The following is a 57,671-nucleotide window of genomic DNA, read 5'->3' as shown; positions in this document are numbered from 1 at the left end:
ATAGCCTCTGGTATAACCTTATCTCCATACACCCATCCGTTTCCAAATACATAAATAATTACAGGCTTTGGATCCTTTATTTCTTCATTAATATACAAATCCAATTTTAGTGTTTCACCATCATTCCTTTTATAAATAATATCCTTATAGGTTATATCTTTTATAGGTTCACTATAAAAATCGCTTGATATAGTTGCTAAACTATTACTTAATTTAAGAACCTCATATAAAAACTTAAAACGTATTGAATTTAAAACTCCTATAATTAAAGTTATTAAAATAATTATAATAAATAATGTTCTTTTTTTTCTCATAGACTCCTCCGATATATAGTTATATATAGAATTATTGCCATAAATTCTCTAAATATTAAAATCATATAAATTTTATTGGCTTTTTTTTACGAATAATGTTACAATATTTAAGAAAAATATACATATAAGAGGAGTTGTTTTCTATGCAAAAATATAAACAAGAATTTATAGAATTTATGGTTAAAAGTAATGTTTTAAGATTTGGGGAATTCGTTACAAAGAGTGGTCGTCAAACACCTTTCTTTATTAACACTGGAAATTATACAACTGGAGAACAACTTGAGAAACTAGGGGAGTTCTATGCTCAAACAATTAAAGAACGTATAGGTACAGAAGTTGATGTATTGTTCGGACCTGCTTATAAAGGAATTCCATTAACTGTTACAACAGCTATAGCTATGAATAAATTATATGGAACTAATGTAGAGTATTGCTCTAATAGAAAAGAAGTTAAAGATCACGGTGAAGGTGGTATTTTACTAGGAGCAAAATTAGATAATACAAAAAAAGTAGTTATAGTTGAAGATGTTATGACTGCAGGAACTTCAATTTATGAAACTGCACCAATATTAAAGGCTCAAGGCGATGTTGAAATATGTGGATTAGTTATTTCAGTAGATAGAATGGAAAAAGGAAAGGGAGAACAATCTGCTCAATCAGAAATCAAAGAAGCTTTCGGTATAACAACTTATCCAATAGTAACTATGGCAGAAGTAGTTGAATATTTATATAATAGAGAAATAGACGGAACTATATATATTGACGATACTATTAAAGAGGCTATAGCAGAATATTATAAAAAATACGGTGTTTAATAAAAAATAGGATAATGTAAAAACATTATCCTATTTTTTAATACATAACATTTATTTGATAATCATTTTGCTTAAAAGCACTTAAGATATTTTGTATATGTTCATGTCCATTAGTTTCAACTGTTACTTCTAATAATACATTATGAATTCTATTAATTGCTTTAAATTGATTATGTTCAAGTTTCACTACATTTGCATTTTCTTTAGCTAAAATCTCAGATATTTTTAGTAATTCACCTGGAACATTTTTAAGCTCAACAGAAAAACAAAGTAATCTACCCTTAGATACTAAGCCATTATTGATAAGTGATGATATAGTTAACATATCTATGTTACCTCCACTTATAATACAACATACCTTTTTATCTTGAACATTTAATTTATTAAGTGCTGCTAAAGTAACTACTCCTGAAGCTTCAGCTAATAATTTATGCTTTTCAGCTAACAAAAGAAATGCTTCAACTATTTCACTTTCAGAAACAGTAATAATCTCATCAACATAATCTTTTACTATTTCAAATGTTCGATTCCCAGGTGTCTTAACAGAAATACCATCTGCAAGTGTATTTACAGAATCTAATGTACAAATCTTATTGTTTTTTATACTTAATGCCATTGAAGGAGCTCCTTCGGCTTGGACCCCAATTATTTTAATATTTGGATTTAGTTCTTTTGCAGCAAGACTAAGTCCACTTATTAATCCACCTCCACCAATTGGAGCTATTAAATAATCAAAATCATTTATATCCTCAAAAATCTCTAAGGCAATTGTTCCTTGTCCATAAATTACGTCCATATCATCAAAAGGATGTATAAATACTCTTTTTTCCTCTTCTTCTAAAGACTTAGCTTTCATAAATGCATCATCGTAGCACTTTCCATGTAAAATAACATTTCCACCATAATTTTTAGTTGATTCTACTTTTAAGTATGGTGTAGTTTCAGGCATTACTATGGTTGCATTAACACCAGCTAATAAAGAAGCATATGCAACTCCTTGTGCATGATTTCCAGCAGAAGAACAAATAACACCTCTTGATTTTTCTACTTCATTTAATGATATTATTTTATTTAATGCACCTCTTAACTTATATGCACCAGTTAATTGTAAATTTTCACATTTCATATAAACATTATTTTTACACATTTCGCTAAAAATATTACTATATAATAATGGTGTTTTTACAACTGTATCCTTTATGTTTTCTCTTACATTTATAATTCTTTCTAAATGCATAATATCTAGCCCCTTTTCTTTCATAACTAATATTTATAAAAATAGTAATAATTATATATTATCATAAAATAATCCATTAATCGATTATTTTTACATAAAATATACTTTAGCTCAACTTTTCTTTATGTAATTAAAGATATAGTTGTATTAATTTAATATTAAATATATAATTACCTTGAATATTAAGAGACGGAGTGAAAATGATGGAAGAAAGATTACAAAAGTACATGGCTCAATGTGGTGTAGCTTCTAGAAGAAAATGTGAAGAAATAATCTTAGAAGGTAAAGTTAAGGTTAATGGAGTTGTGGTTAAGGAATTAGGTACAAAAATTGATCCAGAAAAAGATACTGTAGAGTTTAATGATAAAATTATAAAAATAGAAGAAAAAAAAGTATATATTATGCTTAATAAACCAGAAGGTTATATTACTTCTGCTAAAGATGAAAAAGGTCGTAAAACTGTATTAGATATAGTGAATGTAGATGAAAGAATTTACCCAATCGGGAGATTAGATTATGATAGTTCTGGTTTGCTTTTATTAACTAATGACGGAAGTATATACAATAATATAATTCATCCTAGAGTAGCTATAAAGAAAAAGTATATAGCTAAATGTAGAGGAAAATTTACTGAAAGTGATTTAAAGAAATTTAAATCCGGAATAGATATTGGAGGATATGTAACTGCAGAGGCTGAAATAGATGTAATTTCTGAAGAAAAATCTTTTAATTCAAGAAAGAATAGCAACGAAATTATATCTACTGTTGAAATATCAATACATGAAGGAAAGAACAGACAAATAAGAAAGATGTGCGCTTCTTTAAATCATGAAGTAATAAGCTTAAAAAGAGTTTCTATAGGAAATATAAAACTTGGATACTTAAAAAAAGGTCAATGGAGAAATTTAACTTCTGAAGAGTTAAATTATATAAAAAGTTTATAGGAGTTTTTTATGTTTAAATATGTATCTGATGTGAGTTTACTTTCTCACAATATTATTAAAGAGTATATTACAACTAAAGATATAGCTGTAGATGCTACATTAGGAAATGGTTATGATTGTGACTTTTTATCAAATAATTTTAAGAAAGTGTATGCTTTTGAAATTCAAAAGAGTGCTTGTGATAAATATGTTGATAAGAATAATAATGTAACAATTATAAATGAATCACATGCCAAAATCGATAGCTTTGTGAAAGAACAAATAAATTGTGTTTGCTATAATTTAGGATATCTTCCAGGTGGAGATAAAAACATAACTACACTTGCAGAATCAAGCTTAGAAAGTATAAAAAAATCATTAGATTTACTAACATCAAATGGTATTATATCAATAGCTATTTACAGGGGGCATAATGAAGGTAAAGATGAGGAAAATTGCATTATTAACTTTGCCAAGAATTTGCCTAAAAGCAAGTATGGTGTAATGATACATGAATGTATAAATAGATCTAGCACATCACCACTATTAATGATAATTGAGAAAAAATAATTATTATTTGAATTTCAATTTATTTTACTTGCATTTTTTTGTATTTCAGATTAATTATTTCATTGATTATATTAATAAAAAATGCTAAAATGATTGAAGTTAATTGAAATAGGAGAATGAAATAATGGAAAGAACTAACAACGATGAATCAAAGGATTTAATGAAATTAATTCAAATGAGATTTCCAAGGCTTAGTAAAGGGCAAAAGCTAATTGCTGAATACATATTAAAAAATTATGATAAAGCAGCATTTATGACTGCCGCAAAACTAGGTGTTTCAGTTGGAGTTTCAGAATCTACTGTAGTAAGATTTGCAATAGAATTAGGTTTTTCAGGATATCCTAAACTTCAAAAATCGCTTCAAGAGTTAATTAAAAATAAATTAACTACAGTACAAAGATTAGAATTATCTAGTGATTATATTACTGAAGGTCATGCTTTAAAAGGTGTATTAAAAGCTGACATGGAAAATATAAGAGCTACAATGGAAAAAATAGATTATAATACATTTGAAGATGTAGTAAATAATATTTTTGCAGCAAAAAGAATTTATATTATAGGATTAAGAAGTTCTATGGCATTAGCTGAATTTTTAGGGTTTTACTTAAATATTATCCTACAAAATGTAAAAACTGTTGGATATGGTATTTCCGATATTTTTGAACAAATGATTAATGTAGGTGAAGGCGATTTAGTTATAGGAATAGGGTTCCCACGTTATGCAAGCAGAACTATAGATGCATTAGCTTTTGCACAAGATAGAGGTGCAAGAGTAGTTGCAGTTACTGATAGCTTTTTATCTCCACTAGCAACTAGAGCAGATTATGCACTAATTGCACAAAGTAATATGGCATCTTTTGTTGATTCATTAGTTGCTCCATTATCAGTAATAAATGCATTAATAATTGCAGTGGGAATGAGAGAAAAAGATAATATTTCATCAACGTTTAACAGTCTTGAAGAAATATGGCAAGAATATAATGTTTATTCATACAATAATCGTAATGTTGGTGATGATTAAATTTCAATAAAAAGGAATTAACATTTGTTAATTCCTTTAGTTATTATAAACAAATAATATAGGAGGACTTTAAATGGCAAAAGTCATAGTTATAGGTGCTGGTCCTGCTGGAATAATGGCAGCAATTCACGCATCAAAAAAACATAATGTAATTCTTTTAGATGGTAATGATAGAATAGGTAAAAAGTTATTTATTACTGGAAAGGGAAGATGTAATGTTACAAATGCAAAGGATATAAGTGAATTTTTCGACTATATTCCAGGTAATCCTCATTTTTTATATAGTGCTTTATATTCATATACAAATGAAGATACTATAAATTTCTTTGAAAATGCAGGAATTAAATTAAAAACTGAACGTGGTGGTCGTATTTTCCCAATGTCAGATAAATCTTCTGACATAATTAAGGGACTTTCAATTGGCTTAAAAGAAGCTAATGTACAAGTTAAATTAAATTCAAAAGTAACTAATATCATTTATAATAATGATAAAATAACTGGAGTAGAGATAAATAATACCACAAAGTTAAATGGAGATCATTTCATATTAGCTACTGGTGGTGCTTCTTATCCACTAACAGGTTCTAGAGGTGAAGGGCAAAAGTTTGCTAAATCTCTTGGACATACAATTATAGATTTAAAACCTTCTTTAGTTCCAATTGAACTAAATGAGCCATGGCTTAAGGAGTTAATGGGATTATCTCTTAAAAATATATCTTTAAGTATTTTAAAAAATAATAAAGTAGTCTATAAAAATCAAGGTGAAATGATGTTTACTAATTACGGAATGTCAGGGCCATTAGTATTAAGTGGGTCAAGATATGTAAAAAATGATGGTAATTATGAAGTTTCGTTAGATTTAAAGCCAGCTTTAAATGAAAGTGAACTTGATAAGAGATTACAAAAGGATTTCTTAAAATATCAAAATAAAGAATTTAAAAATTCTTTAGATGATTTATTACCACAAAAAATGATTCCTTTAATTATTAAACTCTCAAATATACCTGAAAATAAGAAAGTCAATGTAATTACAAAAGAAGAAAGAAAGAATCTTGTTTACCTTCTTAAAAATCTTAAAGCTAAAATTAAAGGCCTTCGCCCTATAGAAGAAGCAATAGTGACTGCCGGTGGTATAAATACATTAGAAATTGATCCATCAACGATGAAGTCAAAAATAATATCAAATTTATCATTTGCAGGTGAAGTTATTGACGTTGATGCCTTTACTGGAGGATATAATGTGCAAATCGCATTATCAACAGGATATATAGCAGGAAGTAGCATTTAAGCTAGATTTTAAATCTTTAACTTATTAAATTAAACTTACTTAAAATTCCAATTAAGTGAGTCTAATTTCCTTTATTATTGAGAAATTTTATTTTTAATATTATAATGTACTAGTACATAAGATAGATGTAAATGTTTGAAAGGTGGATAATTATTATGAGAATATCTGTAGCGATAGATGGACCAGCAGGAGCGGGGAAAAGTACAATTGCAAAATTAGTAGGTAAAAAATTCGATTTAATGTATATAAATACAGGTGCAATGTATAGAGCTGTGGCTTTATTAGCTAAAAGAAACAATATTAAAACAACTGACGTTGATGCGTTAATGAATATGATTGATAAAATGGAGATGCATTTTGAAAATGACGATTTAATATTAGATGGCGTTAATATTCAAGATGAAATTACACTTCCAGAAATAAGTGAAATTGTTTCTGAATATGCTTCTATTCCTGAAGTAAGAGCTAAGCTTGTAAACTTACAAAGAAAGATGTCTGAAAAATATGATGTAATTATGGATGGTAGAGATATTGGTACTGTAGTACTTAAAAACTCAAAATTCAAATTTTTCTTAACTGCAACACCAGAAGAAAGAGCTAGAAGAAGATTTATAGAATTAGTTAATAGAGGTTTAGACGTTAGTTATGACAAGCTACTAGAAGATATCATCAAAAGAGACTATATTGATAGTAATAGAGAAGTAGACCCTTTAAGAAAAGCTGATGATGCAATAGAAATTGATAGTTCAAACTATAATATTAATGAAGTAACTGAAATAATTTGTAATTTTATAGAAAATGCCTTACAATAGATAAGAAGAATATTTTAAACATAGGAGAAATATTATGAAAGTATTATTAGCTGAAAATGCTGGTTTTTGCTTTGGAGTTAAGCTTGCTGTAGATGAAGCAATCAAAACTCAAAATAAGTATAATAAAAAAATATATACATTAGGTCCGTTAATTCACAATAGTGATGTAGTTAATTATTTAGAAGAAAATAATATATATGCTATAGATATTACCGATGTTGATACGCTAAATGAAGGAGATGTTATTTTAATAAGATCTCATGGTGTATCAAAAAAAGTTTTTGATTATTTAACTGATAAAGGACTTATTGTTATTAATGCAACATGTCCTTTCGTAACTAATATTCAAAAGAAAGTAAATAAATTTTCAAATGAAGGTTACAAAATTGTTATTTTAGGAGATGAAAATCATCCAGAAGTAATAGGAATTAATGGCTGGTGTAATGATTCTGCTATCATTACAAAAGATGGTAGTTTTAATGAAAAATTATCTGGAAAAGTATGTGTTGTATCTCAAACTACCGAAAAAGAAGAAAATTGGGATAAAACTATTAATAACCTATCAATAAATACTTATGATGATTTAAAATCATTTAATACTATTTGTGCAGCAACAGAAGAAAGACAAAAAAGTGTTTATGAATTATCAAAAAAAGTTGATTTTATGGTTGTAGTAGGTGGAAAACATAGCTCAAACACAACAAAGTTATATGAAATAGCTAAGAAAAATTGTGAAAATACTATTCACATTGAAAATGCTAAAGAAATCTCAAAAGATATTTTAAAAGATAAAGATATAAAAACTATAGGGGTAACAGCTGGAGCATCAACTCCAGATTGGATTATAAAAGAAGTAATCAATATTATGGAGGGATTTTAAAAATGGAAGAACAATTAATTTTAATGAATGAAATGGATAGAAGATTTCGTATAGGTGATGAAGTTGAAGGTGAAATACTTTCAATTAAAGATAGTCAATTACAAATATCTTTAGTAGGATATAAATCTGATGGTGTTATTCCTTTTAAAGAATTAGCATCTGAGGACAGAATAAATTCAGTTTTAGAAAACTTAAAAGTAGGCGACAAAATTAAAGCCAAAGTTATAAAATTAAAAAATGAAGATAATTACGTTGTATTATCAAGATTAGAATATGAAAAGGAATCTACTTTAGAAAAGCTTGAAGAGCTATTCAATACAAAAGCTGAATTTGAAGTTGTTATAAAAGATGCTAAAGAAAAAGGCTTAGTTGCTTATTATAATGTTGTTAGAATATTTATACCAGCTTCACAAATAGATATTAAATATGTTGAAGATAAAGAAAGCTTAGTTGGAAAAACATTAAATGTAAGATTAATAGACTTTTCAAGAGATAATCTTTCAAAGATTGTAGCTTCAAGAAAAGTAATTTTAGAAGAAGCTAAAGCAGAAAAAGAAGCTGCAGCATGGGAATCATTACATGAAGGAGATATAGTAAAAGCAGAAATTAAGAGATTTACAAAATTTGGTGCTTTTGCTGAAATCAACGGAATTGACGGATTAATTCACTTATCACAAATTTCTTGGAAACATATTAACTCATGTGAAGAAGTATTAAAAATTGGTGAAATTGTTGATGTTAAAATACTAAGCTTAGATAAGGCTGAAAAGAAATTATCATTAAGTATAAAAGCTTTAACTCCAGAACCATGGAGCGTAGTAGATGAAAAATATGCTGTAAATTCAGCTGTTTTAGGAAAAGTTGTAAGAATCAATGATTTTGGTGCATTTGTAGAATTAGAACCAGGTATTGATGGATTAGTTCATATATCAAAAATAAGTCATGACCATATTAAACATCCATCTGAAGTATTAAGCATTAACGAAGAAGTAAAATGCATAATATTAAGTATTGATAAAGAAAACAAAAGAATTGCTTTAAGCATTAAAGATGCACAATAATTTTAGCAATATAAAGAAAGATTACACATATATATAAGTGTAATCTTTTTATCTATAAGGGGATTATTAGAAAGTTAAGTTTAGGGGTTATGTATGGTATTATTAGAAAGGTTATCCAGTAATAATTTTGAGAATTTTAAAAACTTAAATTTAGAGAGATTTAGTAAAGAAAATTATGATAAAAACTTTTTTGAATACTATGAAAACGAAAAATTTTTTCTAAAAATTTTTTTAAAGAAATTTGTTAAGCTATTTATTTATAGAAAAGAAGTTATAGGTTATATATGGTATGAAATTCCAGTGGAAATGCCAGTGAGAGTTTGGTCTTTATATATTAAACCTGAATATATTGATTTGTTAAGTCCAGAAATTTTAAAAAGCTTTAACAATACTATTCTCTCTTATGAAACATGTAATGATGAAGATACTAATAGAATGCTTATAAATTTAGGATTTAAAAAAGTTAAACCCTCTTTATTAATGAATATTGAATTAAGTAATTATAATAAAGCAGCTCAAGTTGCTCTTTTAAAAAATAGCTTAGAACATAATTCTAATGTAATTAACTCTTTAAATAACTTATATAATGGGAATATAAGAAACATTAATATTACTACTGAAAAAGTACTATTAGATAGAGATGAAGAGTTAAGATGTAAAATTCAAAATTCAGTTTTTTCAGCTACAACAAGGATTCCTCTAGAAGTAGAGGATATACAAAATGACATTGAACAAGATTATTATATGGAAGACTTATCTTTGTTTATAAAATTAAATAATATTGCAATAGGTTATGGCCAAATAATATTTAATCGTGATATGTATACTGTAGTTAATTTTGGAATACTTAAAGAATTTAGAGGATATGGATTTGGTAAAATACTATTAAATGAATTGATTAATGCCGCAAAAAAAATGCAAATTAATGAATTGTTTATTAGAGTAGAAGAAAATAATTATAGTGCCCTAAAATTGTATAATTGGATAGGATTTAAATCTAAATCTATTATTAATAAGTGGGAAAGATAGATAAAATTATATGATTTTAATTATTTTTTTTAATTATGAGTAAAAGAGTATAAGCTATTAAAGCTTTTACTCTTTATTTTTTACAAAATTTTATGTTATAATACATTGAGATTTGATTTTACATAAATAACAATGGAGGAATTAGTAATGGCTAAAGAATTTGATTATAAATTATTAGATAATATGAAAGAAACTGATACTAAAGAAATGAAACACTATTATATTCATACATATGGTTGTCAAATGAATGAAGAGGATTCTGAAAAACTTTCTGGAATGCTTAAAAGATTAGGCTATACTAGAACTGAAGATAAAAATGAAGCAAGTATAATTTTATTTAACACTTGTTGTGTAAGAGAAAATGCTGAAAATAAGGTATTTGGTAACTTAGGTCAATTAAAAAAATTAAAAGAAAAAAATCCTGATTTAATAATTGGTATTTGTGGTTGTATGATGCAACAAGAAGGAATGGCTGATAAAATATTAAGTCAATTCCCTTATGTTAATATAATATTTGGTACACATAATGCTTATAAGTTCCCAGAGTATTTAAATAGAGTTAGAACTGAAGGTGTTCAAATAAAAGAAATATTCAATAAGGAAGAAGAAATTGTTGAAGGATTACCAATTGATAGACAAAGTGATGTTAAAGCATTTGTAACTATTATGTACGGATGCAACAACTTCTGTACTTATTGTATAGTTCCTTATGTTAGAGGAAGAGAAAGATCTAGAAAACCTGAAGATATAATTAAAGAAATAAAGGGACTTGTATCTCAAGGATATAAAGAAATAACTTTATTAGGTCAAAATGTTAACTCTTATGGTAAAGGTCTAGAAGAGGAAGTATCATTTGCAGATCTTTTAAAAATGATTAATGAAATAGAAGGATTAGAAAGATTAAGATTTATGACTTCTCATCCAAAAGACTTAAATGATGATGTTATTATGGCTGTTAAAGAATGTGGAAAGCTATGTGAACAAATTCATTTACCAGTTCAAAGTGGTTCTGATAGAATCTTAAAGAAAATGAATAGACATTATACTAGAGAATACTATATGTCTTTAGTTAATAAAATCAAGAAGGAAATCCCAGATGTTTCATTAACAACTGATATAATTGTTGGATTCCCTGGTGAAACTGAGGAAGACTTCTTAGATACTTTAGAATTAGTAAAAGAAGTTCAATATGATTCAGCATTTACTTTCATATATTCAAGAAGAAATAATACACCAGCTGATATGATGTTAGATCAAGTTTCTGAAGAAGATAAACATCATAGATTTAATAGATTAGTTGAAGCAGTTAATGCTGGAGTTATAGCTAAAAACAAAGCTTATGATGGTAAGATTGTTGAAGTATTAGTAGAAGGTACTAGTAAAAATGATGAAAGTAAACTTTCTGGAAGAACTAGAAACGGAAGATTAGTTAACTTTACTGGAGATAATGTAAAAGTTGGTGATATAGTAAATGTTAAAGTTACTAAAGCACAAAACTTCTCATTAGTTGGTGAAGTAGTAAAATAAGTACAATAAGGATAGCTCTTAATACTAGAGTTATCCTTATTTTAACGTCTATAGAATTATAAATATAATATAGGAAGTAAAAGTTAAGAAAAGCTGTGGTTTTAATCAAAATCTCTTAAATCTTAATTATTTTATCTTACCTATACTCTTACTTTATAATATTAAAAATATGTTGTATAATACATGATAAACAGCTAAAAAATAGGCTTTATAATATAATTAATGGAGGTAACTATCATGGCATTGACACCGATGATGAGGCAATACATGGAAATAAAGGATAAATATCAGGATTGTATCCTTTTTTATAGATTAGGTGATTTTTATGAAATGTTCTTTGAAGATGCAAAAACAGCTTCAAGAGAGTTAGAATTAGTTTTAACAGGAAGAGAATGTGGCTTAGAAGAAAGAGCCCCAATGTGTGGAATCCCATTTCATGCTGCAGCTAACTATATTTCAAGATTAGTAGGCAAGGGATTTAAAGTAGCAATATGTGAACAAGTTGAAGATCCTGCTGTAGCAAAAGGAATAGTAAAAAGAGATGTAATTAAAGTAATAACTCCAGGAACATACTCAGAAAATAATGGTGAAGAGGAATATAAAAACACTTATATTATGGCTATTTATAATTCAGATGGATATTATGGAATAGCCTCTTCAGATATATCTACAGGTGAATTTAAAACAACATTCTTTAAAGAATTAAAAACAACACTTTTAGATGAGGTATCAAAAATATCACCAAAAGAAGTACTTGTTGATGTAAACTTTAATGAAGAACTTTTAAATGAAATACATAATATTTCAAATGCATTAATTACTAAAAAGAATGTTATGAATTTTAATTGTACTGATGAGGAGCTTATAAATCAATTTAGTGAAGTTGAAGTAGCTGGGTTAGATTTAAGAAGTAAAATTGCCTCTTCAATATTATTAAAATACATATTAGATACTCAAAAGATGAGCCTTTCTAATATAAATGTTTTAGAATCATATGACATAGTAAATTATATGACTATAGATAGTAGTTCTAGAAGAAACCTTGAATTAACTGAAAACTTAAAGGAAAAATCAAAAAAAGGCAGTTTAATTTGGGTATTAGATAAAACATCTACTACTATGGGTGGAAGAACACTTAGAAAATGGATTGAAGAGCCTTTAATTAATAAGGAAGAAATAAATAAACGTCTAGATTCTGTAGATGAATTATTTAATAATATTTATTTCACAGAAGAATTAAGAGAGTCATTAAAAAACATTTATGATATAGAAAGAATTGTAGGTAAAATATCTAATAAAAATGTAAATGCTAAAGATTTAGTTTCTTTAAATATGTCTTTAATGAAATTGCCTGAAATAAAAGAAAAACTATCAGTGTGTAAAGCTGATTTATTATCTGATTGGTATAACAATTTAGATGTATTAGATGACATTAGAACGCTTCTTTCAAAAGCTTTATTAGATGATCCTTCAACTTCTGTTAAAGAAGGAAATATTATAAGGGAAGGATATTCAAGCAAGGTAGATGAGCTAAGAGAGGCTAAATTAAACGGAAAGCAATGGATAGCTTCATTAGAAAGTAAAGAAAGAGAATTTACAGGTATTAAGTCACTTAAAATTGGTTATAATAAAGTATTTGGATATTATATTGAAATATCTAAAGCAAACTATAATTTAATTCCTGAAGGAAGATATATAAGAAAGCAAACACTAGCAAATGCAGAACGTTATATCACTGAAGAATTAAAGGTAGTAGAAGAAAAGATTTTAGGTGCTGATGAACATCTTATGGCTCTTGAATATGAATTATTTGTAGAGCTTAGAGATAAAGTTGAAGCTCAAATTCCAAGATTAAAATGCAGTGCAAATATAATATCATCATTAGATGCCCTTTCTACATTAGCTAAGGTGGCTGTAGACAATGATTATGTACGCCCTGAAATTAATACTAATGGAGATTTAGATATAACTGATGGACGACATCCAGTTGTAGAAAAGGTAATAGGTAATGGTGAGTTTGTATCTAATAATACTAAAATTAATACTACAGATAATAGACTATTATTAATTACAGGTCCTAATATGGCAGGTAAATCTACTTATATGAGACAGGTAGCTTTAATTACATTAATGGCTCAAATAGGTTCATTTGTTCCTGCTAAAAGTGCTAATATATCAGTTTGTGATAAAATCTTTACAAGAATTGGTGCTTCAGATGATTTAGCAGGTGGAAAGTCTACATTTATGGTTGAAATGTGGGAAGTATCAAACATATTAAAAAATGCTACACCAAATAGCTTAGTCTTATTAGATGAAGTAGGAAGAGGTACTTCAACTTATGATGGATTAAGTATTGCTTGGTCAGTAATAGAATATATATCTAATAATAGTGATTTAAAATGTAAAACTTTATTTGCTACACATTATCATGAATTAACTAAATTAGAAGGAATAATAGAAGGTGTTAAAAACTATTCTGTTGCAGTAAAAGAAAGTGATGATCAAGTTATATTCTTAAGAAAAATTGTTGAAGGTGGCGCTGACCAATCTTATGGTATTGAAGTAGCAAAACTTGCAGGATTACCTATAGAGGTAATAGATAGGGCTAAGCATATTTTATGTAAATTAGAAAATGAAAAATCAATAGAAATTGATAAGTTATTTAATAACTATAAAGAAAGTAACGATAATAACATTAAAGTTAAAGAAGAAGCTGCTGTTGAAAAAGAGGATGTTGAAGTTATAGAAGATAAAAAAGTTACAGAAATACCTTCTATAAATAAAACTGAAAAAGAACCAATAGTAGTAAAAGAAAACACTGAAATGATGCAAATTGATTTTAATATGATTGGTAAAGAAAGCTTATTAAATGAAATTGCTGATATAGAAGTAATGACGATGACACCATTAGATGCAATGAATACTTTATTTAAAATTGTTCAAGATGCAAAAAAACTAAAATAGGAGGTGCTCTATGAAAAGAATAAATATATTAGATGAACATACATCTAATAAGATAGCTGCAGGGGAAGTTGTAGAGCGCCCTTCCTCTGTAGTAAAGGAACTTGTTGAAAATTCAATTGATGCTAATTCTAAAAATATTACTGTAGAAATTGAAGATGGTGGAATATCAACAATTAGAGTAATAGATGATGGGGTAGGTGTACATAACCTTGATATAGAAAAAGCATTTATGCCTCATGCGACTTCTAAAATAAAAAATGTTGAAGATATTTACTCCATTAATACTTTAGGTTTTAGAGGGGAAGCACTTCCATCAATTGCTTCTGTTTCAAAATTAACATTTAGAAGTAAACCAGCAGAATGTGATTTTGGAAAAGAATTAGTTTTAGAAGCTGGCGAAAAAGTTTCTTTAAATGATTTTGGTATGAATAATGGATCTTATATGGAAGTAAAAGATTTATTTTATAATGTTCCTGCAAGAAGAAAATTCTTAAAATCTACTTCTAGAGAAGGAAGTTTAATTAATGATATTATTTTAAGAGTTGCATTAAGTAATCCAAATATCTCCTTTAAATTATTTAATAATGGTAAAAAAACTCTTCATACTTATGGAGATGGAAATTTATTAAATGCTATTAGAACAATATACGGTAAAAACATCTCTGAGCATGTATTACCTTTTAATTACGAAGATGATTATTTAAAAGTACATGGATATATAGGTAAAGAAATAATTGCTAGAGGTTCAAGAAATAATGAAAGTATCTTTGTAAACAATAGATATATAAAAAATAAAACTATTGTTGCTGCAGTAGAAAATGCATTTAAATCATTTTCAACAGTGAATAAATTTCCTTTCTTTGTTTTATTTATAGAATTAAATCCTGAGGATATTGACGTTAATATACATCCAACAAAAGCTGAAATTAAATTTAAAGATGAGAGAGTTATATATAAGAGAGTATTTGATTCTGTTCATTCTGCTTTAAGAGAAGATATTTTTAATTCCTTTGCTGAAAAAGAAGATAAAGAACCAGTAGAAGAAATTGAGGAAATTAAGTTAGATTTAGATACACCTCTTCCTTTAACACAATCTATAGCTACATCAACTTTTGAAACAAGTGAATCATTAATACAAAACAACAAAGTTGAACCATCTATTAATGATATATACAATAATATTACTATTCATGATGTTGCAAAAGAAGAGGATTTATATAATAGATTAAAGGAAATAAATAAAAACAAACTTCAAAATCTTAATAACAATTCAGTAAATGATAATGTATCAATTTACACTTCACCTAATAACACTAATTACATTGAAAAAAATGAAAGTGTTAATTTAGATTACACTAATAAATCTAATTCATCTCCTACTATGAACAATAATGTAATTAACGAAAGTAAAGAGATTGAAGGTAGTTTATCACAAGTAAAAAAGGCAAAGTTTCCAGACTTAAGAATAATAGGGCAATTTAATAAAACTTATATTTTAGCAGAATACTCAGATACACTTTATATAATTGATCAGCATGCAGCACATGAAAAAATACTATATGAAAAATATGTTAATGATATAGAAAATGGTGAAATAGTAGTTCAACAACTTCTTATTCCTTGTCTTATAGATTTATCTTTAGATGATTATGAGTGTTATAAGGAAAACAAAGAAATTTTCATTAATTCAGGCTTTGTTATAGAAGAGTTTGGAGGAAATACAATTTCATTAAAGGAAGTACCATACTTCTTAGGAAAATTAGATTCAAGAAACTTTTTATTAAGTATAATCGATAATTTAAAGAATTTAGGAAGTGGAAAAACTGTAGAGGTAAAACTAAATAAAATTGCAACAATGGCATGTAAAGCAGCTGTAAAGGCTAATGATTACCTTACACAAATGGAAATGGAAAAATTAATTTTTGATTTAAGATATATTGATAATCCATTTAATTGTCCACATGGAAGACCTATTATCATAAAATTTACTGAATATGAATTAGATAAAAAGTTTAGACGAATAGTATAGGAAGGTTAAAAAAATGAATAATAAAATACTTGTATTAGCTGGCCCTACAGCAGTAGGAAAAACGGCTTTATCGATAGAATTAGCTAAGAAGTTAAATGGCGAAATAATATCTACTGATTCTATGCAAATATATAAATACATGGATATCGGTTCAGCTAAAATTACTACTGAAGAAATGGATGGAATAAAACATCATATGATAGATGTTACTACACCAGATAAACCATTTTCCGTAGTAGACTTTAAAAATATGGCACAACCTATTATTGATGATTTACTATCAAAGGATAAACTTCCTATTTTAACTGGAGGAACAGGCCTTTATATAAATGCATTAACATGTAATATGAATTTTACTGATGCAACTAATGATGAAGCTTATAGATTAGAATTAGAAGAACTTGCAAAAGAACACGGTGATATTTATATTCATAATATGCTTAAAGATATAGACCCAGTAAGTTATGAATCAATACATCCAAACAATAGAAAAAGGGTTATAAGAGCTCTTGAAGTTTATAAGGTAACTAATAAACCATTTAGTTCTTTTAATGCAGGAGAGGACTTCTACAAAAGTAAATATGACGTACATTACTATGTATTAAATATGGATAGAGAAAAACTTTATCAAAGAATTAATAAGCGTGTAGATATTATGTTTGAAAAAGGTCTTTTAAATGAATGTATTAAATTAAAAGAAAATGGGTATAATTCTCTTATGCAGGCAATGCAGGGTATAGGATATAAAGAAGTTTTAATGTATCTTGAAAATTCTATATCATTAGAAGAGGCTACAGAAATGATTAAACAAGGATCAAGAAATTATGCTAAACGTCAATTAACATGGTTTAGAAAAGATCCAAGAGCTATTTTCTTAAATAAAGATGAATTATCTGATGAAGAGATAATTAATATAATAACAAATGATATAAAATCTAATTAGTTATTAGCCATGGAGGTGGTTATATTGAATAAACAAAGCAATAATATTCAAGATATCTTTCTAAATAATGCTAGAAAAAGCAAAACAGCTGTATCTATTTATTTAGTAAATGGATTTCAATTAAGGGGTATCGTTAAAGGATTCGATAGTTTCACTGTAATTTTAGATAGTGAAGGTAAACAAATGCTTATATATAAACATTCAATTACTACTATTACACCAGCAAAACCATTACCTTTTTCTGATAATGAAAACATATAGGAGCTGCAAATTGCAGTTCCTTTTTCTTTAATTTTTAATTTATTTTTGTAAAAACTTTATATTTTGTTTTATATTATATATAATAGTTATGAAATATTATAAAATGGAGGAACTTTAATGTTAAGAGAAACAGAAAAGTTAATGATGGAAGCATACAACATTAAGCCAAGTGTATTTGAAGTATACAAACAAGCTTTAAATGATGTAGAAGAACAATTTAAAATTTATGATGAAATAAGAGAGTATAACCAACTTAAGGTTCTTAATGCATTTCAAGAAGAAAGAATAAGTGATATGCATTTTACAAATTCATCTGGTTATGGTTATGATGATATTGGTAGAGATACTTTAGATAAAGTTTATGCAAGAATTTTCAATACTGAAAGTGCTTTAGTTAGACCACATTTCGTAAATGGTACTCATGCTATAGGATGTGCCTTAATGGGTAACTTAAGAACTAATGATACTATGGTTTGTATCACAGGAGCACCATATGATACTTTACATAACATTATAGGTATTAGCGGTAAAGAAAATATAGGCTCATTAAAAGAATATGGAGTAAATTATAAGCAAGTTGATTTAAAAGATGGTAAATTCGATACTGAAGCTATTATAAAGGTTCTTAAGGAAGACCCATCAATTAAATTAGTACATATTCAAAGAAGTACAGGATATGGTTGGAGAAAATCATTCTTAGTATCTGAAATTGGTGAAATAATATCAGTAATAAAAGAAATAAGAAGTGATGTTTGTGTATTTGTAGATAACTGCTATGGTGAATTAATTGATACTATAGAACCTACAGATGTTGGTGCTGATTTAATTGCAGGTTCACTTATTAAAAATCTTGGTGGTGGTATAGCACCAACAGGTGGATATATAGCTGGTAAAAAGAAATACGTTGAACAAGCTGCATACAGATTAACAACTCCAGGTATAGGAGGGGAGTGTGGCTCTACATTCGGCGTTATGAGACAATTTTACCAAGGACTATTCTTAGCCCCTCATATAGTAATGGAAGCTCTTAAAGGGGCTGTATTCTGTGCTAGAATAATGGAGATAGCAGGATTTGAAGTATTACCTAAATATAATGATAAAAGAAGTGATATAATTCAAGCTATAAAATTTAATGATAGAGAAAAATTAATTCAATTCTGTAAGGGAATTCAAAAAGGTTCACCTATTGATTCTTATGTTGAATGTGAACCATGGGCAATGCCAGGATATAACGATGAAGTAATTATGGCTGCTGGAGCATTCATTCAAGGATCTTCAATTGAATTATCAGCTGATGCACCTATAAGAGAGCCTTATATAGCTTACCTTCAAGGTGGATTAACATTTGATCATGCTAAAATTGGTATATTAATTTCTTTAAATAGCATACTATAATTAAAAAAGCGAAGAATTTCTTCGCTTTTTTAATATTATTATTTATCATTAATAATGCTTTGTTCAATTACACTAATTAATTCACTAGCTTTATTATTTATAAAAGAATCCTCTGTCACAGATACCTCATTTTTAGCATCATTATTTTGATCTTCTTTATTACTTTCTTGAGGGCTTAATTGATCTATCTCACTAATTAACTTATTTACCATAATACTATTAAAATCATTTCTATCATCTTGTTTTAAATTATCTATATCTTCATATACATTATTATTATCATTTACATCATCAATCTCTTCAATAATTATTTTAATACCAGCATCTTTAATGCTATCTTCATAAACTTTACTTTCTTCTTCATTTTCTATAATAGAATCATCTTCTTTATTTTCTTCTAACTTTTCTTCATTAAAATCAATAGCAGTAGTTTTATTTTCATTGTTCTCTGCTTCAATATAAGTTGGTAGGAGAGAAGTATCCTCTAACTTTATATCATCCTTAGAAGTATACACATTAAATAACTCATCATTTTCTAGAGAAGAAGTATTATTATTTAATAAGTAATCATAATTATTAGGAATCACATATAAAGTTTTTTTGCCTTCATCATTTTTCTTAGAAAAGAATAATAATATAATATTTAATAAATCCTCAGATGATAATATTGCATTTGCAAATGATAATGAATATAAGTATATATCAAATCCTATGTTATTAATTAATACTATAGGCAATATGGAAAATAGTAAAAATGGGGTAATTAAGCTTAAAATCATAAGCCATGTATTTGTATTTTCTTCAAGCTCTGTTGTTACAATTCTTTTTTTATTAAAAAATACTAATTTATTTTTTTTATTTGTAAATGCCTTAGAATAGAAGAGTGTATGAATAAATTCATGAGGTATTTGAATTAAATAAAAGTTAAGTGCATAGAATAAAACAAAATTTATTACAGTAACTTTTATATCATTAATTGTATTAGAATTTAATGCCAACATATAACCTAATTCATAACCATATAAAATAACAAATAAAATCCTAATAATTATTCTTCTATTTAAATATTTATCTCTATCATAATCCTTTATTGGGCAAATAATATTTTCACTATCAAAATCCTCCTTTTTCTTTATAAATCTCCCTAAAACAATTTGCATAAGAACCACACACCTTTAAAATATAATAAAAAAGAATCATACAATAGTGTATGATTCCTTAATTATTAATATGTCCTAAACAAACCAACTAATTTACCTAAAATGACGCAATCTTCAACTATAATTGGATCCATTTTATCATTTTCAGGTTGTAATCTTATATAATTATTTTCTTTATAGAATGTTTTTAAAGTAGCTTCATTTTCAATTAAAGCAACTATAATTTCACCATTTCTTGCAGTCTGACATTTTTCAATTATTGCTAAATCACCATCGAAAATACCAGCATTAATCATACTTTCTCCACTTACATTTAACATAAATAATTCTTTATTATGCTTAATATAATCAAGCGGAACAGGGAATATTCCTTCAACATTTTCATTAGCTAGTATAGGCATACCAGCTGTAACTTTCCCTATGATGGGAATGTTAACCATTTCCTTTCTTGATGAATGATCTATAATCTCAAGAGCTCTTGGTTTAGTAGGATCTCTCTTTATTAATCCTTTTGACTCTAAACGTTTAAGATGACCATGAACAGACGAAGTCGATCTTAATCCAACAGCTTCACAGATTTCTCTTACTGAAGGAGGGTATCCTTTGTTATCAGTGAAAGTTTTTAAAAACTCATAAATTTCACTTTGTTTATCACTTACTTCTCGCATTTTCAACACCTCGCTTTTGTTATCATTATATCATAAGAATAGCACTATATCAAACCTATGTTCTTCTATTTGTAAAATATTTTAGTTGAAATATTTTTAATAAACTGGTAAAATAACAAGGTTAAAATAAACAGGTGGTGATTTAATGACTTATAAATATACTGAAGATGATTATTGTGATCTTTTTTCAAAAAAAATATGTGATAATTGCGGTAAATGTTTAGAAGAAGATGGGATAGATATAAGAGCCATAAATATTGATGATATAGCTAAGACTGTAGAAGAGAATTCATTTATAGAAGAAGAACTTAAAAATGCATTAGAAGCCTTAAAGGAAGAAGAGAAGGATTCTGAAGAAAATATAAATGAAGAAATAACATTAGAGAACTATAATGATATTCTAGATAAAATGGATTTAGAAGATGATTATGTAGATGCGTTTGATAATATTGTATACTTCGATGAACTAGGTGTTGATAATGATACTGAGTTAGATGAGTTAACAGAAGAAATATATCCTGGAATAAGAAAAATGAAAAAATAGAAATTATTAAAAATGAAAGAAACTTATTTATTTTTTGAGTTTCTTTCATTTTTTTTATATTTAATTATTAATTTAATAACAAAATGCCATTTTCATGGGCAATGAACATATGTTCTTTATTTACTTTTTATACTTGCTAATGGATTAGATTTAGCAGCTTCTCTTAAAATTTCTTCATCTACATGAGTATAAATTTGGGTTGTTGATATATTTTCATGTCCTAATATACTTTGAAGGCTTCTAATATCAACATTACCATGCTTGTACATAAGTGTAGCAGCTGTATGACGAAGCTTGTGAGGAGTATATTTTTCATTAGTTAATCCTGCATTCTTAACATGTTTTTTAACAAGCAATTCTACAGTTCTTTTATTTATTGGAGTACCTCTAGATGATAAGAATAAAAATTTTTTATTTTCATCTGTAGCCTTATTATCATTACGTTTTGCAAGATAATCTTCAATTGAACTTATACATGCTTCATTTAAGTAAACAGTACGTTCCTTATTACCTTTACCTATAATAGTTAATGTATCACCTTTTATCTTATCTATTTTTATAGAGCATAATTCAGATAATCTCATGCCACAATTTAAGAATAAAGTTAAAATACAATAATCTCTTAAGTAATTACAATTCTTTTCATCTAAAGAGGAGAGTAGAGATACACTTTCTTCTAGTGTTAAATAAATTGGATGTCGTTTATTTATTTTCGGTGACTCTAACTCAGATGCTGGATTATAAGTGATTATTTTTGCTTTTCCATGCAAATAATTAAAATACGATTTAATTGTGGCAACTTTTCTAGCTCTTGCATAAGTTCCATTATTTCTTTGCTTTTCTACAAATGATAAAAAGGCATATAAATCACTTAAATCTATACTTTTTAAAAAAGTTTCATCTAAATCATTTATAGGTATTTCTTCAAATTCTATATCATCTGGTATGTAATAACCTTTATATACTTTTAAATACTTAAAAAATAAACTTAAATCAATTTTATAAGCTTCAATTGTATTATAGGATTTTCCTTTAATAGTTTCTAAATAACTTAAAAAATCAGCTAATACTTTAGGCAATTTATTATTATTTTGAACTTCAATACCAAATCTATTTTTTTGTTCTAAATTATTATAAGTATCTTTTTTTACAATTTCGTTTAGATCAAAGTTATTTTGTTTATTAGTTTTAGTATTTTTATCATTTTCATCCATGTAAAATCCTCCTTAAACTAGATTTAATTCTGATTTCATTATATCATAGCTATTTTGCGCTAACAATGACATTTATTTCGCTAAATGGTTATTTAGCGAAATAAATTTTCGAGTTATTTTTGTATTTTTAGCATATATTTTTTCATTTTATACTATTTTTAGATATTTTAATGTAAATTTTATTATTTATTTAAATTTTTTCTTATAAATAAACTTTTTTTAAAGTTACTATCTTTTTTATTAAATTTTAAATTTCAACTATGATATTCTTTTAATAAATTTACATTTATTTTATAAGTTAAATTTTTATTTTTATATAATTCGCTTTTATTTAAATTAAATTATATTCTAGCAAATAAATTTTATTAATTTAATTTTAAATAAAAAAATAAACGCATTATCTAATACGTTTATTTTTCAACTTCAATAATTTTTGTTATTAAATCAGCTTTTAATAATTCTGATTTTGAAAATCCTTTTCTGAAATATCTTATTTGTTTATACATTTCTCCATTCATTTCAAAATCCAAAACATCGATTCTGTCACCAGAATAAATAATCGGATCTTTTTGACCTTTAACTGTAACTTTAATCTTCATAATTAACTCCTTATTTATTCATTTGTTTAATTATATTTTAAGTATACAACATACATTTATTTTTATAAAGAAAAAAGGAAAAGTTTATAAAACTTTTCCTTTTAATATTAAGTGTATTATTTAAATATTCCAAAAGGCTTACCAACTGGTAAAAATACCTTTCCAAAGTGCTTATTTAATACAGCTGCACCACATCCGTAGAATGACATAATAGCTATTAATAATTCTGACCAAGCAGCTAATCCATGTGAAAGTTCTGGCATTATTCCAAATGAATTTAATGATAATCCTAAGAATAAGAAATCAATTAAAACAAATATTGTGAATAATACTTTGTGAGTTTCCATTGCTCCAATTGTCATGAATATTGTAAATATTAAATATCCTAAAAATGCAAATCCTAATTGTTTAGTATCTGCTGTTGCAGCTAACTTTTCACCAAATACTCCATTTTGGATTAACCAAGTGAATCCCATTGCATACCAGAAGAATGCATATGCTCCAAATGCTGTTGCTCCAAATGTGTTATCATGTTTAAAATCATTAATACATGCAAATAATTGTGCTGTTGCTCCTAGGAATATTGCCCATGGGAATACTAATGCTACCCCTGAAGTTATTCCTAATTTTTGTGATGAAGCTACTAAAGTAATTATTGCTAGTCCAAATAATCCTAATGCTGATGGATCAGCAGTTACAATTTTTATCTTTTGCGTGTTTTCCATAATTTCCTCCTAAAAAATATAACTTTTATTACGACCTTATCAAGATTATCAGAAACTTAAATTCTTGTCAATAAGTTATATTCTTTTATTGCTTTTTACTATTATATTCCTCTATTTTTTTTGCTATATCTTCTAAATATTCTTGACGTTCATACTTTTCTAATAATTCCTCTTCAAGCTTAGTTTTTTCTTGATCTAATTCATTTAATAAACCATAACTACTTGAATTTTTTATCATTTCCTCTTCTATTTCTGCAATTTTATTTTCTATAGCTTCAATATCAGTGTATATAGTTTCAAATTCCTTTTGTTCTTTAAAAGTAAACTTTGGTCTTTCGTCTTTATTTTTCACGTAAGTTTTTTTCTTACTTATTTCAGCTTTATTATTTTGCTCCGCTTCTTTTTCTTTTAAAAATTTAATTTCCTTATTAATTAAATAATCACTATAGTTTCCATTATATATGTTAATTAATCCTCTACCCTCAAATGAAAATATCTTATTACAAATTCTATCTAAGAAATATCTATCATGGGAAACAACAATTACAACACCTATAAACTCATCAATAAAATCTTCAAGTATTTTTAATGTTTCTATATCAAGATCATTAGTTGGCTCATCTAAAATTAATACATTTGGAGCTTCCATAAGCACCCTTAGTAAATGAAGTCTTCTTCTCTCTCCTCCTGAAAGCTTTTCTATCATTGTATATTGCATTGTACCATCAAATAAGAAACGTTCTGCAAGCTGAGAGGCGCTTATTTTAGTTCCATCTTCTGTAGGAATCCACTCTCCTCCTTCTTTAACATAATCAATAGCTTTCATAGATAAATCCATATGTGAATCATCTTGAGAAAATGTAGATATCTTTACAGTTTCACCAATTTCTATATTCCCCTCATCTGGAGTAATAGAGTTTCTAATTATATTAAGTAGTGTTGTTTTCCCTACTCCATTGTCTCCAATAATTCCAATTCTATCTTCTTTTAATACTGTATAATTAAAATTATCTATAAGATTTTTAGTTCCATATCCCTTGCTTATATTTTTCAATTCTATAATTTTTTTACCTAATCTAGTTCCAATGAAAGACATTTCTAAATTAGCCTTTGGAGCTATATATTCCTCATTAATTAAATCATCAAATCTTTGAAGCCTTGCCTTTTGTTTTGTTGTTCTAGCTTTAGCCCCTCTTCTTACCCATTTCAACTCTTTTAATATTAACTTTTGCCTTTTCTCTTCACTAGCTGCTTCTAATTCTATTCTTTCAGCTTTCTTTTCAAGGAATGCACTATAATTACCTATGTAAGTATATATATTTCCTCTATCTAATTCTAAAATTTTATTAGATACTCTATCTAGGAAATATCTATCATGAGTAATCATTAATAATGCACCTTTTCTATTATTTAAATATTCTTCTAGCCATTCTATAGATCCTGAATCTAAATGGTTAGTAGGCTCATCTAGTACAAGTAACTCACATGGTTTTATTAATGCTGATGCTAAAAATACCCTCTTCTTTTGTCCACCAGATAAAGTACCCATTTTCATAGTATAATCATTTATTCCAAGCTTAGTTAATATAACTTTAACTTCACTTTCTAAATTCCATAAATTTAAGGAATCAATTTTTTCTTGAGTTTTTATAAGCCTATTGTTAATATCTTCATTAAATTCTTCATTTTTAGTTTTATCTAGTAAATTTTCATATTCCATCAACAATTTCATTTCAGGGGTATCACTATTAAATACTTGTTCTAAAACTGTTGCATTAGCATCAAACTCTGAGTTTTGTGAAAGGTACTCTACTCTTACTCCCTTACCTTTTGTAATACTTCCATCAAAGAACTCATCTCTTCCTGTTATTATTTTTAATAATGTAGACTTTCCACTACCATTTAATCCAATAAGCCCTATTTTATCACCATCATTAATTCCAAATGAAACATCATTTAATAAAACTTTTTCACTATATGTCTTTTTTATATTTTCAACTGTTATTAAATTCATCGTCTTCTCCTTTGATTAGTAATTTATTCACTAATTTTATCACATTTATATAAATTAATGCAAAAAAATTAGGCATACTAAATTTATGCCTAATATATCCTTACCTATTTAATAGAAAATGTAATCTTTGTACTTCTTCATTTTTATTTAGCCACCAATTCCTATACCATATATATATCAATTCTCCTCTTTTATCTATAATATCTAATAATCTTATTAAGATATTAACATTAAATTCTTCTTTATTATTTATAAATATTGTTTTAATTTCATCTTTACCCTTGCATCCAGATACATATAAAAGTGATTTATCCTTTTCATCTTCATATATGTGATAACCTAAATTAGAAAGCAAGTTAGTTATCCCCTTATCTAATCTCTCATTAGTTGAAATTTCACTTTTATATTCCTTAATATCATCACTAATTAAGAAATCTTCACTTTTTATAATAACTTGAAAACTATTATTTATGATTTCTTTGTTAGCATCGTACTCCTCTTTACTAATAATTAAAAATGGATATAAATTAGATAAAAGCTTATAATTTTTTTCTTCATATTTATTATCAATTACTTCTATAAAATCTAATTTGTTAATATCAATTTTGTTTTCTTTAAGATAATCATTTGTATTTTTATAACTATATTCCTTTAATACTTGTGGAATAATATCGTCATATGCTTTTAAAGCTAAATGTAGATTCCTTATTCTTTCATCTACATATTCATACTCAATTATTTCTTCCTCATATTTAAGCTCATCCTCTTCAATTTCTTCATATAAATAATAACTTGGTATGAATCTAATTATTTTCTCTAAATCATTCTTATTATCAATCTTATCATAACAATAATCTAATATATTTCTTTGAATATCACTTAAAGATTTAACTTTATTTTCTAAACTTAAAAATTCTTCATATGTAGTTAATGTTTCTTTTAAATTTAGTATACATTCATATAAATTATCTTCATTCGATACATTATCATCAATTTCATCTAATACCTTTTCTTTAAAAACCTGAGTTAAAAATTTGAATGAACTTGAAAATAACTTTAAATTATCAATATTCTCCATATATTGATTATAAATCTCTTTTTCTCTTTTATAATAAGCATCCTGAACTTGTTTATTTTTATTAGTTATTTTCTTATAATTAAATATTTGAGAGAATTTATACCACTTTATATCTACGATTTCCCCTAACAATTTTTTATTATGTTTGTAATTAATTTTTTTGACTTCTTCTAGCAACTGTTCAGGAGTATAATTTTTATAATAAATTTCTTCATTTTCAAAATCACTCGTGTATTCATTATTATAGATAGGAGGCATAAATGCAAAACTATTATTCAAAATGCCACTTAATTTTGTTATTATTTTTTTTATATCACTTACATCTATATTATCTTTTATAATTTCAAACTTTTTATTTCCTTTAAACTTTAAATACTTTATATATATATTAATATAATTTCCTGCAATAATTTTATCGATTTCTTCTACAACTGTTTCTTCTTCATTTCCAATTACTTCTTTACATTTACTTAAAATCGAAAAAAACCTAAAAGATTCATCTTTAAAATCTAAACTTTTCTTAGTTATTGAATATAAATCATTTAATGACCTTCCTAAATTATCTTTTTCTATGAATGTCAGAAATGTATTTATAATATTTCTTTTATTATTATTTATCTCTCTATTAAGTACTATAAGCTTCTTTGACTTAATTGAATCTAAATTGTAACATGAATTCAAATCTTTATATTTCTTTTCAACTCCTTCTACAGTAGCATTGTTTAATATATATTCTTGTAAATAATTTATAACATAATCACTTTTTTCATTATTTCTAATTATAGCAATTCTATTCCCTTGTATATAGTTTTTAATTAAGTTATCAAAAGTTGAGTTTTTCAATAAATATTCATAAATCTCTTTCATTATTTAGTGTAATCCCCTTATTGTATTATTTACTATAACATATGATTACTAAATAAATTACATTACAATATTAGTTAGATTACACTATAAATAAGCTATATTTAATAAAAAATCTACTTTAAGTTAATTTCAATTAACTTAAAGTAGATTAATATTTTAACTAAACAGTAATTTCACTTTTTATTTCTAATGCATCCTTATTTTCATCTATAATAGGTGAAACATATTCAGCAATAAATTCAACAACTTGACTTGGAGCTCTACCTACAAATTTTTGTGGATCGATTATTGCTAAAATTTCTTCTCTTGATAATCTAAAGTAATCATCTGCCATGATTCTTTCAATTAAATCATTATTTAACCCTTCACCCTTAACTCTTTGAGCTGCTGCCATTGAATGTTCTCTAATTCTTTCATGTAACTCTTGTCTATCGCAACCCTTTTTAACTGATTCCATCATTATATTTTCTGTTGCCATAAATGGTAATTCTTCATTAACATGTTTAGCTATTACTTTATCATAAACAACCATATTTTCAGCAATATTAATATAAAGATTTAAAACACCATCTAAAGCTAAGAAAGCTTCTGCTACTGATATTCTCTTATTAGCTGAATCATCTAATGTTCTTTCAAACCATTGCGTAGAAGCTGTTATTGCAGGATTTAAAGCATTAACTACAACTGTTCTTGCTAAAGCACCCATTCTTTCACTTCTCATTGGATTTCTCTTATATGCCATAGCTGAAGATCCAATTTGATGTTTTTCAAATGGTTCTTCTACTTCTTTCATACTTTGTAATAATCTTAAATCATTACTAAACTTATATGCACTTTGTGCTACTTCTGATAAAGTATTTAAAACTATAGAATCAATTTTTCTAGGATATGTTTGTCCTGTTACTCCATAACTCTTTTCAAATCCCATTTTTTCAGCTACATATGTATCTAATGCTTTAACTTTACTTTCATCACCTTCAAATAAATTCATAAAGCTTGCTTGAGTTCCAGTTGTACCTTTAACCCCTCTTAGTTTCAATTTACTTAATAGAAAATCTATATTTTCTATATCTAAAACTAAATCTTGCATCCATAATGTAGCTCTCTTGCCAACTGTAGTCAATTGAGCAGGTTGAAAATGTGTAAATCCTAATGTAGGCATATCCTTATATTTCATTGCAAAATTTGATAAATGATTTAAAACTGTAACTATCTTTTTCTTAGTTAATAATAATGCATCTCTCATTATTATTATATCAGTATTATCCCCAACATAGCAGCTAGTAGCACCTAAGTGTATGATTCCTTTTGCATGAGGACATTGTAATCCATATGCATATACATGACTCATAACATCATGTCTTACTTCTTTTTCTCTTTTTCTTGCCTCATCGTAATTTATATTATCTATATTAGCTTTTAACTCATTAATTTGCTCTTCTGTTATATTTATTCCTAATTCTCTTTCCCCTTCAGCTAAAGCAACCCATAACTTTCTCCAAGTTGTAAATTTCATATCATCAGAAAATATATAACTCATTTCCTTTGATGCATATCTAGAGTTTAATGGCGAATTGTATAAGTTTGTCATTTGAACACCTCCGAATAATTTATGCTTTTAACATAATATAATTCGTATTATATCATATTTTTATTTTTTTTGTTAGTAATAATAAAAAAAAATTTTCATATTATTTATTATAATACATATTACGGAGGAATTATTATGTGTAAATTAAGTACCTTTGATAAGTTTTCAGCCATTGTAGTTTTACTAGGATCATTAACATGGGGGATAATAGGAATATTTAATATTAATATTCTATCAGTATTATGTGATGGTTCACCTACTATTTTAAGAATGATATATATTTTAATATTAATATGTGCTATTGATTTAATATCTTTAATATTTAGATGTAATATTATAACATTTAATACAGATAAGTAAACTAGTAAAACATACAATAAAATAAAAAAAAGTGCTTACGCACTTTTTTTATTTTAGTCTTCTAAAGTTTCGATTAATTTAGCGATTTCTTCTGCTGCTAAAGTTTCATCATCACCGCTAGCTGTAACTGTGATGTTAGCTCCTTTAGTAACTCCTAAAGATAAAACACCAATTAAGCTTTTAACGTTAGCTTTCTTTCCGTTAAATTCAATGCTTACATCAGATTTGAAAGATGAAGCTTTCTTAACTAATAAAGTCGCTGGTCTTGCATGTAAACCAGTTCCATTGTTTACTATTACTTCTTTAGATACCATTAAAACACACCTCTTTACGTATAATATATTATATATCTAACGATTACATTATATACTGTCCTTAAAATAATTTCAATACTAAAATGTCTTTTAATATAAACTTATTTTTTATCTAGGTTGTACAATTAATTTTATAGCTGTTCTTTCTTCACCATCAATTTCTATGTCAGTAAAGGCAGGTATACATACTATGTCTCTTCCACTTGGAGCAACAAAGCCCCTTGCAATTGCTATAGCCTTTACTGCTTGATTTATTGCACCTGCACCTACAGCTTGTATTTCTACAATATTTTTCTCCTTAATAATTGCTGCTAGAGCACCTGCCACTGAATTTGGATTAGATTTTGTTGATACTTTTAATACTTCCATTTGTATTTCTACCTCCTGATTTAAAATCGTTTACATATGATTGTTTATAAATTCTTATAATTACTTATATGATTATATATTCTACAAAAGACTGAAATCTCCTTTTAATTTTAAAAAAAATTTAAAAAATTTTTAAAAAAAATATAAAAAATGCATTTTGTAATAATACAAAATGCATTTTTTTATTTATTTAGCAAAATCCACTGCTCTTATTTCTCTAATTACATTGATCTTAATTTGCCCTGGATACTCTAATTGTTCTTCAACACTTTTAGCTAAATTACGTGCTAATTCAATTGAACCAGCATCGTCTAATTGTTCTGGTTTAACCATGATTCTAATTTCTCTTCCAGCTTGAATGGCATATGACTTATCTACGCCCTCATAAGAATTTGCAATTTCTTCAAGTTTCTCTAATCTCTTAATATAAGCTTCTAACGTTTCTCTTCTAGCGCCTGGTCTTGCTGCTGATATTGCATCAGCTGCTTGAACTAAAACAGCTTCCATAGACATCATTTCAACATCACCATGGTGAGCAGCAATAGCATTTACAACTAATGCTGATTCATGATACTTTTTAGCAAAATCTCCTCCGATTAATGCATGAGGTCCTTCTTGCTCTTGATCTATTGCTTTACCGATGTCATGTAATAAACCTGCTCTTTTAGCTAAATTTACATCAAGACCTAACTCTGAAGCCATTACGCTTGCTAAGTATGCAACTTCTATTGAATGCTTTAACACATTTTGACCATAGCTAGTTCTATACTTTAATCTTCCTAAAAGTCTTATAATTTCAGGGTGTAAACCATGTACACCTGTTTCTAAAGTCGCTTGTTCGCCTTCTTCTTTAATATCATTTTCAACATCTTTTTTGGCTCTTTCAACCATTTCTTCAATTCTAGCTGGATGTATTCTTCCATCTACAATTAATTTTTCTAGTGCTATTCTAGCTACTTCTCTTCTTATAGGATCAAAGCTAGATAAAATAACCGCTTCTGGAGTATCATCAATAATTAAATCTACTCCTGTTAATGTTTCGAGTGTCCTTATGTTTCTACCTTCTCTTCCAATAATTCTGCCCTTCATCTCATCATTTGGTAAAGCAACAACATGAACTGTAGATTCAGATACATGATCTGCTGCACATCTTTGAATTGCAGTAGTTATAATTTCTCTTGCTTTTTTATCAGCTTCTTCTTTAGCCTTTGACTCAATGTCTTTAATCATTAAAGCTGCATCATGAGAAACTTCCTTTCTAACTTCTCCAAGAAGAATTTCTTTAGCTTCTTCTGAAGTTAAAGTAGATATTCTTTCTAATTCTTCTCTTCTTTTAGCATGTAACTGCTGAACACTTTCTTCCATTTGATCAATTTCTTGCAATCTTTTATTGATAGTTTCTTCTTTCTTTTCTAATAGATCACTCTTTTTGTCTAAAGATTCTTCTCTTTGAAGAATTCTTCTTTCAAGCCTTTGAATTTCATTTCTTCTCTCACGAGAATCTCTGTCTAAATCATTTCTTAGTTTGTGAACCTCTTCTTTAGCCTCTAAAATAGATTCTTTCTTAGCAGCTTCAGCTTCTCTTTTAGCCTTTTCAACTAAATCTTTAGCTTCATTTTCTAAAAATAAAACCTTCTTTTGTGTGGCCTTTTGTATTGCCTTGTATACGATAAACCCGAATACCGCTAATACAACAATATCAACCAATATAATTGTTAATATCTCCAAACTAACACCTCCTCGTATAAATCTCTATTTATAATTTAATAGAGAACGTCTAGGTGTCATATTATTCTCACTGTCCCTATGAATATGATAAACCAGTATTTGTTATTATTTTACCTTATAAACAAAAATATGTCAAGATTAGTTCCTTGCTATGTATACACACTAAATTGCTTAAAGATATTTCATTAATAGTATTTCCTATTTATTTATTTATATTAAAAAGGATATGCAATTTATAAAAACTACATATCCTTAATTATTATTTATTCGCTAACTTTTTTAGCTGACCCTTTAGTTTTATCTACCATTAGCGGTAATTCATATTTACTTCTAATTTTATTTTCTATTTCAAGAGCAATTTCAGGATTATCTTTTAAATATTGTTTAGCATTTTCTCTTCCTTGACCTAATCTTATATCCCCATAAGAGAACCAAGCTCCGCTCTTTTGAACAATATTTTCTTTAACACCAACATCAACAATATTTCCTGTTCTTGATATTCCTTCATTATACATTATGTCAAATTCAGCTTGTTTAAATGGAGGTGCTACTTTGTTCTTCATAATTTTTACTCTTGTTCTGTTACCAACAATTTCATCACCTTGCTTAATTGAATCGATTCTTCTAACATCCATTCTAATACTTGAATAGAACTTAAGAGCTCTTCCCCCTGTTGTTGTTTCTGGGTTTCCGAACATAATTCCAACTTTTTCTCTTAATTGATTAATGAAAATAACAACACATTTAGATTTATTTATAGTACCTGTTAATTTTCTTAAAGCTTGAGACATTAATCTTGCTTGTAAACCAACATGAGAATCACCCATTTCACCTTCAATTTCAGCTCTTGGCACTAAAGCTGCTACTGAGTCAACTACAAGTACATCTATGGCTCCAGATCTAACTAATGCTTCTGCTATTTCAAGCCCTTGTTCTCCTGTATCTGGTTGAGATACTATAAGATTTTCTGTATCAACACCAAGGTTTCTAGCATAACTTGGATCTAATGCATGTTCAGCATCTACGAAAGCAACAGCCCCACCTAACTTTTGAGCTTCAGCTGCAACATGTAATGCAACTGTAGTTTTACCTGAACTTTCTGGTCCATATATTTCAATAATTCTACCTCTTGGTACTCCTCCAATTCCAAGAGCTATGTCCAAATCAAGACATCCAGTAGAAATTGAGTCTACATTTAAAGTGCTATGTTCACCTAATTTCATTATAGACCCTTTACCAAATTGTTTCTCAATTTGACTCATCGCATTCTCAATTGCTTTTAATTTATTTTCATCAATATTTGCCATTAAATAATCACCCTTTCATGAACATTTGTTCTTATGTTTTTAATTATAAAGTATTATTTATTTGTAGTCAACATATATTATAATTTTTTATTGAAAAAAGAGCCCTTTCTATATATTCTTTATATAGAAGGAACTCTTTGAATTATAACCAATTTATTTCATTATTAAACCTTATTTCATAGAAATAGCTGCCTTATTTTTAACAAAATAATCAACACCTGAAATTATTGTAATTATTACAGCTAATATTAATAAAATATTAGGAACATAAGTAAAGAACCCATTTAAAAATGCATTATTACTTACAAAATTAATTGCTGCTTGTGATGAGACAATATTAACTTCTACTAATAATGTAATAATTGCAGCCATTTGAGTTACTGTCTTTATTTTTCCCCACCAGCTTGCAGCAATTACAATACCATCTGATGCAGCTAAAGTTCTAAGACCAGAAACTGCAAATTCCCTTGCAATTATTATTACTACAGCCCAGCCTGGTATCATATTTAATTCAACCAATGAAATTAATGCCGCTGTAACTAGTAACTTATCCGCTAATGGATCCATAAATTTCCCAAAATTAGTTATTTGATTTCTACTTCTAGCTATATGACCATCAAGTTGATCAGTAATCGATGCGATTATAAATACCGCTGTTGCAACTATTGAACCATATGGAATATCCCTTACTGCTATAAAAACTAAAAATACTGGAACTAGAAATATCCTAATCATTGTCAATTTATTTGCTAAGTTCATCAAAAATCTCCCCTATTAAATCGTACTCCATAACATCAGTAACCTTAACTTTTATTATATCGCCTATACTTAATCCGTCATGCTTCTTAATATAGATAAGCCCATCGATTTCTGGAGCCATTTCGTAATTTCTACCAATGAAATATTCTCCATTGTTGCTATCTATTATGGTATCATAAATATTTCCTATTTTCAATTTAATTTGTTCTTTAACAACATCTCTTTGAATAGCCATTAATGTGTTTTGACGTTCTTTCTTTATATTTTCTTCTATTTGGCCATCCATTATTGCTGCTGGCGTATCCTCTTCTTGTGAATATGCAAATACCCCTACATTTTCAAGCTTATAATCTTTTAAGAATGTTGCTAATTCATTAAATTCTTCTTCTGTTTCTCCTGGGAATCCTACTATTAATGATGTTCTTAATGCTATATTAGGAACCTTATTTCTTAAAGTTTCTATTTTATCAATTATAGTTTCCTTATTAGTTCTTCTTCCCATTTGCTTTAACACTTTACTACTTATATGTTGAATAGGTAAATCTAAATACTTCACAACCTTATCGTTATTTGCAATTTCTTCAATTAATTCATCAGTAATTTCTTCAGGATAACAATATAGAAGTCTAATCCATTCTACTCCATCAATTAATGAAATTTTTCTAACTAAATCATGAAGCATTCTTTTTCCATAAATATCAACACCATAATCAGTTAAATCTTGTGCTATTAATATTATTTCTTTTACTCCATTGTTAACTAAAAGATTTACTTCATCTAAAATATTTTTTTCTAATCTACTTCTAAATTTTCCTCTTATTTTAGGTATTATACAGTAAGTACAAAAGTTATTGCATCCTTCTGCTATTCTAACATAAGCTGTATGTTGCTTAGTTGTTAATAATCTAATACCTTCATTAACCCCTTCATCACTATAAGCTGCTGATGAAATTCTCTTATGATCTTTGATAAAATCTAAGATTAATCTGTGTAATTTCATATAATCATTAACTCCCATTAATATATCTATCTCAGGAATTAATTCTAATAATTCATCACCATATCTTTGAGTTAAACACCCAGTAGCAATTAACATTTTACATTTATATTTATTTTTGTACTCAGCCATTTCTAAAATAGTATCAATAGATTCTTGCTTTGCACTTTCTATAAATCCGCATGTATTTACTATAATTATATCTGCTTCCTTAGCGTTATTTGTAATTTCATAATGTTTATTTATAGCTCCTAAGATTAATTCTGAGTCTACTCTATTTTTGTCGCATCCCAAACTAACCATTCCAACTTTATATTTACTCAACTTTTTTCCTCCTAAGTATAAATAATAATACTTATTTTAATTTAACTATCTCATATTTACAAGTATTTTATATTGTTATTCGTTATATCTATCTTCTTTACCAACCAATACCTGCCTTGGTCTACTTCCATCTTTTTCTGATATTATACCATGTTCTTCTAGTTCATCCATAATCCTAGATGCTCTATTAAATCCTACTCTTAATTTTCTTTGAATAAAAGATGTTGATGCTTGTTGATAATCAATAACCAATTTCATTGCTTCTTCTAGCAATTCATCAGTATCACTACTACTCATTGCAGCTTCATTACTTGATTCACTATTTATATGATTAATAATATCTTCTGAATAATCAACATCATCTTCTGAGTTTTTAATATACTCAACTACATTTTCAACTTCCTCTTCTGAAATAAATGCTCCTTGAACTCTTAAAGGTTTATTTTCACCTATAGGATAATATAACATATCACCCCTACCTAATAGTTTTTCTGCTCCAACTTGATCTAGTATAGTTCTTGAGTCAGTTCCTGAAGATACTGCAAATGATACTCTTGATGGAATATTTGCTTTAATTACCCCAGTAATAACATCAACTGAAGGTCTTTGAGTAGCAATTATTAAATGCATACCAGCAGCTCTAGCCATTTGTGCCAATCTACAAATATAATCTTCAACATCATTAGGACATGCCATCATTAAGTCTGCAAGCTCATCTACTATTACTACTATATAAGGTAGCTTTTCTTGTATTTCACCCTTTTCATATAGCTTATTATAAGATTCTATATTTTTAACTTTCATTTGAGAGAATAAATTATATCTTTTATTCATTTCATTTACTGCCCAATTTAATGCACCAGCTGCTTTCTTTGGATCTGTAACAACAGGTATTAACAAATGTGGTATTCCATTATAAACACTTAATTCAACAACCTTAGGGTCAACCATAAGTAACTTAACCTGTTCTGGAGAGTACTTGTATAATAAACTTATTATAAGAGAATTTATACATACTGACTTACCTGATCCAGTAGCACCTGCAATTAACATATGTGGCATTTTACTCAAATCACCAACTATACATTTGCCTGTAATGTCTTTTCCTAATGCAAAAGCTAAATTTTTTGATGTATTAGTAAATTCCTTAGAATCTAATACTTCTCTTAAAAATACCGGAGATTGTTTCTTGTTAGGAACCTCTATACCTATAGCTGCTTTACCTGGAATTGGCGCTTCCATTCTAACACCATTTGCTGCTAAGCCTAAAGCAATATCATCTTGAAGGTTAACTATTTTAGAAACCTTAACTCCTGGACTTGGCTGTAATTCAAATCTTGTAACAGAAGGCCCCTTAGTAACTTGTACTACTTTTGCTTCAACTCCAAAATTAGAAAGTGTTTCTTCAAGCTTATTAGCATTATCTATCAAGTCTTTTTTATCTTCATTTTTAAGTTTTAATTTAGAATTTATATTTAATAAATCCATTGTAGGAAAAGCATATTCTTTTTTTTGTACTTCACCTGATTCATTTAAGGATTCTTCAATTTCCTTACTTACAACTTCTTTATCATCATGAGATAAATTTTTGTTTATCTTTTTAGTTTCACTACCTTTAGCAACAATATATTCTTCTTGCATCCCAGATTCACTAGAGAAATCTTTATCTAAATCAAAGTCTTGAAGAGGATTTACATCTTGTAGCTCAGAATTTCTCATAAAGTCTAAAATTTGTATTTTATTATTTATACCTTTAATAAAATCTTCTTTCTCGTTATTATCATTTTCTGGAACAATAACTTCTATAGTATCATTAGTAACCTTTCTTTCAGATTTCTTACTAACTTTACTTTTTTGATTTTTAACGTTGCTTCTTCCACCTCCTACAAGTCCATCTATCAATCCCTTACCTTTAACATATATATCATATAATGTTATATCCATTAATAAGATACTTCCTATAGCAAACAATGTAATATATAATATGTAACTTCCTATATATCCTATTAACATAGATAAAGGATAAGCTATTATAAATCCTAAAAAGCCACCATGCATACTATAATTAGTTGAAAACTTCATTTCTCTAATTGTATCTATAAATCCTTTACTAATTCCTTGCCCTACAGCAAAATTGATAGAAATAGTACTACAAAACAACCAAATTACTACAGCCATTAATGTAATACTAAAAAACCTTCTAGAATATTTAATAGTTCCCTTTGATTTTATTGTATCTATACCAAAATATATTAAATATATCGGAATGATATAAACAACTACTCCGATAAAATGATACATCACTCTTCGTGTAAATATAGATAAAATCCCAGCTAAATCTGTATATGTTGAAAAACATAATAAAATTCCTACAGCAACATATATTATAGCTTTGATATCTCCTTTCTTTTCAATAGATGAATCTTTTTTCTTTTTACTAGTATTCTTCTTTTTACTGCCCGTTCCCATCAAATCACCTCTGTACTTAAAACATCATTTTAGTAAATTTTATTATATTATAGCTTATAAATATTTTAAACACATTTCAAACAAAAAAGAAACTCCTATATGGAATTTCTTTTCATTGTTTTCATATTTTATTTTTCCTCTTCTTTTTCCTTTATTAATTCATTTAATTTAGCTAATGCTTCTTTTATACCTCCAACTTTATCAATTAATCCGCATTCAACTGCCTGCTCTCCAATCAACATTGTTCCCATATCATTTAATAATTCATCTGACTTTAACATCATTCTTTCTAATTCATCTTTATCAATTTTTGAAGTTCTTACAATAAAACTATTAATTCTTTCTTGCATCTTCTTAAAATAATGGAAAGTTTGAGCTACCCCTATTACAAATCCATTCATTCTAACAGGATGTACAATCATAGTTGCAGATGGTGTAATAAAAGAATAGTCTGCTGATGTTGCTAATGGAACACCAATAGAATGTCCTCCACCTATTACAATAGAAACTGTTGGTTTTGATAATGAGTAAATCATTTCTGCTATGGCCAATCCAGCCTCTACGTCTCCTCCTACTGTATTTAAAACAATTAATACTCCTTTAACCTTATCATTTTGTTCCATGGAAATTAATTGTGGAATTAAATGTTCGTATTTTGTTGATTTTGTTTGTGGTGGTAATACAACATGCCCCTCAACTTGACCGATTATAGGAAGTATTTGAATACTTTGATCTGGCCCAGTCATATTGGTATTTCCTAATTCTCTGATTTCAGATAGTTTTGCTTGGTCCTTCTTCAAACTTTCCTCTTCATGTTTTTCACTTTCATTTCCAGTCTCATTTTCACTATTTATATTTCCAGTACATTTCAATTCATTTTCATTTCCGTATGTAACATTATAATTAACATCCATAAAGTTATCCTCCTATTTTTTTCATTTAACCTCTTATATCTAAAACTACAGCATAAAGTATTTTTCCATTTTTATATGTCCCTTCAATTCCAACTACAATTTTCTTATCATAATTAGGAACTCTAATACTTCCTCTAGTCATTTCTAATTCAGTTATTTCATCATCCCATATATACGCACGAATTTTTTTAGGTTTTTCACTAAACTCAAAATTTATCAACTCACCTGGTCTTACCTTTAATGAAGATTTCTTCAACAAAACTTTATAATCATCATAATTACTACCAGCAAGTTCACTTTCTGTATTTTCATTTGTTATAGTAAAGTTATAACTACATAAGTATTTAGTAGAATGTTTCCCTCTTAATCTAACTATTAACTTAGGAATTGATTCATTTTCTTTTTTATTATCATTTTGTTTTTTCTCTTCTGTAGTTTTTTCAGGCATATTTTCACCATTTTCAATTTCATTTGCCTTTTTTTCTTCTTCTTTTTTTCTTATATCGTCTAATCTTTGCTGATCAACTTTGTGACGTTCCTCCTTTAACTCTTTTTTTACATCTTCTAACCTTCTATATGGCTCACCCTCACTGTTTTCTTTCGATTCTCCTTCCTCACTCTCAATAGGTTCTGAATATACTAAATTACTATTTATAGTTAGTAATATAGTTAATATTAAGTTAAATAAGAAAAATTTCTTTCGCATATAACAACACCTCTAGAGTTTCTTTCAAAAGTAGTTTTCCCATAATACAAAAATTAATTTATAATAAATAAAAAAGTGTACTAAAAAGATAATACACTTTTTAGTACACCTAGCCATGAATTACCAGCATCCTCCACAGAAGAATAATAGTATAATTATCCACCATGCCCAGCCGCCACCGCAGCCTCCAAAGCCACCACAGCCACCGCCACAGTTACCGAATCCTCCACCATATCCTCCGTAGCCGCATCCGTATCCGCTATTGTTACAACATTGATTGCAACATTGATTGCAACATGGTTGACAACAACAATTGTTTCTACAACAGCAGTTTCTTCTACAACACTTCTTTGACATGTTTCTCATCTCCTATCATTGGTACTTTAATATATAGTATTCAATTTCACATTTTATGGTTCTACATTTCGTAATATTCTTTTTAAATAGACACTGTTAATAATTTTTGTTATCATTAAATAAGTAAACTTAGACAGCTCAAGTATTGAGATAGCTTTTATAAATATGATTTTAAGATAGTAAATTTATAAATACTTTTATGAAAAAAGGAGTGATTAAATGAGTACAACTAGAAATAGATTAGTAGCACCTAGAAATGTAGTAAACACAAAAATGCTATATTCATTTTATATATTAAAGGAATTATCTAAGGGTGAAGTAATGTTCGGTAATAAAGTACTTGAAACATTTAGAGATGTATTTCAAACCTCTAATTTACCTTTTCCTGTATCATCAAGCACTATTTATGAAACATTTTATGATTTAGAAGAAAAAGGTTACGTAATTAGCAAATGGACAGGTGATGAATTTTTAAATAAGAGAAGCAAAAAAATATATTCCATTACAGATGAGGGTATTTACTATTATAAACACCATATAGCGGATTACATTCATAATTTAGAAAGAACTAAAAGCACTCTTGATTTAATGATAAATATGCTAAAATAATATATATTAAAAAGATGACTTAAGAATTTAAGTCATCTTTTCCTTTATAACCCATATTACATATCACATCTAAGGATTTTAATATATCCCTATATCCTTTTTTCATAAGAGAATCACAATAAAGTTCATTAAAACTCAAACAATCAATATTCTTCGATAACAATTTAATATAATTTTCTCCATAAAGCTTTATTAAAATATTTTTGAATGAATTTTGGATTACTATTCTATCATTTAAATCCTTACTATTAGAACCTTCGATTTTCTTTGAATTAATTTCTAAAATTCCATAAAACTGATAAATATAACTAAGCTCCTTTAATGAATATTCGTCACATAAAGTTGCTATTATTTTGTGATAATCCTTGTACATAGGTATTGAATAAGACACTTCATAATTATCCATATTTTGAAGCACTCTTACACTTTGGTAAATTGCATTACAAAAGTCCAATCTTATTATATTGGCGTTAATATACTTTTCCTTTGCATTACAATTTTCCTGATAATTTAAATTTTCTCTTTGAATTCTAACTTGTTCATGTAATGAAACTTTATTAATAAAAATACTGCAAATAGCTCCAATTACAGAACCTAAAACTAATCCACCCGCTGAGATTAATGCTGTAACAAGTGCAATCGGCAACAAAACTCACTCCTAATAGTTGATTACAATTATAGTATTATCATTATTTTTTAAAATATTATTATATATTTGTATAATTTTATGTCTATTTTTGTTTTCGTGCATAAAATAAATAATAATAAATTTTAGGGAGGATTATTATTTGGAATTAAATTCAACATCACAACCTACAAAATATATTAAGAAGTTAACTTTAGAAAAATGTTTGAATTGTAATAACAAATTAACTTTATATTTTTATACAAAAGATTATAATTCTTATACTTTTTTGGATATAGTAATTAGAAATACTAAAAATAGAGATGAATTTATTTGTCCATTTACTATAAATTCACCTAATTCTATAACAATTGATTTAAATAACATTTGCCAATGTTTAACTGATTATGAAGGATCACTTTCTATTGTAGCTAAATCATCACATACATTATTTTCTATAACTCCAATTTTATCAAAGGAAAAACTTATTATTGATGGTTTTTCACATAAAAGTCCTTATAAACTATATATTAGAACCCTAGAAAATGGCGAACTTAGATTATCAAGTATAATAAATAAAAAACTATAGGGGATAATCCCCTATAGTTTAAATACTACTTATCAAATACATTTCTTTAGTTAACTTTATTTTTCTAAGTTAACTTTATTTAAATTTAGTTTCAATTCGAATATTTCTTCCTTTAAACTTATAATAGTTTCATTAGCATTTTTTAATTCTAATTCTTTTCTATTTTCAATTTCTCTAATTAAATTATTTTTCTCTTCATTTATTTTTGTAATTTCTGCTGATTTATTTAATAAAACTTCTTGAATTCGTTGATTTAAACTATTGCTATACTCTTTATACTCTTTTTTTTCTCCATTCAATATAGCAATTTCATTTTTAAATCTATTATTTTCACTTTCTAAATAATTAATTTTTTCATTAAGAATATTTGCTTTGGTTAACTTATCATTTAACTCCTTTATTTCTTCTTTTAATTTATCATTTTCATCCTTTATAGCCTTATTATCACTTGATATCTCTGTTAATGAATTAATATGTAATTGCAAATTTTGAATTATATCAGATTTTTCCTTTAGTTCTTTTTCTACAGTAGAAAGTGCAGAATTAACACGTGAAAAGCTATCTTTTACATCATTTAATTCATAATCCTTCTTATTAATTTGCTCACTAACATCATTACATACCTTTTTCAAATTTGTATTTTCATCTTGAAGTATAGATATAACTTTGTCTTTCTTTTTTATTTCATTTTTAAGCTTTGTATCATATTTATCTTCTAGATAAGTAGCCATTTCTAAAGAATTAATAAAGCATCCTTTTAATGAATCTATCAAAAAGTTAAATCTATCAATTTCACCTTTTCGATCATTATATTTTTCATCATTTTCTACTATAAAGCTATCATATTGATTTAACAATGTAGTAATCATACTTTCAGCATCATCAAAACTACTTTGAAGCATATTAAGCCTGTCTTTTGTTGACTTTTTTAACTTTAACCCCTTTGTCTCTATTTTTTCCTCTATAACTACAGGTTGAGTCTCTTGAATTTTTTCTTGATTTTCAGTAGTTTTTTCATTATTTTCTCTAATTTCGTCCATTTTTTAAACCTCTTTCTTTTTCCTCTTTAGTTAACCAAAGTTAACTAAGTTAACTTTGGTTAACTTAGTATTATTATTATAACATATAAAAAGTGTATTTTCTACGAAAATTTAACATAATTTAATCCATAAAAACTGCGCACATTCCCGAATGTGCGCAGTTTTTTCTTAAACTATTGATTTTAAGCCATTTTCATGGTATTATATTTTTATAAAAATGTAAAAAGCGCAGTTTAAAAATATAAAATACGCAGTTTTATTTTTAAGCAAAATCGATTTGTACGAGAAAGGAAATTTTAAATGGATTTAAATGATGAAATGCTCGAGATGATGAAATTCTATAAATTTTATAAAAAAATGAGAGCATATGAAGAGAAAAATGAGTTTACCGAAAAAATGCAAGAAATTGATATAAAAACAGAGGGAGCAAATGAAATTTCTAAAAAAACGCCTCCAAAAACAGAGGGAGCAATTTTAAATAATAAAAAAGACCATAAAAACGATGAAATTACAAAAGAAGAGGGTAAAAAAAAGAATTATAAAGCAACTAGGCCATTAGAAGTTGAGGAATACGAACAAATTATTAAATTATGTAAAGAAGGTTTTACATATACTGATAAAAAGACAGGAAGAGAAAAAAAGTTTAGGCCAAACCAACCTTTAGCTTTTGCATTAGCACTTCAAGCAACTCTTGGTTTCAGAGCATCAGATATAGTTAATTTAAAAGTTTCAGATTTTAACAGAAGTAAATTTGCTATAAAAGAAATAAAAACAGGTAAATGGCAAAATAGAGATTTAAATGATGTAATGTATAATAAACTATTAGAATATGTAGTTACTAATAATTTAGATAAGGATGATTTTATTTATCCTAATAAAGTTAGAAACATGCAACAACAATTAAAAATAATAACTGATTATTTAGGATATAAAAATATAGGTACCCATTCATTCAGAAAACTTTTTGCTCATACATTATACGAAGAATCTGGCCATGATATAGAATTAGTTAGACATGTATTAAATCACTCTGATATAAAAACAACTATGCGATATCTTGGAGTAAGTATGAAGAAATTAAGAGAGATGAGTAACAAGATAGATTTCTCTTATGCTTTATAAAACAGAGGGAACAAGCTATTATAATTTAATAAAAAGGGAAAGTAGATAGATTTGTATTTTACACAAATCCATCTACTATCTCCTACTGTCTCATCTATTCTCCCTATCTCCCTATTTATTTGCCTTTAAATTTTTATAATTTAAACCTAACTTTTAAAGTCAACCTCTTCTTTTGCACCTTCTTCACGTAATTGATTAATTCTCATATTAATAAATATATCTAATTCATTACTTGTCAATTTTTTATATTCAATGTTCATACCTATTATTCCATCTCAGAAATGAATTTGCATTACTATATACTATCTTTTTTTAATACTTCCCTTGCTCTATATATAGAATCCTTAGCATTATACCAAGGTTCATTTGCATATCTATAATCAAATTTATTAATAAACCACTCTAAGTCACTTTCTAATTCCTTACAATATTTCATTTGAACATTAATTATTTCTTGCTTAAATACTTCATAGTCTTTTTTGCTAAACTTTTCTTTAGCTGAATTAATGAGAAGTTTATTATGCTTGAAACAAAAAAAATCTTGTGATCTAAAGTTTTCTCTAAATGCTTCTTTATTTTTCCACAGTTCTAAAGTAATATCAATGTCACTGTTCATAGCCTTTAAATTTACTTTTTCACAAACAAAACATTTCTTTTCATTAGCTTTCTTTATAAAGAATTTACTTACTTTATTCTCAATTTGTCCACTTTCCATTTTTCTTATTTCTAATGTAATAAGTTTTTTTAGCATTATTGCCATTCCTAATTTATCTCTCATATCTTCCATTTTGCTCATATGATAATCACAAAAAGTATACTGTTCTCCAAACTTTGGAAAGAACTCTAAGTCCATAACTAAATCTGTAGATATTGCATTTAAAACTTGATTTTCAAAATCTTCTATGCATCTACATAATGCACACTTTTCTTTTTTCTCAAAACTTTCGTAAATTCTAATATGCTCAATACTAAGTTTCTCTAATTCCCCTTTATCCATAAAACCCTCCATTTTAACATTCCAAAATTTATTTTTTCTTCTTCAATTCCAATAATACTTTTTCACATGTTACAGGAAGCTCATAAAATCTAATATTAATAGCATCATAAATTGCATTTAAAATAGCCGGTGCTGTTGGAATCATTACTGGCTCTCCTATTCCTTTTGCTCCATAAGGACCTGTTGATTCAGTCTCTTCAATAAAATATGTTTTTATATTTGGCATATCCATTGATGTTGGAATAATATAATTTGAAAAATTAGAGTTTTTAATTTTTCCTTTATCTAAATTAACCTCTTCCATAATTGCATATCCAATTCCCATAGAGCATCCTCCTTCAACTTGTCCTTCTGCTAAAGTTGGATTAATAATTTTCCCACCATCATTTACTGCAACTATTTCTAAAATATCAATTTTTCCTGTTTCAGTATCTACATTTACAGTAACTCTTTGAGCACAAAATGTATAAGGCCAGTAAGGATTACCTTGACCATCTTCATTTATTTTAGAGGTATTTGCTTTAAAGTACCCCTCCTCTAATATAGCAATATTCTTTTCAAGCATGATTTGTAAAAGTAATTTTAACTCTAAAACTGTTTCAATCTTTTGATTTTTATCTATAACTTTATTAATGTTATATCTTAATTTCTTACATGCACTTAAAACGGCATTTCCAGTATTATAGGTTTGACGACTTGCAGCTGCAGTTCCTGAGTCCATCATTAAATTAGTACTAGTATTAATTATTTTTACTAAATCTTTATTTATATTAAGAGCTTGCGATGCAATTTGCCACATTACACTTTCTCCCCCTGAACCAACATCAGAAACTTCAACATAAATTTTTACAATTCCACTTTCCTCAATTTTGGCAATTGCCCTTGATTCATCAGGAAATCCATTGCCATATCCTGTTCCATAAAATATAGTTGAGTAACCAACACCTTTCTTATTCATATAACGACCCTCTTATAATTCAATATTATCTATGGAAGCCAATTTACTTATACATTCTTTAATTCCAACACTCTTATCAAGAATTTGACCAGTAGCAGTTTTACTTCCACATTGAAATGTATTAATATTTCTAAATACCAATGGATTTATATTAAGTTTTTCTGACAATATATCCATTTGTGATTCATATGCTATTGGCACTTGTGCTGCACCAAATCCCCTCATTGCTCCACAAAAAGGATTATTAGTATAAACTGCATAAGCTTTAATATCAACATTTGGAATTTCATAAGGACCTGTTGCATGTACAGCAGCCTTTCTTATAACATTAATTCCCCATGAAGCATAAGCTCCAGTATCAGCATAAATTCTAGCTTTTAATGCACATAGCCTTCCATTACTTTTAACTGCTGTTTTATAGTACATTTTCATCAGATGCCTTTTACTATGAGATATAGTAGATTCTTCTCTACTATATATAATTTTAACTGGTCTTTTAGTTATATAAGAAGCAATAGCTGCATGACATTGAGGATTAATATCCTCTCTTGCCCCAAATGCTCCCCCAATAGTCATATTAATAACATTAATATTTTCTTCCTTCATATTTAAACATCTTGCAACTTCTTCCCTATCATAATGAGGATATTGTGTTGCAATATATAAATCCAAAGTATTATTTATGGCATTATAGTTTGCTATTGTAGATTCTGGTTGCATAAAAGCATGCTCAGTCATTTGAGTTTTATAAGTATTTACACTAATAAATTTAGCTTCTTTAAATCCTTCATCTATATTTCCTTTATTTATTTCTACAGAAAATAGAATATTATTTTTCTCACCTATTACAGGAGCATCTTTTTGTATTGCTTCCTCAATAGAAAATACACCTTTATATTCTTCATACTCTATTTTTACTTTTTCTAAGGCTTCTTTCAAATTTTTCTTATTATTAGCTATTACTAATAAAATGCAATCTCCAACTCTTTTAACTACGTCTTTAACTAAGATTGGTATATCCTTAAATATAACACCATGACTAGTTGATCCTGGAATTCTTGAATAATCTATTACATCAATTACTCCATTAAGTTTTTTAATTTCATCTATATTAATATACTTTATCTTCCCATATGCTATGGTACTTCTTTTAACCCCAGCATAAAGCATATCTGGTAATTCTAAATCATCTGGAAATAGTGCTTTTCCTAATACTTTTTCATATGCATCAGGTCTTATTATACTTTTTCCAATCAAGTTAAAACCTCCTAAAGCATTAGTAACACTTTCTATTTAATTTTTCTTCGGCTAAAAGAACAGCTTTAATTATCTTTACATACCCTGTACATCTACATAAATTCCCACTTAAAGCCTTTTTAATTTCTTCTTCTGTTGCTTTAGGATTTTTATCTAATAATGCTTTTGCACTTAATATCATTCCTGGTGTACAATAACCACATTGCACTGCACCAACTTCAATAAACGCTTCTTGAATTGGATTCATTTCATCCATGCTTAATCCCTCTATAGTAATAATCTTCTTACCATCAGCAGAAGATGCTAACATTAAACATGAATTAATTGCTTTTCCATCTAATATTACTGTACATGCACCACATTCACCTTCGCTACACCCTTCTTTTGTTCCTTTAAGTTTTAATTCATCTCTTATAAAATCAATTAATCTTAGAGATGGATCAATATTTCTTATATAATCTATACCATTTACATTAATAGAAACTTTAATTGAAAACACCTTCTATCCCTAATGCATTATTTATAGCATGCTTGTATGCACCTTTAACTGCTTCCTTTTTAAACTCAGCAGTACTACGCCCTTTAATACTATTATAAACTGAATTCTCTAGTTCATTTAATACATCATTATCTAATAAATTTGCTTTATTTTTATTTAATAATAAATTTTCTAATTGCGTGATTTTAAAAGGAAATCTACCAGCTGCACCAACCGCAACACTTATGTTTTTAATAATATCATCTTGAATATTCAAGCTTACAGCAACATTAATTCTTGCAATTGCTAATGAATTTCTTTTCCCTAACTTATAATACCCACTATAATTATTTTTTTTAGGTATTATAAACTTAGTTAATATTTCATCAAATTTTATTTTTTCTTTTTCATAATTTTTAAAATATGTTTCCACTTTAATTTTCCTAGTTCCATTTATAGATTCAATAATCATTTCGCTATCTAATGAAATTAAACATGGAATAGAGTCTGCTGCTGGTGCTGCATTTATAACATTACCACCTATAGTAGCAACATTTCTAATTTGTGGTGAACCCATATGTTTACTACATTCATATAAAACATTAAAATACTTTCTTACTTTTATGTTTTCCTCTAATTCTGCAAATGTAATCATAGAGCCTAAGCAAATAAAGTTTTCATCTTCTTCTATTAAATACAACTCATGAATCTTACTAATATCTATAATTTTAGTTAATAAATCTGATTCTTTTCTTATACTTATTATTAAATCAGTTCCTCCAGCCAATATTTTAGAATTTTCATTATTAAATAATAATATTTTGGCTTCATCTAAAGTTTTAGGTTTATAAATTTCCATTGTTATTCACCTACTTTAGTGTGATTTAAAATTTTAAATAATATTTATAAAAGCAATTTTTAAATTTTTGGTTCCTTTACTACGTTTCCACGTACATATCTTTCTATTATATTTTTTTCTTTACCTTTATATAAGAATTTTTGAACTCTTTCTTCTAAAGATAAATTGTTATTAATATTTAATGCCATATCATCAATAACCAATGCATCAAATTCATACCCTTCCTCAAAGCTTCCTACTTTACCAAAGAATTTTCCTCCACCCTTTGTCGCTAAATAAAATAATTCTGCTGTTGAAAGTTTTTCATCTGTTTTATTACTATAAAGCCATTTTAAATTAGATACTTGAGCTGAAGACACAATAACTTCTGGCATTGATAATGTATGTCCACCAGATATATCTGAAGCTAGTCCTACATTTATACCTTTTTCAATTAATTTTCTAATAGGTGCAATTCCACTAGATAAATTTAAATTTGAAGTAGGACAATGTGCAACAAAAACTTTACTTTTTGATAATAGCTCTATTTCATTTTCATTAAGCCATATGCAATGAGCCATTATTGTTTTATTTTCTCTAAATAGATTTGCTTTATAATACACATCAGAATAATTTTTAGATTCTGGTTCTAAAGTCTTTACAAATTCAATTTCATTTGTATTTTCACATAAGTGAGATTGTACGGGTAAATCATATTTTTCAGCAATTTCTCCTAATCCCTTAAGCATTTCAAAACTACATGAAGGTACAAATCTTGGCGTTATTATTGGTTTTACTAAGCTATATTTATTTATATACTCTTTAGCTATTAGCTCCGTTTCTTTTAATGATTGAATAGTATCTTCTATTAGAACATCTGGACATTCTCTGTCCATATTTACTTTGCCTACATATGCACCAAGTCCAGATTCATTAAATAAATCGAACAATAATTTTGTACTATCTTTATGTATAGTGCTAAAAACACAACATCTTGTAGTTCCAACATTCCATAGTTCTTTTATTAGTAATCTATAGACCCTTTCTGCATATTTTAAATCACTATACTTTGATTCCTCAGGGAAAGTATAGCAATTTAGCCAAGGAATTAATTCTTTATCTACACCTAATCCCATATTAGGAAATTGAGGTGCATGTAAATGTAAATCTACAAATCCAGGTATAATTAATTTATCCTTATAATCTATTACTTTTATATCTTTATAATGAAATGGCAATCCATTGTAAATACCTTTTATGATACCATTCTCTATTATAATTATTTTATTTTCTTCAATTTTGAATTTTCCAAAGTCTTGTGTATATACAAAATTACCCTTCAGCCCATATATGTTTTTCAAAATAAATTCTCCTCTCAGTTGTTCATTTTTTTGTAATAGTGACTTTTTAGTTGCCATAAAAATTTTTTGATACCCTGTACACCTACATAAATGACCTGAAATTTCACGTTTAATTTCTTCATCTGTATAATTTTTTCCACTTCTAACTAAAGAAGTAGTTGTTAAAACAAGTCCAGGAGTACAAAAACCACATTGAATAGCTCCCTCATCAATATAAGCTTGTTGAACATTGCTTAACCTTCCATTTTTAGCTATACCTTCTATAGTCTCAATCTTTTTCTTATCAGCCCAAACAGCTAAATAAATACAGGAGTCTATAGGTACATTATCTATTAATACAGTACAAGCACCACATTCTCCAACAGAACATCCTCTCTTCACTCCAGTTAGAAATAACTTATTTCTCAATACATCTAAAAGAGATTCTCTTATATCGACTTCTAAATTATAGTCTTCACCATTTACATTTATACTTATCTTCTTCATTTTACCATTATTCACAAAAATTCACCTCATTATATATAAAATTTTCCTTCATTATTTTCTTAATTAAAGTTTTTATTAAATGTAATCTATAATCCTTAGATCCTCTCCATGAATTTCTTGGGCTAGACTCATTCATTGCAATAGTTGCAATATTATTAATAACACTTTCTGAGTATTTTTTACCTATGCCATAAGCTTCAGCTTTAATACACCTCAATGGAATTGGTGCTGCAACTCCTAAAGCAATTCTTAAATCATTTATTTCTCCTTTATTTTCCTCACAAACTATAGCTACACCTAACATTGATATATCTAATGCATTTCTATTAGTAAATTTAATATATTTACCTTGCTTATTAATATATTCTTTTTCTTTAATTAGTACTTCTGTTAATATTTCATTTTTATCTATTTTCACCTTACCTGGACCATTATAAAAATCTCTAATTTCAACAATTCTTTCTCCATTAACACTTTTAAGTTTTAATAACGCATTTAATGCAAATAGGGCAGGTACGCTATCTGCTGAAACTGCTCCATTGCATATGTTACCCCCAATAGTTGCTATATTTCTTATTTGTGGTCCACCCATAGATACTGCAGCCTCACTTAATATAGGTATTTTTTCATTTATTATTTCATTTCGAAATATCTCACTAAAATTAGTTACTGCCCCAATTGAAATAGTATTATCCTCTAAGAGCTTTATACCTTTTAAACAATCAATATTACGTATACTAAGTAAATTTACACTTTCCATTTTTCCATGTCTCAATTTAATCAATATATCAGTACCACCACATATTATTTTGAAGTTATTATTTTCATTTAACAACTTTAATGCCTCTTCTAATGTTTCTGCCTCTTTCAATTCATTAATATCAAACATAATCTGTCCCCCTATATTAATCCACCTTCTTTAAATTTTTCAAATACACTTTGAGGATTCATAGGTATTTTATTAAAAGCTACTCCAGTTGCATCTAAAACTGCATTTCTTATAGCTGGAGCTGGTGAAATTGTAGGATTTTCTCCTAATGACTTTTGACCAAAACTTCCTGCAGGATCAATAGTTTCAACAAAATCAACTCCTATTTTAGGTGTATCTAAAATTGTTTGAAGTTTATAATCCAATAAATTATTATTTAATGGTTGTCCTGTTTTTTCATTAAATAGCATTTGTTCACTTAAAGCATAACCAAGCCCCATACTTACTCCACCTTCAACTTGTCCCTCTGCTATTTTCCTATTTAATATTTTTCCTGAATCATGAACATTATAAATTTCTAGTACCTTTATCTTTCCAGTTTCAATATCAACTTCAACTTCTGCAAAGGTAACACCATATGCTACGGCATTAATTTTTACATTTTCAGATATATCAGTAGTAATTGGATTTGCAAATTCTCTATCATAATATGACTCTAATGCTATATCGCTTAATGAACAAATTTCATCACCCATTTTTTTTTCTATTATTATTCCCTCTCTTATGTCTAATTCATCTATATTTAATCCACATTTCCTACTTGCAATTTCAAGCACTTTATTTTTAACTTCTTTTGCAGCCTTTTTTACAGCTGCCCCTGTAACAAAACTTTGTCTTGATGCATATGCTCCTGTATCAAATGGAGTAATATCCGTATCTTGAATAGAAATAACATTAACCTTTTCAATATCTATTCCAAGTACTTCAGCTACCATCTCACTAAAAATTGTATCACTTCCTTGTCCAATTTCAGTTGCACCAACTTGCAGTTGAACTGAACCATCCTGATTCATTACAATTCTTGCTCCTGCTATTTCTAATGATACAGGATACGTTCCTGAAAAATAGCTAAAGCATGCCATTCCTACCCCTCTTCTTTTGTTTCCAGTAATATTTTTATACCTTTTCTTTTTTTCATCCCATCTAATTAAGTCTTTCCCTTTTTTTATACACTCTTTAACTCCAAATGATCTCACCTTTATTCCACTTAATGGATCCTCATATCCTAAACTTATAAAATTATTTTCTCTAAACTTTATTGGATCCATATTTAATTTAATTGCAATATCATCTAGATGGCTTTCTAAAGCAAAGCAAACTTGTGGAATACCATATCCCCTCATTGCTCCTGCTGTAGGTAAATTGGTATATACTGTAGTAGGTTTCACTTCAATAGCTTTAAAAGAGTATAATGGTCTAAATTTACTTGCTGCACTCATTGCAATAGAATGCCCATGAGATGCATATGCCCCATTATTTACCTGATTATTCATAGAAATGGCTAATAATTTTCCATCCTTAGATATAGCAGTTCTTATTTTATACTTCATGGCATGTCTTGTTCTTGTAGATGCAAAAACTTCTTCCCTATCTAATGAAAGTCTTACAGGTCTACCATTAACAGCTAAAGTCATTGCTGCTGTTAGTGGTTCAATTATAACATCTTGCTTATTACCAAATCCTCCACCAACGAAAGGTTTTATTACCCTAATTCTTCCTATTGGTATATTTAATGCTTGTCCTACAATTCTTCTTACTATATGAGGTATTTGAGTTGATGTTACTATTACAATCCTATTATTCTCATCAACATATGCATATGCATTTTGACATTCTAATTGGCAATGTTGAACAATACTAGTTTCATATTCACCTTCAAATACGTAGTCAGCATTTTTAAATTCTTCATTTATATCTCCAATTTCTATCTTAGAAGAGGCTATAATATTATTTGGTTTATCTTCATGAATAATAGGGGCTCCTTCAGCTATTGCATCTTCTGTATTAAATACAGCATCTAAAATATCATAATCAACCTTTATAAGCTTTAATGCTTTTTGTGCAATTATCTCATCTTTTGCAATTACAGCTGCAATTGCATCCCCTACATATCTTGCTTTATTAGTTAACATCAATCTATCTTCAACATCTCTATGATTTTTATCTAAAGAATAAGGATGACCTGCAGTTGCAAATCTTATGTTAGGTAAATCCTTATATGTTATTACAGCTTCAACTCCATCTAAACTTAAAGCATCATCTATAAATATATTTTTTATCTTAGCATGTGCATAAGTACTTCTAAGCACCTTTCCTACTAACATTTCTCTTTCAAAATAATCCTCAGCATATTTTGCTTTTCCTGTTACTTTGGCAATTGCATCAACTCTATTTACACTTTTCCCTAGTATCTTATATGACATTCTTTCACCTCACTTAAATTTTTTAATTATTTGATTTATATAATATGTTCATATTATATAAATCAAATATTAGTAAAAATCCTTATATTCAAAAATTAAAAATAAGGTCTTCTTATAAATAATCCTTCTGATTTAAAAATATCCATAACAAATCTTAATTCAGTACAACCAAAATCCATTATTTTAATAGTCCAATCACTTATTTCAAGGCCTATTTTTAATTCATTAAATATTAAATCCATTCTTTTAGTAGGAATTGATAAATTATACATACAATCATCAATAAATCTATTGATATCATTGTGATATTCTTCAAAGGATAAACTTTCTTCCTCATCATGGGATAACTTAAATATTTTATTATCATATAGATATAATTTACTTAATGCTAAAACAAATTTATTTAATATATTATAGCTATTATTATTCAGTATACTTTTCTCAAAATCAGTATATTTATTTAAATTATTAACTGTCCTTGGCAATATATCTATTGTATAAACTTCTCTATATTCTTTTTGTTCATAATTTTCGTTTAATAATTTTTGAAATAGTACTTTTATTGCTTTACTTTCTTTTACATTATTTTCATTCATAAAAAATCACCTCAATATTATTATTGACCTTTTATACATATATATTATTTTTAATTACACTTTATTTATAAACATAAAAAATAAGGTATTTCTAAACTTTCAAATTCAGAAATACCTTATTAAAATTAATCTTCTATATATTCTTTTCTTAAAACTTCTATTTCATTTTTATATCCATCAAGCTCATTAGGTGTTTCTAAGAAAAATGGTAAATGCTTAAGTTTTGGATGATTTATTATTCTACTTATTCCTTCAAGCCCTAAGCTTCCTTCCCCTATTTTTTCATGCCTATCCTTATGACTGTTAAATGGATTTTTACTATCATTTAAATGTATTGCTTTAAGTCTATCAAGACCAATAATTCTATCAAACTCTTCTAAAACATTATCTAAGTCATTTACGATATCATAGCCAGCATCATAAACATGACAAGTATCTAAACATACTCCTAAATGATCCTTTAATTCAACTCTTTCTATTATTTGAGCAATTTCTTCAAAACTTCTACCTATCTCAGTACCTTTACCAGCCATTGTTTCTAATAATACTGTAGTTGTTTGTTCTGGCTTAAGTACTGTATTTAGCATTTGAACTATATAATCTATTCCAGTATCCACTCCTTGTTTCACGTGGCTTCCTGGATGGAAGTTATATAAATTATATGGTAAATACTCCATTCTTACTAAATCATCTGCCATCATTTCAGTTGCAAATTTTCTAGTATTTTCATCAGCAGAACAACCATTTAATGTATATGGTGCATGAGCTAAAATTTTAGCAAAATTATTTTCTTTCATAATTTCTAAAAGTCCATTAATATCTTTTTCATCTATATCTTTAGCTTTTCCACCCCTAGGATTACGCGTAAAGAATTGAAAAGTGTTAGCTCCTATTGATAAAGCTTCTTTTCCCATATTTTTAAATCCCTTTGTTGTAGATAAGTGGCATCCTATGTTTAACATCTCTAATCCTCCAATAGTATAATTGTTATTAATATAAATATACTATATTATTACTCTAGTATCAACTAATAATAATTATTATATAATATTACATTTATAATTTATTATCATCTTCATCATAATTTTCTCTATCAATTTCCTTATTTAAAATTGATACCATAAATTCCTCTATATTAGAATACCCATAATCAGAAGCTAAATTCTTTAACATGTATTTTTCCTCTTCATCAACTTCTACTATAATTTCAGTTTTATATTGCTTATTAATTTTTTCTTTTATCCTCTTTTCCATATCACTTTTTTCTTTTAAAACCAAATAAAAACCATATATAATTAAAGTGCTATATAATACAATAAATAACTTATGTAACATACTACCATAAAAAAAATCCACTTTTTACTCACTCCTCATAATTTTCTAACCAGGGATCATATATACATATTTTCTTTATATATTCTTCTATAGTAATATTATCTTTTATAGCCTTATCCCTTAATAATTTTTCATTTTCCTTAGAAAGTCTTAATATAATAGTTTCGATTCTTTCATTCATTATAAACACCTCTTTGTAATAATATATTATGTAAATAATATATTATTACAAAAATTTGTTACCTTAATATATTATATAGATATCTAAATTAATCAAAATAGAGGTAAGGAAGAGTAATAATATAAAAATCTAACTACTCTTCCTTATAGCAAATTATAGGAGTACCAGCTTCAATATTCTCATAAATCTTTTTTGCCAAATATTCAGGAGCATTAACGCAACCATGGCTACCGGAAGTTTTATATATTTCTCCACCAAAATCACTTCTCCAACTGGCATCATGTATGCCAATATTACAATTAAAAGGCATCCAGTACTTAACATCTGAACTATAATTGCTTCCTTTTAATGTTGCATTTTTTTGTTTATAATTTAAAATATAAGTTCCCTGTGGTGTTCCATTACCTCTACTTACATTACCAGTTACAACATCCCCCTGAACTATTAACTTGCCATCTTTATAGAACCATAAACTTTGTGTAGTTAAATTTATTTCAACATAAGTGTTTCCAATATCATCATCCCTTGTTCCAAGGGCAGTTTGTGTGTAAATAGGTTCTTTCTTTATTTCTTCTCCATTTTTTATATTTTCAATTAAAGCCTCTTTTTCTTTTGATTTATTAATCTTCCATCCATAATTACCACCTACTACATTTATGGTTTTTCCAGTACTAGATTTAAAACTACGTGTTTTACCATATGTATCATATTTTTTACTCAATTCATTTAAATATTCCTTAACTGCTTCCTCGTTAACAGATATATTCATTGATGAATCTACATCCAACCAAGTATTAATAATACTTCCATCTAAAATCTCTATTTCATTATCAAAGATATAGTATATTTTTGAATTTACATATTTATTTAATTCATTTTGAGCTTGGATTACTTTTTCACTCGTAGACGTAAACTTAGGATTTTCATATGCATTTATTTCATCTAAATTAATACTTCTTTCACCTAATATTATGGAGTTTAATACATAAGCATAAAGCAATTCCTTATTTACCTTATTACCATATACCTCTTTAATAATTTTATATTCTCCATTTTCATATTTGAAACATGCATCTAATGGTTCAATAATATTTTCATTATTAAAACATCCTAACTTTTCTAATTCTTCTAATAATAATTCTCTATCAAAAGAATAAACCTCATTAATTATATATTTATTATTTGAAAAAATATTTATTAACCAAAGTGCTGGATTTTGCCTGTCTTTTATCTCCTGTGCTTCATTACTTCCTTCATATTTAAAATTTATATTACTCCCTTCTATTGATTCCGTGATATTATCTCTTTCTTCTAATTTAATAACATAATTATAAGATTCTTTTAATAATAAATCATTTGCCTCATCAACAGTCTTGCATGAAACATTAATTCCATTTATATAAGTTCCAAAATAATAATGTTTATCAAAATAAATTGACATTAACACATAGATACCTAAAATCATTACTATAATTAATGACACTAAATAAACTTTCCCCTTAACCTTTTCATCTTGCATTTGCTCTCACATTCTCCTATATTATTGCTTGTACATTCTATTATTATGTAATTACTTAGTAATTTAAAACAAATATTACTAAATAAAAAAAATCATGATGAAGAGGTATTCTCGTATCATGATTTCTTTATACTTACATTAGCGGAGCTATCAGTTTTAAAACTCTTCCACAAATTTTAAAAATCACATTAATATCTTTATATTCTTTTATAGTTATTTCTTTACATTTATTTAAAGTTTTTATAAAATCTTCTTCTATACTTTTAATTACTTTATTCTTATGATAAATTACAATATCAAGTGCAACACTAATTAATTGCAAAAAAAATAACCCATACGGGTACGTTCATGTTAA

The 57,671-nt window shown here is 27.1% G+C and carries 56 protein-coding genes and 1 pseudogene (1 of these 57 running past the window's edge); 20 read left to right on the top strand and 37 right to left on the bottom strand.

Annotation, left to right across the window (positions count from 1 at the left end; translation table 11 throughout):
• Positions 1–314: the start of an alpha/beta hydrolase gene (locus HCG70_RS05930; protein ID WP_055275949.1), read on the bottom strand. The gene continues 637 nt to the left of window position 1, outside the view; only the first 314 of its 951 coding nucleotides appear in the window; the start codon lies at positions 312–314; its stop codon lies beyond the left edge, outside the window.
• Between the two features lie 143 nt (positions 315–457).
• On the opposite strand from HCG70_RS05930, the gene pyrE reads away from it, so the two are divergent.
• The gene (gene pyrE, locus HCG70_RS05925) at positions 458–1,129 is read left to right on the top strand and encodes an orotate phosphoribosyltransferase (RefSeq protein ID WP_042398759.1); all 672 of its coding nucleotides are present in this window, start codon (positions 458–460) and stop codon (positions 1,127–1,129) included.
• A gap of 37 nt (positions 1,130–1,166) precedes the next feature.
• Here pyrE and ilvA read toward each other — a convergent pair whose 3' ends face one another.
• Positions 1,167–2,366, bottom strand: a complete 1,200-nt coding sequence (gene ilvA, locus HCG70_RS05920) for a threonine ammonia-lyase (RefSeq protein WP_082423853.1) — start codon at positions 2,364–2,366, stop codon at positions 1,167–1,169.
• A 203-nt stretch (positions 2,367–2,569) separates the two neighbouring features.
• On the opposite strand from ilvA, the gene HCG70_RS05915 reads away from it, so the two are divergent.
• From HCG70_RS05915 to HCG70_RS05850, 14 genes are all read left to right on the top strand, one after another.
• A complete protein-coding gene (locus tag HCG70_RS05915) occupies positions 2,570–3,310 on the top strand; it encodes a pseudouridine synthase (RefSeq protein WP_221697558.1) in 741 nt (246 codons plus the stop codon).
• A 9-nt stretch (positions 3,311–3,319) separates the two neighbouring features.
• Positions 3,320–3,859: a class I SAM-dependent methyltransferase gene (locus tag HCG70_RS05910; RefSeq protein WP_055275944.1), complete on the top strand. Its 540-nt coding sequence runs from the start codon at positions 3,320–3,322 to the stop codon at positions 3,857–3,859.
• Positions 3,860–3,983: 124 nt separating this feature from the next.
• Positions 3,984–4,880, top strand: coding sequence for a MurR/RpiR family transcriptional regulator (locus HCG70_RS05905; protein WP_042398747.1), 897 nt, complete (start codon positions 3,984–3,986; stop codon positions 4,878–4,880).
• Between the two features lie 73 nt (positions 4,881–4,953).
• Positions 4,954–6,168, top strand: a complete 1,215-nt coding sequence (locus tag HCG70_RS05900; RefSeq protein WP_055290842.1) for an NAD(P)/FAD-dependent oxidoreductase — start codon at positions 4,954–4,956, stop codon at positions 6,166–6,168.
• A gap of 155 nt (positions 6,169–6,323) precedes the next feature.
• The gene (cmk, locus tag HCG70_RS05895) at positions 6,324–6,980 is read left to right on the top strand and encodes a (d)CMP kinase (protein ID WP_042398739.1); all 657 of its coding nucleotides are present in this window, start codon (positions 6,324–6,326) and stop codon (positions 6,978–6,980) included.
• 34 nt (positions 6,981–7,014) lie between these two features.
• Complete coding sequence (locus HCG70_RS05890; protein ID WP_042398734.1) at positions 7,015–7,860, top strand: 4-hydroxy-3-methylbut-2-enyl diphosphate reductase; 846 nt, start codon at positions 7,015–7,017, stop codon at positions 7,858–7,860.
• Positions 7,861–7,862: 2 nt separating this feature from the next.
• Complete coding sequence (locus HCG70_RS05885) at positions 7,863–8,921, top strand: S1 RNA-binding domain-containing protein (protein ID WP_042398732.1); 1,059 nt, start codon at positions 7,863–7,865, stop codon at positions 8,919–8,921.
• A 93-nt stretch (positions 8,922–9,014) separates the two neighbouring features.
• On the top strand, positions 9,015–9,950 hold the full coding sequence (locus HCG70_RS05880) for a GNAT family N-acetyltransferase (RefSeq protein ID WP_052330671.1): 936 nt from the start codon (positions 9,015–9,017) through the stop codon (positions 9,948–9,950).
• Positions 9,951–10,133: 183 nt separating this feature from the next.
• Positions 10,134–11,477, top strand: a complete 1,344-nt coding sequence (gene miaB / locus HCG70_RS05875) for a tRNA (N6-isopentenyl adenosine(37)-C2)-methylthiotransferase MiaB (RefSeq protein ID WP_221697561.1) — start codon at positions 10,134–10,136, stop codon at positions 11,475–11,477.
• Between the two features lie 237 nt (positions 11,478–11,714).
• Entirely contained in the window at positions 11,715–14,441 is a 2,727-nt protein-coding gene (mutS, locus tag HCG70_RS05870; RefSeq protein WP_042398729.1) for a DNA mismatch repair protein MutS, read from the top strand.
• 10 nt (positions 14,442–14,451) lie between these two features.
• Positions 14,452–16,470: a DNA mismatch repair endonuclease MutL gene (gene mutL, locus HCG70_RS05865; RefSeq protein WP_221697557.1), complete on the top strand. Its 2,019-nt coding sequence runs from the start codon at positions 14,452–14,454 to the stop codon at positions 16,468–16,470.
• A gap of 13 nt (positions 16,471–16,483) precedes the next feature.
• The gene (miaA, locus tag HCG70_RS05860; protein WP_042398723.1) at positions 16,484–17,413 is read left to right on the top strand and encodes a tRNA (adenosine(37)-N6)-dimethylallyltransferase MiaA; all 930 of its coding nucleotides are present in this window, start codon (positions 16,484–16,486) and stop codon (positions 17,411–17,413) included.
• A gap of 24 nt (positions 17,414–17,437) precedes the next feature.
• The gene (gene hfq, locus HCG70_RS05855) at positions 17,438–17,674 is read left to right on the top strand and encodes an RNA chaperone Hfq (RefSeq protein WP_042398720.1); all 237 of its coding nucleotides are present in this window, start codon (positions 17,438–17,440) and stop codon (positions 17,672–17,674) included.
• 141 nt (positions 17,675–17,815) lie between these two features.
• A complete protein-coding gene (locus HCG70_RS05850) occupies positions 17,816–19,069 on the top strand; it encodes an aminotransferase class I/II-fold pyridoxal phosphate-dependent enzyme (protein WP_394805648.1) in 1,254 nt (417 codons plus the stop codon).
• 38 nt (positions 19,070–19,107) lie between these two features.
• Here the strand turns inward: HCG70_RS05850 and HCG70_RS05845 are convergent, their stop codons facing one another.
• Together HCG70_RS05845 and lexA are read right to left on the bottom strand one after the other, a co-directional pair.
• On the bottom strand, positions 19,108–20,229 hold the full coding sequence (locus HCG70_RS05845; RefSeq protein ID WP_042398714.1) for a DUF3267 domain-containing protein: 1,122 nt from the start codon (positions 20,227–20,229) through the stop codon (positions 19,108–19,110).
• A 65-nt stretch (positions 20,230–20,294) separates the two neighbouring features.
• The gene (lexA, locus tag HCG70_RS05840; RefSeq protein WP_221697556.1) at positions 20,295–20,903 is read right to left on the bottom strand and encodes a transcriptional repressor LexA; all 609 of its coding nucleotides are present in this window, start codon (positions 20,901–20,903) and stop codon (positions 20,295–20,297) included.
• Positions 20,904–21,042: 139 nt separating this feature from the next.
• Here lexA and HCG70_RS05835 point away from each other — a divergent pair, with 139 nt between their 5' ends.
• Entirely contained in the window at positions 21,043–21,441 is a 399-nt protein-coding gene (locus HCG70_RS05835; RefSeq protein WP_042398708.1) for a hypothetical protein, read from the top strand.
• Between the two features lie 116 nt (positions 21,442–21,557).
• Here HCG70_RS05835 and HCG70_RS05830 read toward each other — a convergent pair whose 3' ends face one another.
• The 6 genes from HCG70_RS05830 to purB form a co-directional block, all read right to left on the bottom strand.
• A complete protein-coding gene (locus HCG70_RS05830) occupies positions 21,558–22,655 on the bottom strand; it encodes a tyrosine recombinase XerC (protein WP_078061328.1) in 1,098 nt (365 codons plus the stop codon).
• A gap of 410 nt (positions 22,656–23,065) precedes the next feature.
• Complete coding sequence (locus HCG70_RS05825) at positions 23,066–23,254, bottom strand: hypothetical protein (protein ID WP_042398705.1); 189 nt, start codon at positions 23,252–23,254, stop codon at positions 23,066–23,068.
• A 116-nt stretch (positions 23,255–23,370) separates the two neighbouring features.
• Positions 23,371–23,979 (bottom strand): acetate uptake transporter, encoded by a 609-nt coding sequence (locus HCG70_RS05820; RefSeq protein WP_042398701.1) that lies wholly within the window; start codon positions 23,977–23,979, stop codon positions 23,371–23,373.
• 85 nt (positions 23,980–24,064) lie between these two features.
• Positions 24,065–25,993, bottom strand: a complete 1,929-nt coding sequence (locus HCG70_RS05815) for an ATP-binding cassette domain-containing protein (protein WP_195948526.1) — start codon at positions 25,991–25,993, stop codon at positions 24,065–24,067.
• Between the two features lie 100 nt (positions 25,994–26,093).
• A complete protein-coding gene (locus HCG70_RS05810) occupies positions 26,094–27,938 on the bottom strand; it encodes a hypothetical protein (RefSeq protein ID WP_221697555.1) in 1,845 nt (614 codons plus the stop codon).
• Positions 27,939–28,098: 160 nt separating this feature from the next.
• Positions 28,099–29,529, bottom strand: coding sequence for an adenylosuccinate lyase (gene purB / locus HCG70_RS05805; protein WP_042398693.1), 1,431 nt, complete (start codon positions 29,527–29,529; stop codon positions 28,099–28,101).
• A gap of 135 nt (positions 29,530–29,664) precedes the next feature.
• Here purB and HCG70_RS05800 point away from each other — a divergent pair, with 135 nt between their 5' ends.
• Positions 29,665–29,889: a DUF378 domain-containing protein gene (locus tag HCG70_RS05800; RefSeq protein WP_221697554.1), complete on the top strand. Its 225-nt coding sequence runs from the start codon at positions 29,665–29,667 to the stop codon at positions 29,887–29,889.
• A 53-nt stretch (positions 29,890–29,942) separates the two neighbouring features.
• Here HCG70_RS05800 and HCG70_RS05795 read toward each other — a convergent pair whose 3' ends face one another.
• The 10 genes from HCG70_RS05795 to HCG70_RS05750 form a co-directional block, all read right to left on the bottom strand.
• The gene (locus HCG70_RS05795) at positions 29,943–30,203 is read right to left on the bottom strand and encodes an HPr family phosphocarrier protein (protein WP_042398687.1); all 261 of its coding nucleotides are present in this window, start codon (positions 30,201–30,203) and stop codon (positions 29,943–29,945) included.
• Positions 30,204–30,311: 108 nt separating this feature from the next.
• Positions 30,312–30,572 carry a stage V sporulation protein S gene (locus tag HCG70_RS05790; RefSeq protein ID WP_042398685.1) on the bottom strand — a complete coding sequence of 87 codons (261 nt, stop codon included), beginning with the start codon at positions 30,570–30,572 and terminating at the stop codon, positions 30,312–30,314.
• Positions 30,573–30,758: 186 nt separating this feature from the next.
• On the bottom strand, positions 30,759–32,300 hold the full coding sequence (rny, locus tag HCG70_RS05785) for a ribonuclease Y (RefSeq protein WP_042398684.1): 1,542 nt from the start codon (positions 32,298–32,300) through the stop codon (positions 30,759–30,761).
• 263 nt (positions 32,301–32,563) lie between these two features.
• Positions 32,564–33,607: a recombinase RecA gene (gene recA / locus HCG70_RS05780; protein ID WP_042398682.1), complete on the bottom strand. Its 1,044-nt coding sequence runs from the start codon at positions 33,605–33,607 to the stop codon at positions 32,564–32,566.
• Positions 33,608–33,778: 171 nt separating this feature from the next.
• Positions 33,779–34,366, bottom strand: a complete 588-nt coding sequence (gene pgsA / locus HCG70_RS05775) for a CDP-diacylglycerol--glycerol-3-phosphate 3-phosphatidyltransferase (RefSeq protein ID WP_042398680.1) — start codon at positions 34,364–34,366, stop codon at positions 33,779–33,781.
• Positions 34,350–35,687 (bottom strand): 30S ribosomal protein S12 methylthiotransferase RimO, encoded by a 1,338-nt coding sequence (rimO, locus tag HCG70_RS05770; protein WP_042398678.1) that lies wholly within the window; start codon positions 35,685–35,687, stop codon positions 34,350–34,352. Before rimO ends, pgsA begins: the two co-directional genes overlap by 17 nt.
• Positions 35,688–35,762: 75 nt before the next feature.
• Positions 35,763–38,156, bottom strand: a complete 2,394-nt coding sequence (locus HCG70_RS05765) for a DNA translocase FtsK (RefSeq protein ID WP_195948525.1) — start codon at positions 38,154–38,156, stop codon at positions 35,763–35,765.
• Between the two features lie 128 nt (positions 38,157–38,284).
• Positions 38,285–39,070: a ClpP family protease gene (locus tag HCG70_RS05760; protein WP_078061327.1), complete on the bottom strand. Its 786-nt coding sequence runs from the start codon at positions 39,068–39,070 to the stop codon at positions 38,285–38,287.
• Positions 39,071–39,095: 25 nt separating this feature from the next.
• On the bottom strand, positions 39,096–39,776 hold the full coding sequence (locus HCG70_RS05755) for a hypothetical protein (RefSeq protein WP_055277687.1): 681 nt from the start codon (positions 39,774–39,776) through the stop codon (positions 39,096–39,098).
• 120 nt (positions 39,777–39,896) lie between these two features.
• Entirely contained in the window at positions 39,897–40,133 is a 237-nt protein-coding gene (locus HCG70_RS05750) for a ground-like protein (protein WP_082423847.1), read from the bottom strand.
• A gap of 219 nt (positions 40,134–40,352) precedes the next feature.
• Between HCG70_RS05750 and HCG70_RS05745 the strand changes: the two genes are divergently transcribed.
• Positions 40,353–40,742, top strand: a complete 390-nt coding sequence (locus HCG70_RS05745) for a PadR family transcriptional regulator (RefSeq protein WP_042398666.1) — start codon at positions 40,353–40,355, stop codon at positions 40,740–40,742.
• A gap of 19 nt (positions 40,743–40,761) precedes the next feature.
• Here the strand turns inward: HCG70_RS05745 and HCG70_RS05740 are convergent, their stop codons facing one another.
• Positions 40,762–41,391, bottom strand: a complete 630-nt coding sequence (locus HCG70_RS05740) for a hypothetical protein (protein ID WP_195948524.1) — start codon at positions 41,389–41,391, stop codon at positions 40,762–40,764.
• A 139-nt stretch (positions 41,392–41,530) separates the two neighbouring features.
• Here HCG70_RS05740 and HCG70_RS05735 point away from each other — a divergent pair, with 139 nt between their 5' ends.
• Positions 41,531–41,956: a hypothetical protein gene (locus HCG70_RS05735; RefSeq protein ID WP_042398662.1), complete on the top strand. Its 426-nt coding sequence runs from the start codon at positions 41,531–41,533 to the stop codon at positions 41,954–41,956.
• 56 nt (positions 41,957–42,012) lie between these two features.
• Here the strand turns inward: HCG70_RS05735 and HCG70_RS05730 are convergent, their stop codons facing one another.
• On the bottom strand, positions 42,013–42,996 hold the full coding sequence (locus tag HCG70_RS05730) for a hypothetical protein (protein ID WP_042398658.1): 984 nt from the start codon (positions 42,994–42,996) through the stop codon (positions 42,013–42,015).
• 300 nt (positions 42,997–43,296) lie between these two features.
• On the opposite strand from HCG70_RS05730, the gene HCG70_RS05725 reads away from it, so the two are divergent.
• The gene (locus HCG70_RS05725; RefSeq protein ID WP_052330670.1) at positions 43,297–44,118 is read left to right on the top strand and encodes a tyrosine-type recombinase/integrase; all 822 of its coding nucleotides are present in this window, start codon (positions 43,297–43,299) and stop codon (positions 44,116–44,118) included.
• Between the two features lie 295 nt (positions 44,119–44,413).
• On the opposite strand, the gene HCG70_RS05715 is transcribed toward HCG70_RS05725, so the two are convergent.
• From HCG70_RS05715 to HCG70_RS05650, 15 genes and pseudogenes are all read right to left on the bottom strand, one after another.
• On the bottom strand, positions 44,414–45,115 hold the full coding sequence (locus tag HCG70_RS05715; protein ID WP_042398654.1) for a DUF6062 family protein: 702 nt from the start codon (positions 45,113–45,115) through the stop codon (positions 44,414–44,416).
• A 28-nt stretch (positions 45,116–45,143) separates the two neighbouring features.
• Positions 45,144–46,073, bottom strand: coding sequence for a xanthine dehydrogenase family protein molybdopterin-binding subunit (locus HCG70_RS17650; protein WP_055277681.1), 930 nt, complete (start codon positions 46,071–46,073; stop codon positions 45,144–45,146).
• A 12-nt stretch (positions 46,074–46,085) separates the two neighbouring features.
• Positions 46,086–47,330: a xanthine dehydrogenase family protein molybdopterin-binding subunit gene (locus HCG70_RS17645; protein ID WP_042398649.1), complete on the bottom strand. Its 1,245-nt coding sequence runs from the start codon at positions 47,328–47,330 to the stop codon at positions 46,086–46,088.
• 19 nt (positions 47,331–47,349) lie between these two features.
• Positions 47,350–47,829 carry a (2Fe-2S)-binding protein gene (locus tag HCG70_RS05700; protein WP_042398647.1) on the bottom strand — a complete coding sequence of 160 codons (480 nt, stop codon included), beginning with the start codon at positions 47,827–47,829 and terminating at the stop codon, positions 47,350–47,352.
• Positions 47,816–48,667 carry a xanthine dehydrogenase family protein subunit M gene (locus HCG70_RS05695; RefSeq protein ID WP_055277677.1) on the bottom strand — a complete coding sequence of 284 codons (852 nt, stop codon included), beginning with the start codon at positions 48,665–48,667 and terminating at the stop codon, positions 47,816–47,818. The genes HCG70_RS05700 and HCG70_RS05695 overlap by 14 nt, the downstream gene beginning before the upstream one ends.
• Before the next feature lie 59 nt (positions 48,668–48,726).
• Positions 48,727–50,007, bottom strand: a complete 1,281-nt coding sequence (gene guaD / locus HCG70_RS05690) for a guanine deaminase (protein WP_042398636.1) — start codon at positions 50,005–50,007, stop codon at positions 48,727–48,729.
• A gap of 27 nt (positions 50,008–50,034) precedes the next feature.
• Positions 50,035–50,493, bottom strand: a pseudogene (xdhC, locus tag HCG70_RS17355) (xanthine dehydrogenase subunit XdhC); the annotation flags it as partial.
• Between the two features lie 7 nt (positions 50,494–50,500).
• Positions 50,501–51,382 (bottom strand): xanthine dehydrogenase subunit XdhB, encoded by an 882-nt coding sequence (gene xdhB / locus HCG70_RS05685; protein ID WP_042398631.1) that lies wholly within the window; start codon positions 51,380–51,382, stop codon positions 50,501–50,503.
• A gap of 11 nt (positions 51,383–51,393) precedes the next feature.
• Entirely contained in the window at positions 51,394–53,685 is a 2,292-nt protein-coding gene (xdhA, locus tag HCG70_RS05680; protein WP_042398627.1) for a xanthine dehydrogenase molybdenum-binding subunit XdhA, read from the bottom strand.
• A gap of 95 nt (positions 53,686–53,780) precedes the next feature.
• Positions 53,781–54,281: a hypothetical protein gene (locus HCG70_RS05675; RefSeq protein ID WP_042398624.1), complete on the bottom strand. Its 501-nt coding sequence runs from the start codon at positions 54,279–54,281 to the stop codon at positions 53,781–53,783.
• Positions 54,282–54,406: 125 nt separating this feature from the next.
• Positions 54,407–55,243, bottom strand: a complete 837-nt coding sequence (locus tag HCG70_RS05670) for a deoxyribonuclease IV (RefSeq protein WP_221697552.1) — start codon at positions 55,241–55,243, stop codon at positions 54,407–54,409.
• Between the two features lie 94 nt (positions 55,244–55,337).
• Positions 55,338–55,637 carry a hypothetical protein gene (locus HCG70_RS05665; protein WP_042398620.1) on the bottom strand — a complete coding sequence of 100 codons (300 nt, stop codon included), beginning with the start codon at positions 55,635–55,637 and terminating at the stop codon, positions 55,338–55,340.
• Between the two features lie 7 nt (positions 55,638–55,644).
• On the bottom strand, positions 55,645–55,797 hold the full coding sequence (locus HCG70_RS05660; RefSeq protein WP_156327482.1) for a hypothetical protein: 153 nt from the start codon (positions 55,795–55,797) through the stop codon (positions 55,645–55,647).
• 133 nt (positions 55,798–55,930) lie between these two features.
• Positions 55,931–57,316 (bottom strand): peptidoglycan binding domain-containing protein, encoded by a 1,386-nt coding sequence (locus HCG70_RS05655; protein ID WP_042398617.1) that lies wholly within the window; start codon positions 57,314–57,316, stop codon positions 55,931–55,933.
• 133 nt (positions 57,317–57,449) lie between these two features.
• On the bottom strand, positions 57,450–57,638 hold the full coding sequence (locus HCG70_RS05650; RefSeq protein WP_221697551.1) for a hypothetical protein: 189 nt from the start codon (positions 57,636–57,638) through the stop codon (positions 57,450–57,452).
• Between the last annotated feature and the right edge of the window lie 33 nt (positions 57,639–57,671).

Source organism: Clostridium sp. K04 (assembly GCF_019734375.1).
Lineage (GTDB): Bacteria > Bacillota > Clostridia > Clostridiales > Clostridiaceae > Clostridium > Clostridium saudiense.
Note: the sequence above shows the minus strand (reverse complement) of the source record. Positions and strands in the feature narration are given on the sequence as shown.

Excerpts from the sequence above, each read along its gene's own strand:
- pyrE (WP_042398759.1), top strand. The coding sequence starts at position 458 with ATGCAAAAATATAAACAAGAATTTATAGAATTTATGGTTAAAAGTAAT.
- ilvA (WP_082423853.1), bottom strand. The coding sequence starts at position 2,366 with ATGCATTTAGAAAGAATTATAAATGTAAGAGAAAACATAAAGGATACA.
- HCG70_RS05915 (WP_221697558.1), top strand. The coding sequence starts at position 2,570 with ATGGAAGAAAGATTACAAAAGTACATGGCTCAATGTGGTGTAGCTTCT.
- HCG70_RS05910 (WP_055275944.1), top strand. The coding sequence starts at position 3,320 with ATGTTTAAATATGTATCTGATGTGAGTTTACTTTCTCACAATATTATT.
- HCG70_RS05905 (WP_042398747.1), top strand. The coding sequence starts at position 3,984 with ATGGAAAGAACTAACAACGATGAATCAAAGGATTTAATGAAATTAATT.
- HCG70_RS05900 (WP_055290842.1), top strand. The coding sequence starts at position 4,954 with ATGGCAAAAGTCATAGTTATAGGTGCTGGTCCTGCTGGAATAATGGCA.
- cmk (WP_042398739.1), top strand. The coding sequence starts at position 6,324 with ATGAGAATATCTGTAGCGATAGATGGACCAGCAGGAGCGGGGAAAAGT.
- HCG70_RS05890 (WP_042398734.1), top strand. The coding sequence starts at position 7,015 with ATGAAAGTATTATTAGCTGAAAATGCTGGTTTTTGCTTTGGAGTTAAG.
- HCG70_RS05885 (WP_042398732.1), top strand. The coding sequence starts at position 7,863 with ATGGAAGAACAATTAATTTTAATGAATGAAATGGATAGAAGATTTCGT.
- HCG70_RS05880 (WP_052330671.1), top strand. The coding sequence starts at position 9,015 with ATGGTATTATTAGAAAGGTTATCCAGTAATAATTTTGAGAATTTTAAA.
- miaB (WP_221697561.1), top strand. The coding sequence starts at position 10,134 with ATGAAAGAAACTGATACTAAAGAAATGAAACACTATTATATTCATACA.
- mutS (WP_042398729.1), top strand. The coding sequence starts at position 11,715 with ATGGCATTGACACCGATGATGAGGCAATACATGGAAATAAAGGATAAA.
- mutL (WP_221697557.1), top strand. The coding sequence starts at position 14,452 with ATGAAAAGAATAAATATATTAGATGAACATACATCTAATAAGATAGCT.
- miaA (WP_042398723.1), top strand. The coding sequence starts at position 16,484 with ATGAATAATAAAATACTTGTATTAGCTGGCCCTACAGCAGTAGGAAAA.
- HCG70_RS05850 (WP_394805648.1), top strand. The coding sequence starts at position 17,816 with ATGATGGAAGCATACAACATTAAGCCAAGTGTATTTGAAGTATACAAA.
- HCG70_RS05845 (WP_042398714.1), bottom strand. The coding sequence starts at position 20,229 with ATGCAAATTGTTTTAGGGAGATTTATAAAGAAAAAGGAGGATTTTGAT.
- HCG70_RS05835 (WP_042398708.1), top strand. The coding sequence starts at position 21,043 with ATGACTTATAAATATACTGAAGATGATTATTGTGATCTTTTTTCAAAA.
- HCG70_RS05830 (WP_078061328.1), bottom strand. The coding sequence starts at position 22,655 with ATGGATGAAAATGATAAAAATACTAAAACTAATAAACAAAATAACTTT.
- HCG70_RS05825 (WP_042398705.1), bottom strand. The coding sequence starts at position 23,254 with ATGAAGATTAAAGTTACAGTTAAAGGTCAAAAAGATCCGATTATTTAT.
- HCG70_RS05820 (WP_042398701.1), bottom strand. The coding sequence starts at position 23,979 with ATGGAAAACACGCAAAAGATAAAAATTGTAACTGCTGATCCATCAGCA.
- HCG70_RS05815 (WP_195948526.1), bottom strand. The coding sequence starts at position 25,993 with ATGAATTTAATAACAGTTGAAAATATAAAAAAGACATATAGTGAAAAA.
- HCG70_RS05810 (WP_221697555.1), bottom strand. The coding sequence starts at position 27,938 with ATGAAAGAGATTTATGAATATTTATTGAAAAACTCAACTTTTGATAAC.
- purB (WP_042398693.1), bottom strand. The coding sequence starts at position 29,529 with ATGACAAACTTATACAATTCGCCATTAAACTCTAGATATGCATCAAAG.
- HCG70_RS05800 (WP_221697554.1), top strand. The coding sequence starts at position 29,665 with ATGTGTAAATTAAGTACCTTTGATAAGTTTTCAGCCATTGTAGTTTTA.
- HCG70_RS05795 (WP_042398687.1), bottom strand. The coding sequence starts at position 30,203 with ATGGTATCTAAAGAAGTAATAGTAAACAATGGAACTGGTTTACATGCA.
- HCG70_RS05790 (WP_042398685.1), bottom strand. The coding sequence starts at position 30,572 with ATGGAAGTATTAAAAGTATCAACAAAATCTAATCCAAATTCAGTGGCA.
- recA (WP_042398682.1), bottom strand. The coding sequence starts at position 33,607 with ATGGCAAATATTGATGAAAATAAATTAAAAGCAATTGAGAATGCGATG.
- pgsA (WP_042398680.1), bottom strand. The coding sequence starts at position 34,366 with ATGAACTTAGCAAATAAATTGACAATGATTAGGATATTTCTAGTTCCA.
- HCG70_RS05765 (WP_195948525.1), bottom strand. The coding sequence starts at position 38,156 with ATGGGAACGGGCAGTAAAAAGAAGAATACTAGTAAAAAGAAAAAAGAT.
- HCG70_RS05760 (WP_078061327.1), bottom strand. The coding sequence starts at position 39,070 with ATGGATGTTAATTATAATGTTACATACGGAAATGAAAATGAATTGAAA.
- HCG70_RS05755 (WP_055277687.1), bottom strand. The coding sequence starts at position 39,776 with ATGCGAAAGAAATTTTTCTTATTTAACTTAATATTAACTATATTACTA.
- HCG70_RS05750 (WP_082423847.1), bottom strand. The coding sequence starts at position 40,133 with ATGTCAAAGAAGTGTTGTAGAAGAAACTGCTGTTGTAGAAACAATTGT.
- HCG70_RS05745 (WP_042398666.1), top strand. The coding sequence starts at position 40,353 with ATGAGTACAACTAGAAATAGATTAGTAGCACCTAGAAATGTAGTAAAC.
- HCG70_RS05730 (WP_042398658.1), bottom strand. The coding sequence starts at position 42,996 with ATGGACGAAATTAGAGAAAATAATGAAAAAACTACTGAAAATCAAGAA.
- HCG70_RS05725 (WP_052330670.1), top strand. The coding sequence starts at position 43,297 with ATGGATTTAAATGATGAAATGCTCGAGATGATGAAATTCTATAAATTT.
- HCG70_RS05715 (WP_042398654.1), bottom strand. The coding sequence starts at position 45,115 with ATGGATAAAGGGGAATTAGAGAAACTTAGTATTGAGCATATTAGAATT.
- HCG70_RS17650 (WP_055277681.1), bottom strand. The coding sequence starts at position 46,073 with ATGAATAAGAAAGGTGTTGGTTACTCAACTATATTTTATGGAACAGGA.
- HCG70_RS05695 (WP_055277677.1), bottom strand. The coding sequence starts at position 48,667 with ATGGAAATTTATAAACCTAAAACTTTAGATGAAGCCAAAATATTATTA.
- xdhB (WP_042398631.1), bottom strand. The coding sequence starts at position 51,382 with ATGTTTGATATTAATGAATTGAAAGAGGCAGAAACATTAGAAGAGGCA.
- xdhA (WP_042398627.1), bottom strand. The coding sequence starts at position 53,685 with ATGTCATATAAGATACTAGGGAAAAGTGTAAATAGAGTTGATGCAATT.
- HCG70_RS05675 (WP_042398624.1), bottom strand. The coding sequence starts at position 54,281 with ATGAATGAAAATAATGTAAAAGAAAGTAAAGCAATAAAAGTACTATTT.
- HCG70_RS05670 (WP_221697552.1), bottom strand. The coding sequence starts at position 55,243 with ATGTTAAACATAGGATGCCACTTATCTACAACAAAGGGATTTAAAAAT.
- HCG70_RS05660 (WP_156327482.1), bottom strand. The coding sequence starts at position 55,797 with ATGAATGAAAGAATCGAAACTATTATATTAAGACTTTCTAAGGAAAAT.
- HCG70_RS05655 (WP_042398617.1), bottom strand. The coding sequence starts at position 57,316 with ATGCAAGATGAAAAGGTTAAGGGGAAAGTTTATTTAGTGTCATTAATT.